General features: G+C 34.0%; 47 protein-coding genes, 1 pseudogene and 1 riboswitch. Of the genes and pseudogenes, 42 read left to right on the top strand and 6 right to left on the bottom strand.

Annotation, left to right across the window (positions count from 1 at the left end; all coding sequences use genetic code 11):
- Nucleotides 1–578 precede the first annotated feature (578 nt).
- From AC8GF4_RS07645 to metF, 14 genes and pseudogenes are all read left to right on the top strand, one after another.
- Complete coding sequence (locus AC8GF4_RS07645) at nucleotides 579–1097, top strand: alpha/beta hydrolase (protein ID WP_506593659.1); 519 nt, start codon at nucleotides 579–581, stop codon at nucleotides 1095–1097.
- A gap of 300 nt (nucleotides 1098–1397) precedes the next feature.
- Nucleotides 1398–1808, top strand: a complete 411-nt coding sequence (locus AC8GF4_RS07650) for an RrF2 family transcriptional regulator (protein WP_506593660.1) — start codon at nucleotides 1398–1400, stop codon at nucleotides 1806–1808.
- Nucleotides 1809–1922: 114 nt separating this feature from the next.
- Nucleotides 1923–2624 carry a phosphoadenylyl-sulfate reductase gene (locus tag AC8GF4_RS07655; protein WP_506593661.1) on the top strand — a complete coding sequence of 234 codons (702 nt, stop codon included), beginning with the start codon at nucleotides 1923–1925 and terminating at the stop codon, nucleotides 2622–2624.
- A 114-nt stretch (nucleotides 2625–2738) separates the two neighbouring features.
- The gene (cysD, locus tag AC8GF4_RS07660; protein ID WP_506593662.1) at nucleotides 2739–3638 is read left to right on the top strand and encodes a sulfate adenylyltransferase subunit CysD; all 900 of its coding nucleotides are present in this window, start codon (nucleotides 2739–2741) and stop codon (nucleotides 3636–3638) included.
- 109 nt (nucleotides 3639–3747) lie between these two features.
- Nucleotides 3748–4992, top strand: a complete 1245-nt coding sequence (locus AC8GF4_RS07665; RefSeq protein WP_506593663.1) for a sulfate adenylyltransferase subunit 1 — start codon at nucleotides 3748–3750, stop codon at nucleotides 4990–4992.
- Between the two features lie 159 nt (nucleotides 4993–5151).
- Entirely contained in the window at nucleotides 5152–7242 is a 2091-nt protein-coding gene (locus AC8GF4_RS07670; RefSeq protein ID WP_506593664.1) for a ferredoxin-like domain-containing protein, read from the top strand.
- Nucleotides 7235–8011 carry a uroporphyrinogen-III C-methyltransferase gene (gene cobA, locus AC8GF4_RS07675; RefSeq protein WP_506593665.1) on the top strand — a complete coding sequence of 259 codons (777 nt, stop codon included), beginning with the start codon at nucleotides 7235–7237 and terminating at the stop codon, nucleotides 8009–8011. The genes AC8GF4_RS07670 and cobA overlap by 8 nt, the downstream gene beginning before the upstream one ends.
- Complete coding sequence (locus tag AC8GF4_RS07680) at nucleotides 8011–8592, top strand: precorrin-2 dehydrogenase/sirohydrochlorin ferrochelatase family protein (protein ID WP_506593666.1); 582 nt, start codon at nucleotides 8011–8013, stop codon at nucleotides 8590–8592. The genes cobA and AC8GF4_RS07680 overlap by 1 nt, the downstream gene beginning before the upstream one ends.
- Before the next feature lie 19 nt (nucleotides 8593–8611).
- Nucleotides 8612–8746, top strand: a pseudogene (locus AC8GF4_RS07685) (bifunctional precorrin-2 dehydrogenase/sirohydrochlorin ferrochelatase); the annotation flags it as partial.
- 135 nt (nucleotides 8747–8881) lie between these two features.
- Entirely contained in the window at nucleotides 8882–9934 is a 1053-nt protein-coding gene (locus tag AC8GF4_RS07690) for an NAD(P)/FAD-dependent oxidoreductase (protein ID WP_506593667.1), read from the top strand.
- Nucleotides 9935–10143: 209 nt separating this feature from the next.
- A riboswitch (SAM riboswitch) is annotated at nucleotides 10144–10251 on the top strand.
- Between the two features lie 235 nt (nucleotides 10252–10486).
- On the top strand, nucleotides 10487–11488 hold the full coding sequence (locus AC8GF4_RS07695) for a homocysteine S-methyltransferase family protein (RefSeq protein WP_506593668.1): 1002 nt from the start codon (nucleotides 10487–10489) through the stop codon (nucleotides 11486–11488).
- 20 nt (nucleotides 11489–11508) lie between these two features.
- The gene (locus AC8GF4_RS07700) at nucleotides 11509–11799 is read left to right on the top strand and encodes a GIY-YIG nuclease family protein (protein ID WP_506593669.1); all 291 of its coding nucleotides are present in this window, start codon (nucleotides 11509–11511) and stop codon (nucleotides 11797–11799) included.
- Nucleotides 11800–12251: 452 nt separating this feature from the next.
- Nucleotides 12252–14936 carry a methionine synthase gene (gene metH / locus AC8GF4_RS07705; protein ID WP_506593670.1) on the top strand — a complete coding sequence of 895 codons (2685 nt, stop codon included), beginning with the start codon at nucleotides 12252–12254 and terminating at the stop codon, nucleotides 14934–14936.
- 103 nt (nucleotides 14937–15039) lie between these two features.
- Nucleotides 15040–15996: a methylenetetrahydrofolate reductase [NAD(P)H] gene (gene metF, locus AC8GF4_RS07710; protein WP_506593671.1), complete on the top strand. Its 957-nt coding sequence runs from the start codon at nucleotides 15040–15042 to the stop codon at nucleotides 15994–15996.
- A 105-nt stretch (nucleotides 15997–16101) separates the two neighbouring features.
- On the opposite strand, the gene AC8GF4_RS07715 is transcribed toward metF, so the two are convergent.
- Nucleotides 16102–16980 carry a LysR substrate-binding domain-containing protein gene (locus AC8GF4_RS07715; RefSeq protein ID WP_506593672.1) on the bottom strand — a complete coding sequence of 293 codons (879 nt, stop codon included), beginning with the start codon at nucleotides 16978–16980 and terminating at the stop codon, nucleotides 16102–16104.
- Between the two features lie 87 nt (nucleotides 16981–17067).
- On the opposite strand from AC8GF4_RS07715, the gene AC8GF4_RS07720 reads away from it, so the two are divergent.
- The gene (locus tag AC8GF4_RS07720; protein WP_506593673.1) at nucleotides 17068–17397 is read left to right on the top strand and encodes a hypothetical protein; all 330 of its coding nucleotides are present in this window, start codon (nucleotides 17068–17070) and stop codon (nucleotides 17395–17397) included.
- A gap of 105 nt (nucleotides 17398–17502) precedes the next feature.
- Complete coding sequence (locus AC8GF4_RS07725) at nucleotides 17503–18912, top strand: pyridoxal phosphate-dependent decarboxylase family protein (protein ID WP_506593674.1); 1410 nt, start codon at nucleotides 17503–17505, stop codon at nucleotides 18910–18912.
- Between the two features lie 142 nt (nucleotides 18913–19054).
- Here AC8GF4_RS07725 and gldA read toward each other — a convergent pair whose 3' ends face one another.
- Entirely contained in the window at nucleotides 19055–19951 is an 897-nt protein-coding gene (gene gldA, locus AC8GF4_RS07730) for a gliding motility-associated ABC transporter ATP-binding subunit GldA (protein ID WP_506593675.1), read from the bottom strand.
- Nucleotides 19952–20153: 202 nt separating this feature from the next.
- On the opposite strand from gldA, the gene AC8GF4_RS07735 reads away from it, so the two are divergent.
- The 15 genes from AC8GF4_RS07735 (at nucleotide 20154) to kynU (ending at nucleotide 39365) form a co-directional block, all read left to right on the top strand.
- Complete coding sequence (locus AC8GF4_RS07735) at nucleotides 20154–20732, top strand: outer membrane beta-barrel protein (protein ID WP_506593676.1); 579 nt, start codon at nucleotides 20154–20156, stop codon at nucleotides 20730–20732.
- 107 nt (nucleotides 20733–20839) lie between these two features.
- Nucleotides 20840–22084, top strand: coding sequence for a dicarboxylate/amino acid:cation symporter (locus AC8GF4_RS07740; RefSeq protein WP_506593677.1), 1245 nt, complete (start codon nucleotides 20840–20842; stop codon nucleotides 22082–22084).
- A gap of 557 nt (nucleotides 22085–22641) precedes the next feature.
- Nucleotides 22642–23469 (top strand): prephenate dehydratase, encoded by an 828-nt coding sequence (locus AC8GF4_RS07745; RefSeq protein WP_506593678.1) that lies wholly within the window; start codon nucleotides 22642–22644, stop codon nucleotides 23467–23469.
- Nucleotides 23470–23598: 129 nt separating this feature from the next.
- A complete protein-coding gene (locus AC8GF4_RS07750) occupies nucleotides 23599–24744 on the top strand; it encodes a pyridoxal phosphate-dependent aminotransferase (RefSeq protein ID WP_506593679.1) in 1146 nt (381 codons plus the stop codon).
- A 48-nt stretch (nucleotides 24745–24792) separates the two neighbouring features.
- Nucleotides 24793–25650: a prephenate dehydrogenase gene (locus tag AC8GF4_RS07755; RefSeq protein WP_506593680.1), complete on the top strand. Its 858-nt coding sequence runs from the start codon at nucleotides 24793–24795 to the stop codon at nucleotides 25648–25650.
- Nucleotides 25651–25785: 135 nt separating this feature from the next.
- Nucleotides 25786–26868, top strand: coding sequence for a chorismate mutase (locus AC8GF4_RS07760; protein WP_506593681.1), 1083 nt, complete (start codon nucleotides 25786–25788; stop codon nucleotides 26866–26868).
- Nucleotides 26869–27166: 298 nt separating this feature from the next.
- The gene (rsgA, locus tag AC8GF4_RS07765) at nucleotides 27167–28144 is read left to right on the top strand and encodes a ribosome small subunit-dependent GTPase A (RefSeq protein WP_506593682.1); all 978 of its coding nucleotides are present in this window, start codon (nucleotides 27167–27169) and stop codon (nucleotides 28142–28144) included.
- Between the two features lie 53 nt (nucleotides 28145–28197).
- Nucleotides 28198–28650, top strand: a complete 453-nt coding sequence (dtd, locus tag AC8GF4_RS07770; protein ID WP_506593683.1) for a D-aminoacyl-tRNA deacylase — start codon at nucleotides 28198–28200, stop codon at nucleotides 28648–28650.
- 54 nt (nucleotides 28651–28704) lie between these two features.
- Nucleotides 28705–30621: a DUF3858 domain-containing protein gene (locus AC8GF4_RS07775; protein WP_506593684.1), complete on the top strand. Its 1917-nt coding sequence runs from the start codon at nucleotides 28705–28707 to the stop codon at nucleotides 30619–30621.
- Nucleotides 30622–30628: 7 nt separating this feature from the next.
- A complete protein-coding gene (locus AC8GF4_RS07780; protein WP_506593685.1) occupies nucleotides 30629–32647 on the top strand; it encodes a DUF3857 domain-containing protein in 2019 nt (672 codons plus the stop codon).
- A 3-nt stretch (nucleotides 32648–32650) separates the two neighbouring features.
- Complete coding sequence (locus AC8GF4_RS07785) at nucleotides 32651–34648, top strand: DUF3858 domain-containing protein (protein ID WP_506593686.1); 1998 nt, start codon at nucleotides 32651–32653, stop codon at nucleotides 34646–34648.
- Nucleotides 34645–34971: a nucleotide pyrophosphohydrolase gene (locus AC8GF4_RS07790; RefSeq protein WP_072943771.1), complete on the top strand. Its 327-nt coding sequence runs from the start codon at nucleotides 34645–34647 to the stop codon at nucleotides 34969–34971. The genes AC8GF4_RS07785 and AC8GF4_RS07790 overlap by 4 nt, the downstream gene beginning before the upstream one ends.
- A gap of 80 nt (nucleotides 34972–35051) precedes the next feature.
- The gene (gene aroA, locus AC8GF4_RS07795) at nucleotides 35052–36287 is read left to right on the top strand and encodes a 3-phosphoshikimate 1-carboxyvinyltransferase (protein ID WP_506593687.1); all 1236 of its coding nucleotides are present in this window, start codon (nucleotides 35052–35054) and stop codon (nucleotides 36285–36287) included.
- Between the two features lie 164 nt (nucleotides 36288–36451).
- Nucleotides 36452–37501 carry a tRNA preQ1(34) S-adenosylmethionine ribosyltransferase-isomerase QueA gene (gene queA / locus AC8GF4_RS07800; protein ID WP_506593688.1) on the top strand — a complete coding sequence of 350 codons (1050 nt, stop codon included), beginning with the start codon at nucleotides 36452–36454 and terminating at the stop codon, nucleotides 37499–37501.
- A 586-nt stretch (nucleotides 37502–38087) separates the two neighbouring features.
- Nucleotides 38088–39365, top strand: a complete 1278-nt coding sequence (gene kynU / locus AC8GF4_RS07805) for a kynureninase (RefSeq protein ID WP_506593689.1) — start codon at nucleotides 38088–38090, stop codon at nucleotides 39363–39365.
- A 43-nt stretch (nucleotides 39366–39408) separates the two neighbouring features.
- Here kynU and AC8GF4_RS07810 read toward each other — a convergent pair whose 3' ends face one another.
- Nucleotides 39409–40056, bottom strand: coding sequence for a flavin reductase family protein (locus AC8GF4_RS07810; RefSeq protein ID WP_506593690.1), 648 nt, complete (start codon nucleotides 40054–40056; stop codon nucleotides 39409–39411).
- A gap of 262 nt (nucleotides 40057–40318) precedes the next feature.
- On the opposite strand from AC8GF4_RS07810, the gene AC8GF4_RS07815 reads away from it, so the two are divergent.
- Nucleotides 40319–42703, top strand: coding sequence for a penicillin acylase family protein (locus AC8GF4_RS07815; protein ID WP_506593691.1), 2385 nt, complete (start codon nucleotides 40319–40321; stop codon nucleotides 42701–42703).
- Nucleotides 42704–42711: 8 nt separating this feature from the next.
- Here AC8GF4_RS07815 and AC8GF4_RS07820 read toward each other — a convergent pair whose 3' ends face one another.
- Both AC8GF4_RS07820 and AC8GF4_RS07825 read right to left on the bottom strand, forming a co-directional pair.
- Nucleotides 42712–43158 (bottom strand): YybH family protein, encoded by a 447-nt coding sequence (locus AC8GF4_RS07820; RefSeq protein ID WP_506593692.1) that lies wholly within the window; start codon nucleotides 43156–43158, stop codon nucleotides 42712–42714.
- Between the two features lie 42 nt (nucleotides 43159–43200).
- Nucleotides 43201–44709: a helicase HerA-like domain-containing protein gene (locus tag AC8GF4_RS07825; RefSeq protein ID WP_506593693.1), complete on the bottom strand. Its 1509-nt coding sequence runs from the start codon at nucleotides 44707–44709 to the stop codon at nucleotides 43201–43203.
- Between the two features lie 362 nt (nucleotides 44710–45071).
- Here AC8GF4_RS07825 and AC8GF4_RS07830 point away from each other — a divergent pair, with 362 nt between their 5' ends.
- The 8 genes from AC8GF4_RS07830 (at nucleotide 45072) to AC8GF4_RS07865 (ending at nucleotide 52307) form a co-directional block, all read left to right on the top strand.
- Entirely contained in the window at nucleotides 45072–45896 is an 825-nt protein-coding gene (locus AC8GF4_RS07830) for a MotA/TolQ/ExbB proton channel family protein (RefSeq protein ID WP_506593694.1), read from the top strand.
- 42 nt (nucleotides 45897–45938) lie between these two features.
- Nucleotides 45939–46562, top strand: coding sequence for an ExbD/TolR family protein (locus AC8GF4_RS07835; protein WP_506593695.1), 624 nt, complete (start codon nucleotides 45939–45941; stop codon nucleotides 46560–46562).
- 19 nt (nucleotides 46563–46581) lie between these two features.
- Nucleotides 46582–47151 (top strand): ExbD/TolR family protein, encoded by a 570-nt coding sequence (locus AC8GF4_RS07840; protein ID WP_506593696.1) that lies wholly within the window; start codon nucleotides 46582–46584, stop codon nucleotides 47149–47151.
- 33 nt (nucleotides 47152–47184) lie between these two features.
- Nucleotides 47185–47982, top strand: a complete 798-nt coding sequence (locus AC8GF4_RS07845) for an energy transducer TonB (protein WP_506593697.1) — start codon at nucleotides 47185–47187, stop codon at nucleotides 47980–47982.
- Nucleotides 47983–48217: 235 nt separating this feature from the next.
- Nucleotides 48218–49141, top strand: coding sequence for a PstS family phosphate ABC transporter substrate-binding protein (locus AC8GF4_RS07850; protein ID WP_506593698.1), 924 nt, complete (start codon nucleotides 48218–48220; stop codon nucleotides 49139–49141).
- Between the two features lie 20 nt (nucleotides 49142–49161).
- Nucleotides 49162–50835, top strand: a complete 1674-nt coding sequence (locus AC8GF4_RS07855) for a tetratricopeptide repeat protein (protein ID WP_506593699.1) — start codon at nucleotides 49162–49164, stop codon at nucleotides 50833–50835.
- A gap of 149 nt (nucleotides 50836–50984) precedes the next feature.
- Nucleotides 50985–51617: a 7-carboxy-7-deazaguanine synthase QueE gene (locus AC8GF4_RS07860; RefSeq protein ID WP_506593700.1), complete on the top strand. Its 633-nt coding sequence runs from the start codon at nucleotides 50985–50987 to the stop codon at nucleotides 51615–51617.
- Between the two features lie 315 nt (nucleotides 51618–51932).
- Nucleotides 51933–52307 carry an energy transducer TonB gene (locus tag AC8GF4_RS07865; RefSeq protein WP_506593701.1) on the top strand — a complete coding sequence of 125 codons (375 nt, stop codon included), beginning with the start codon at nucleotides 51933–51935 and terminating at the stop codon, nucleotides 52305–52307.
- 349 nt (nucleotides 52308–52656) lie between these two features.
- On the opposite strand, the gene AC8GF4_RS07870 is transcribed toward AC8GF4_RS07865, so the two are convergent.
- A complete protein-coding gene (locus AC8GF4_RS07870) occupies nucleotides 52657–53364 on the bottom strand; it encodes a class I SAM-dependent methyltransferase (protein ID WP_506593702.1) in 708 nt (235 codons plus the stop codon).
- Between the two features lie 73 nt (nucleotides 53365–53437).
- On the opposite strand from AC8GF4_RS07870, the gene AC8GF4_RS07875 reads away from it, so the two are divergent.
- On the top strand, nucleotides 53438–53932 hold the full coding sequence (locus tag AC8GF4_RS07875) for a YkgJ family cysteine cluster protein (RefSeq protein ID WP_506593703.1): 495 nt from the start codon (nucleotides 53438–53440) through the stop codon (nucleotides 53930–53932).
- Nucleotides 53933–54016: 84 nt separating this feature from the next.
- Nucleotides 54017–55252, top strand: coding sequence for an ABC transporter permease (locus tag AC8GF4_RS07880; protein ID WP_506593704.1), 1236 nt, complete (start codon nucleotides 54017–54019; stop codon nucleotides 55250–55252).
- Nucleotides 55253–55762: the final 510 nt, after the last annotated feature.

Raw genomic sequence — 55762 nt, forward strand, 5'->3', positions numbered from 1 at the left:
AAGTTAAAGAAATGATAGAAGTAGCATAAAATGTTCTTTTTTTATAGCTTTGTCTTGCCAAGGCGAAGCGGAAATAGGCTCTGCTGAGGAGTAACCTATCAGGAATAAACCTTTGGTGCCGACGAATAAGTCTGTAAAAGGAAGACGTTAAAATCTTCCTTTTATTATTTATTCAGAGGCTTTCAATGCCTAAAAAAACCTAAAAGCATTTTTTGAAAAAAAAAATGAAATTTCACTTGTTTAGGTCATAGTAATCTTAATGACATTGAGCTATAGCCCACGGTTTTAACCGTGGGTTTTGTGTTTCTAATGGAGATGTTATTATAAAGCAATTAATTTGGAGCAGAAAGATTTGGCATTTTAGAAGGCAAAGTTCCCGCTGTCATTCCAATCTTTTTTGAGTCGAAGAAAAATCGACTCAAAAAAGGATTTTCCCTTCCATCGGGGCTAAAAGGTAATATTTTGCATTTTTGCCAATATCCCAAAAGAGAAACAGTAATAATCAAAATTCAGGTAATTCTATAAATGTGTTTTGATTTATTAAAATTGTAAATTTGGATTTTTAAAAGTAGAACGAAGTGAAACCAAGACTACTCATTTTATCAGATTTATGGGGAAAAGAAAAATCCGATTGGGTCTCAGCTTATGTTGAACTATTGAAAGATAATTACGAAATTCAATATTATGATTGTTGCGAGTTGGGCGGAATTGACAAAACTCATTATACCCAAGAAAAGCTACACAATCAATTTATAAACGGCGGAATCGAAAAGGCAGTTGACAGTCTTTTGAAATTTGAAAAGAGAAAAATTGATATTCTAGCCTTTAGTATTGGTGGAACAATAGCTTGGAAAGCCGCTTTGAAGGGATTGAATGTTGGAAGTCTGTTTGCTGTTTCATCAACAAGATTGCGTTTTGAAAATGAGATTCCTAATTGCAAATTAAAACTCTATTATGGAGAAAATGACAGCAATAAACCAAGCGATGATTGGTTTAAAAAGCTTTCGATAGAATTCGACATTATCAAAAATAAGGAACACAGTTTTTATTCGGAAAAAGAATTTGCAACTTCAATTTGTACTGAAATTTCAAAATAGTTTCATACAATTTGCTGATAAAAGGATAAAGTTTGTAGTTTCGTAAACACATTTTGGTTCTAAACTCAATTGCGAGGGTTTTTATAATTATAAATTTAATTGTTCTTTGCTCAATTAAGTCATAAAGGTTCGTTAAGTTCTAGAGAACTTAATTTTCTTAATTTCTTAATGGTGAAAAACTTTTCTTTATTTTTTTCTTAGCCAGACTATTCAAGGTAGAACTCAAATTTTAAAAGCAATTTGTTTCGATTCCAAAAAAATCAAAAATCGTTAATCAAAAATCGTTAATCAAAAATCACAATGCTCTCCAAAAAAACAAAATACGGAATCAAAGCTTTAACTTTTCTGGCACGCCGTGAAGATAATTCTCCTGTTCAAATTGCCGAAATAGCAAAAGCTGAACATATTTCTTTGAAGTTTTTAGAAAGCATTTTACTACTCTTGCGCCATTCAGGTTTTTTGGGTGCCAAAAAAGGAAAAGGTGGAGGTTATTATTTAATCAAAGAGCCCAAAGACATTAATATGGCTCACGTTTACCGAATTCTTGAAGGCCCAATTGCTTTATTACCTTGTGCCAGCCATAACTTTTACGAACGTTGCGACGATTGTACTGACGAAGCAACTTGTGCGGTACGCAAATTGATGATGGAAGTTCGAGACAATACTTTGATGATTCTCGAGAATAATTCCCTAGCCGATATCGCTTTTTAATCTGTTAATTTCTTAAATAAAATTTTGTAGTTTGTAAAAAAGTATTATTTTTGCACTTTAATCTAGTAAACCGATAGGATAATAGATTTGTTAAAATTTAAAGAGTATAACAAAATGAGTATAGCAATAGTAAATAGTTTATTAGATAAAACAGCAAACTTCTCCATCGAAGAGACTTTGGTTTTTTTGACTAATGAATACAAAGATAAAATTGTTTTTTCAACCTCTTTTGGACAGGAAGATCAAGTAATTACGGCTTTAATTGCTAAAAACGAATTGCCAATCAACATATTTACATTGGATACAGGTCGTTTGTTTCAGGAAACCTATGATGTTTTTCATAAAACAGAAAAAAAGTATAAAGTGGGTATTAAAACCTATTTCCCTGAAACCGCTGATGTTGAAAATTTGTTGAATACAAAAGGACCTAATAGCTTTTATGAATCAGTAGAGAATAGAAAAGAATGTTGTTTTATTCGAAAAGTAGCTCCGTTGACAAAAGCTTTAAAAGGAAATGAAATTTGGATTACGGGTTTACGTGCCGAACAATCGGAAAACAGAAATGATTTGACAGCCTTTGAATACGATGCTCATTTCAATATCATAAAATTCAACCCCTTGTTGAAGTGGAGTTTAGAAGACGTTCAAAAATACATTGATGAAAATAATGTGCCTCAAAACACATTACACAAAAAAGGCTTCGTTAGCATCGGTTGTGCGCCTTGTACAAGAGCGATAGCCGAAGGAGAAGACATCAGAGCAGGAAGATGGTCCTGGGAATCCAGTCATAAAGAATGCGGATTACATCAGAAGTAAGGTAAGAGGTTTGAAAATAGAAGTTAGAATATAGAAAAAAATAATAATAGTTTGGAGATTTAAAAGAGGTGTCAACCTTAAACTTATAAACTTTAAACTTTTAAACTAATAAAAATGAGTTCAATATTAAAAACAAATGCTTTAGAAAGCGAAGCAATTTACATATTCAGAGAAGTAATTTCTCAATTTGATAAACCCGTTTTGCTTTTTTCAGGCGGTAAAGATTCTATTACTTTGGTTCGTTTGGCGCAAAAAGCATTTTTTCCAGCAAAAATTCCTTTTCCATTGTTGCACGTAGATACGGGACACAATTTCCCAGAAACTATTGAATTTAGAGACCGATTGGTAGCCGAATTGGGATTGGAACTAATCGTTCGTAATGTACAAGATGCCATTGACGAAGGAAAAGTGGTTGAAGAATCTGGTAAATATTCCAGCCGAAACAGCTTGCAAACGACTACACTTTTAGATGCTATCGAAGAATTCAAATTTGACGCTTGTATTGGTGGAGCGCGACGTGACGAAGAAAAAGCAAGAGCCAAAGAACGTATTTTTTCAGTTCGTGATGATTTTGGTCAGTGGGATGAAAAAAACCAACGTCCTGAATTGTTTGATTTATTAAACGGAAAAATTGAAAATGGTCAAAACGTACGTGTTTTTCCAATTTCAAACTGGACAGAATTGGATGTTTGGAGTTATATCGAGCAAGAGCAAATCGAAATTCCATCGATTTATTTTTCACACAAACGTAAAGTTTTTTTGAGAGACGGTTTAATTTGGTCACACTCTCCTTTTGTGTACCAAGAAGAAGACGAACAAATCGAAGAACGAATTGTTCGCTTCAGAACCGTTGGAGATATGAGTTGTACTGCCGCAGTTGAATCGTTTGCCGCAACCATTCAAGAAGTAGTGGGAGAGATTCGTACTTCGACTATTTCTGAAAGAGGAGCCAGAATCGATGATAAACGTTCTGAAGCTGCAATGGAAAAAAGAAAACAACAAGGATATTTTTAGAATTTAATTTTTAGAAATTTATAAAGTAAGTATAAAAAAATAAGAAGTTTATAAGTGAAGTTTTCAAACGTGAAACGGTAAACTTTTAAACTTTTAACAAAAAATAAGGATGGAAGTTTTAAAAATAGCAACAGCAGGAAGTGTAGATGACGGAAAAAGTACTTTAATCGGGAGATTATTATACGATACTCAATCGTTAACTACCGATAAATTAGAAGCAATAGAAAAAAGCAGCAAGCAAAAAGGATACGATTACCTTGATTTTTCTTTGGCTACTGACGGTTTGGTTGCTGAGAGAGAACAAGGAATTACAATTGATGTAGCGCATATTTATTTCTCTACAGCCAAAAAAAGTTACATCATTGCTGACACGCCAGGTCACGTAGAATATACCCGTAACATGGTTACAGGAGCTTCAACTTCGCAAGTGTCTATTATTTTGATCGATGCCCGTAAAGGAGTAATAGAGCAAACGTATCGTCACTTTTTTATCAATAATTTGTTAAGAGTAAAAGATGTGATTGTTGCGGTAAACAAAATGGATTTGGTTGATTATTCGGAAGAAGTTTACAACAAAATCAAAGCCGATTTTCAAGCCTTAAACGCGAAAAGTGCCTACAAGGAACAAAACGTAAGTTACATTCCATTAAGTGCCTTAACAGGAGATAATGTGGTAGAAACATTAGGAAAAATGCCTTGGTATTCTGGGCAAACTATTTTGCAACATTTGGAAAATCTAGAAGCAAAAGATGTTTACGATAACGGACAAGCACGTTTCCCTGTTCAAACAGTTATTCGTCCCAAAACGGAAGAATACCACGATTTTAGAGGATACGCCGGAAAGTTATACGGAAACAATATAAAAGTTGGAGATGCGGTAACGGTTCTTCCTTCTTTGACAGAATCGAAAGTGACAAATATTCACTTTTTCGACCAACAATTTGATGAGGCGAGCGTTGGTTCTTCCATTACTATTGAATTGGAAAATGACATCAATGTAACTAGAGGTGACATGATTGTAAAATCAAACGAGCTTCCTAGAATTGAAAAAGACATCACAACAACGGTTTGTTGGATGGACAGCAAAAAATTAGTAGCAGGAGCAAAATATTTTGTGCAACACAACACGAATAGAGTTTTGGCCAAAATAGATAGTGTGAAAAACGTAATCGCAACCGATTATTCTGGAGTTACACCAGCAACTCAATTGGCCATAAATGAAATTGGAGAAGTAACCATTAAATTGAGCAAAGCCATTTATTTTGATGCTTACAATGACAACAAATCAAATGGAGCTTTCATTTTAATTGATGCAGCAACCAACACAACAGCAGGAGTTGGATTTATAAAATAAAGAGAAAATAGATAATAGACGAATAGATAATAGAAAAGACAGGTTAATAATTTTTCAGTTTCGACTCCCTCTTCTTTGGAAAGTCCCGATAATTATCGGGAGGGGTGAGGTTTTTATAAGTAGCTTTAAATTGTTTTTTCTGAATAAAATATAATTATTATGCAAAGTTTTAGAACCGAAATAGAAGACCCGATTGTTCAAAAAGACATTATCGATTTAGAAAGAAAAATTGCTCTATTCCGCGATGGAAAAATCGATGACGAACGTTTTCGTTCTCTTCGTTTGGCACGTGGAGTTTACGGACAACGTCAAGAAGGGGTGCAAATGATTCGTATCAAATTGCCTTATGGTAAAGTGACCAGCGAACAATTGCATCGTATTTGTAAAGTTTCAGATGAATATTCAACGGGACGTTTACATATTACAACACGTCAAGATATTCAAATTCACTACGTAAGTTTAGACAAAACGCCTCAACTTTGGGCAGAATTAGAGAAAGACGATGTTACTTTAAGAGAAGCTTGCGGAAACACCGTGCGAAATATTACAGCTAGTGAAACTGCTGGTATTGATGTGGACGAACCATTTGATGTATCGCCTTATGCACACGCTTTGTTTCAGTTTTTCTTGAGAAATCCAGTTTGTCAAGAAATGGGACGTAAATTCAAAATGTCATTCTCTTCTTCAGATAAAGATACGGCGTTGAGTTATTTGCACGATATGGGTTTTATTCCAAAAGTGGTAAACGGAGAAAGAGGTTTCAAAGTAATGCTAGGTGGAGGATTGGGTTCTCAACCACATCACGCCGAACTATTATCTGATTTTATTCCGGTGAACCAAATTATTCCAACTACCGAAGGAGTTTTGAGAATATTTGACCGTTATGGAGAAAGAGCCAAACGTTTGAAAGCACGTATGAAATTCCTAATCAAAGAAATTGGAAAAGACGAGTTTTTACGATTGGTAGAAGAAGAGAAAAAAGCGTTGTCTTATCAAATTGTAGAAATTGACACTACTTTATTTGAAGGTGCCATTCCAGAACCTTTATTTGTAGCACCAAAAGTAGTAATTGAAGATACAGCTGCTTTCGAAGCTTGGAAAAAATCGAATGTAATTGCTCAAAAACAAGCAGGGTATGTAGCCATTGGAATCAAAGTTGCACTAGGTGATTTTTATACCGATAAAGCAAGATTATTAGCCGATCTAGTAAAAAATTATGCAGCAAATGAATTGCGTTTTTCATTGAGACAAAACATTGTACTGCGCCATATCAAAGAAGAAGATTTGCCGTTTTTCTATCAAGAATTGAATAAGTTGGATTTTGTAACTTTAGGATATGATACCATTGGTGATATCACAGCTTGTCCAGGTACAGACACTTGTAATCTTGGAATTGCGAGCAGTACTGGAATTGCAGTTGAATTGGAAAGAGTTTTGGCAGCAGAATACCCACAATACAGCAACAATCAGGGAATCACAATTAAAATCAGTGGTTGTATGAATGCTTGCGGACAACACAATATGGCCGAAATCGGTTTTCAAGGAATGTCGATTAACTCCGGAAAATTGGTAGCTCCAGCACTTCAAGTGTTATTGGGCGGTGGAAATTTAGGAAATGGTGAAGGACGTTTTTCGGATAAAGTTATCAAAATACCAAGCCGTAGAGGACCAGAAGCATTGCGATTAATCTTAAATGATTTTGATGCCAATGGAAATGGAACTTCATTCTTGAACTATTACGATGCTAAAGGAGAGAAATATTTTTACGAGTTCCTGAAACCATTAGCCGATTTAACCAACCTAACAGAAGCTGATTTTGTAGATTGGGGAAATGCAGACAATTACGTAAAAGCAGTTGGAGTAGGAGAATGTGCGGGTGTTGTAATTGATTTAGTAGCAACCTTGATTTTTGAAGCCAAAGACAAAATGACTTTCGCTCAAGAAGCTTTCGCTGACAAAAAATGGTCGGATGCAATTTACTTGGCGTATGCAGGTTTTGTAAATGGAGCCAAAGCCTTGTTATTGGCCGAAAACCAGAAAACAAATCACCACGCTGGGATTATCGATTTGTTTGACACGGTTTTTATCGAAAGTAATAAAATCGAGTTGGATTCATTATTCAAAGATTTAGTATACCAGATTAGAGCAAACGAACCATCAGAAGCATTTGCACAAAAATACATTCAAGATGGAGTTGCCTTTTTTGATAAAATTGAAAAATACAGAGCAAAGGATTTAGCAGATGCTTAAAATGATAGAACCCAAAGTAACTTTAGTAGGAGCAGGTCCTGGCGATCCAGACTTGCTTACGCTTAAAGGCGTGAAAGCGCTTGCTGAAGCGAATGTGGTTTTGTATGATGCATTGGCCAATGAAGAAATAATGAATCATGCACCTGTAAATGCTATAAAAATATTTGTGGGGAAAAGAAAAGGCTGTCACGAGTATACGCAAGACCAAATCAATCAATTGATAGTTGATAATGCGCTGACTTACGGTCACGTGGTTCGGTTAAAAGGAGGAGATCCTTTTATTTTTGGAAGAGGAAGTGAAGAAATAGAATTCGTAGAAAGTTTTGGAATCCCTACATTTGTTGTGCCTGGAATTTCTTCAGCAATTGCAGTTCCCGCTTATCAGGGGATTTCATTGACGAAAAGAGGAACTTCCGAGAGTTTTTGGGTAATCACAGGAACTACTTCCGACAGAAATTTGTCTAGTGATATTGCTCTCGCAGCACAATCATCAGCAACGGTTGTAATTTTGATGGGAATGAGTAAGCTAGCACAAATTGTTAGTTTATTTCAAAAAGAATCCAAAGGAGAAATTCCTGTTGCAATTATTCAAAACGGAACAACTCCAAACGAAAAAATGGGTGTGGGAACAATAGACACGATTCAAAAAGTGGTTGCCGAAAAGAATTTAAGTTCCCCAGCAATTATTGTAATTGGAGAAGTGGTCAAAGAAAGTAATAAATTAAAAGGTTTTTACGAAGAATTTGTAGTCTCCGAAATAAAATTATAATGGAAAGAAACGAATTATATCCCATTTTTTTAAAACTGCACAACCTCAATGTTCTCATTGTGGGCGGGGGAAATGTAGGGTTAGAAAAGTTGTCTTTTATGTTAAAATCCAGTCCCAATGCCAATGTTGAGGTTGTGGCACCAAAGTTCTTACCCGAATTGGAAGCATTAGCCGAAAAGCATTCTTCGGTAAAATTGACTTACAAAAAATTCAATCGCTGGATGCTTCGCAAACGCAATATGGTTATTGCGTGCACCGATGATTTGAAAGTCAATAAACGAGTGTATGATTTGTCCCGAAAAAGATATCTCATTTGCAATATAGCAGACACTCCGGATTTATGTGATTATTATTTGGGTGGTATTGTAACCAAAGGAAACGTAAAAATAGCGATTTCGACTAACGGGAAATCACCAACAACAGCCAAAAGATTGCGTGAGTTTTTTGAAGAGGTAATTCCAGAGGATGTCAATAAAATGGTCGAAAACCTAAACGAATATAGGAAAACGCTGAAAGGAAATTTCGAAGAAAAAGTGCAAAGGATGAACGAAATCACGGAGGCATTAAAGAACAAAGAATGAGTATTCAATAGCGTCGGGTTTTAACCTGATGATTCCGGAGGATGTCAATAAAATGGTTGAAAACCTGAATGAATACCGAAAAACCTTAAAAGGTAATTTCGAAGAAAAAGTCCAAAAGATGAATGAAATTACAGAATCGCTGAAAAAAGAGTAAGCAGATTTCAGAAAACAGAATACAGAAATGAAGATTGAAATTAGGTGATAATAATCACATTCAGAAATTGAAATCATTCGTTTATTTGTATATAAAATAGGAAGATAATTAATAAAAGAGTAAAATTTAAATATAATGGTTAAAACAGACATACTTATAATAGGAGCTGGACCAACAGGTCTATTCGCCGTTTTCGAAGCAGGATTATTAAAATTAAAATGTCATATTCTGGATGCGTTGCCACAACCAGGAGGACAATTATCAGAATTATATCCTAAGAAACCTATCTACGACATTCCTGGATTTCCAGAAGTATTAGCAGGTGATTTGGTTGATAATTTAATGGAGCAAATCAAGCAGTTCGAACCTGGATTTACACTTGGGGAACGTGCAGAAACTATCGATAAGCAAGAAGACGGAAGTTTTATTGTGACGTCTAATAAGGGGAAAAAATTCCACGCTTCGGTTGTTGCCATTGCTGGTGGATTGGGGAGTTTCGAACCAAGAAAACCCTTAATTGAAGATATTGCATTTTATGAAGATAAGGGAATCAAATATTTTATCAAAAATCCTGAAAAATTCAGAGACAAGAGAGTCGTGATTTCTGGGGGTGGAGATTCTGCATTAGACTGGAGTATTTTTTTGTCGAATGTAGCTTCCGAGGTAACTTTGATTCACCGCAGAAACGAATTCCGTGGTGCACTTGATTCTGTAGAGAAAGTACAGGAATTGAAAAATTCTGGAAAAATCAAAATGATTACTCCAGGCGAAGTTGTTGGATTAAATGGTGCAGAACATTTAGAATCAGTTGATGTAGATATCGATGGTGCACATAGAAATATACCAACCGATTATTTCATCCCGCTTTTTGGTCTAACACCAAAATTAGGTCCAATCGGAGATTGGGGATTAGAAATCGAAAAAAATGCTATCAAAGTAAACAATGCTTTAGATTACCAAACGAACATTCCTGGAATTTTCGCCATTGGTGACGTTAACACCTATCCAGGAAAACTAAAATTGATTCTTTGCGGATTCCACGAAGCCACTTTAATGTGTCAAGCGGCCTACCAAATCATCAATCCGGGTAAAAAATATGTAATGAAATATACCACCGTTTCTGGAGTTGACGGATTCGACGGTACTCGTAAAGAAGCGCCAAAAGCAGTAGTGAAAGCTATTGTATAGTTTAGGGTTTAAAAAGTTTAAAAAGTTTAAGAGTTTAAATTGTTTAATGTTGTTTAAAAAAGTTTGAGATTGTTGCCATACTGGCCAAACACTTAAATGTTTTTCAAACTTTTAAACAATTTAAACTTTTTTGCAATCTTAAACTTTTAAAAAAAACTTGCAATTGTTGGCGCTATGTCGTTTCTTTGCACTGTTCCTATTTTTATTGAAAGTTATCACGAAAGGCGGAGGGAAAAGACCCGATGAAACCTTAGCAACCCTTTACTTTTTTAAAGAAGGTGCTACATTCTACCACGCACAGCGCGGATAGATAACACAAGAATACATCTTCGTATTCCTCAAACCTTTTCCTGACAACATATCAATATTTTTTTAGAGCGAATGATTGGCGCATTTTTGCCATTATCGTTCCCGCTATACACAAGTATCTTTTGTACCGAACACCGGCACAAAAGGATACTTGCTCCTATGGGGGCTAAAAAGTTAAAATAGTGAATTTTTGGAAATAATAATAAGCTTAGCGCCTTTGCGTCTTTGCGAGAAATAAAAAATATGTCAACTATACAAGAAGAAATAAAAAAGAGAATACTCGTGCTCGATGGAGCAATGGGAACCATGCTGCAACGATATAATTTCTCTGAAGAAGATTTTCGTGGCGAGCGATTCAAAGATTTTCCACATTCACTGAAAGGGAACAACGATTTGTTGTCCTTGACACAACCCCAAGCTATCAAAGCGGTACACGCCGCTTATTTTGAAGCAGGAGCTGATATAGTTGAAACCAATACCTTCTCCGGAACCACAATCGGAATGGCGGATTATTACCTAGAAGAATATGTTTATGAATTGAACTACGAATCGGCCAAAATAGCCCGTGAAGTAGCCGACGAATTTACAGCCAAAAACCCAAATCAGCCTCGTTTTGTCGCGGGTTCTATGGGTCCAACAAACCGTACCGCCAGTATGTCGCCAGACGTGAACGATCCGGGATACAGAGCGGTAACTTTTGATGATTTGCGAATTGCCTACAAACAGCAAGTAGAAGCCTTACTAGACGGTGGCTGTGATTTGCTTTTGGTGGAAACCATTTTTGATACTCTAAATGCCAAAGCAGCACTTTTTGCCATCGAAGAAGTAAAAGACGAACGCCACATCGATATTCCGATAATGGTTTCAGGAACGATTACCGATGCTTCGGGAAGAACACTTTCTGGACAAACGGTAGAAGCCTTTTTGGTTTCGGTATCGCATATTCCTTTGTTGAGCGTAGGATTCAATTGTGCCCTTGGAGCCGATTTGTTAAAACCGTATTTACAGACTTTGTCTCATAATACTTCGTTCAATATTTCAGCGCATCCCAATGCAGGGTTGCCAAACGCCTTTGGAGAATATGATGAAACACCGGAGCAAATGCAAGCTTTCATCAAAGAATATTTAGACGATAATTTAATAAACATCATAGGCGGTTGTTGCGGAACAACTCCAAATCACATTAAGTTAATTGCTGATATTGCTAAGGATTATAAGCCTAGGGTTTCGACGGCGGTGATGTAAATTTATAAAAATGGTTAGAAATGTTTAAAGTGGTTTATAAAATAACATATCCGAACGGTAAAATTTATATCGGGAAAGATCTGACAGATACTTTAAATTATTTTGGAAGTGCTAACAGTAAATTTATAGAAAAAGATTTTACAAGAGAGCAAAGAAAAGAGTTTAGGATAATAAAAGAAGTATTATTTGAATCAGAAAATTTGACAGATCAAGAGATAAATAAGAAAGAAGTTGAGTTAATTCTTAAATATCAATCAAATAATCCGATGATGGGTTATAATCAATGGCCAAAATTTAAAGAGTTTTTATAATTCTTATTATTGATAACGCGGATTTGCAATCCGTGTCCGCAAAGAGAATAATTCTAGTTTGTCATTCCGAGGAACGAGGAATCACATTACGTGAATCACTTGATGAGATTCCTCGTTCCTCGGAATGACAAGCTGGGTGGAAAAGTGGATGAGTTTCGTAGGAACGCGAACCATTTTGTTTCAACGAAATTTACCGTTGAATGAAAATTGTGTTGATTGCACAATGCTCGCGTGAGGGATAGCAGTGGAAAGCCCGGAGATCAATGGAGTGATAACGGAATTGATCGAGGACTTGCAACGAATAGCCCGGCCCTTTGGGACACGCCCAAATAAAGTTGAAATTAAAATAAAATATAACTGCAGTTTTTTAAACCGTAGGCAAAATAATAAAAACTCAGTCCCGATAGCTATCGGGAAAGTCGCTTAGGGACTTAGTAACTCAAAATTAAAAAATGGGACACAATAAACATAGAAGAAACCTGGTATTGTCGGGATTGGAACCTTTAATCATTACGCCGAACAGCGTATTTGTGAATGTTGGGGAACGAACCAATGTAACAGGTTCCAGAAAGTTCCTTCGGTTGATCAAGGAAGAAAAATATGAGGAAGCACTGGATATTGCGAGACAGCAGGTAGAAGGTGGCGCGCAAATCGTCGATATCAATATGGATGAGGGAATGCTGGATGGCGTTTATGCAATGACTAAATTCTTGAATTTGATTGCAGCCGAGCCGGATATTTCTCGTGTGCCCATTATGATTGACAGCTCGAAATGGGAAATCATTGAGGCTGGTTTGAAAGTCGTGCAGGGAAAATGTGTAGTAAACTCGATTTCGTTAAAAGAAGGAGAAGAAGCATTTATTCATCACGCCAAATTAATCAAACGTTATGGTGCTGCGGCAATTATCATGGCTTTTGATGAGGTGGGACAAGCGGATAATTTTGACAGAAGAGTTGAAATTTGCCAGCGTTCTTATGATATTTTGGTTAATAAAGTAGGCTTTCCACCGCAAGATATTATTTTCGATTTGAATATATTCCCCGTAGCAACTGGTATGGAGGAACACCGCCTGAATGCTTTGGATTTCTTTAGAGGAACCAAATGGGTTCGGGAAAATTTACCGCATGCACACATAAGCGGTGGGGTGAGTAACGTTTCGTTTTCGTTTAGAGGGAATGATACGGTGAGAGAAGCGATGCACTCGGTTTTCTTGTACCACGCCATTCAAAACGGAATGACAATGGGAATCGTAAATCCAGAAATGTTGTCGATTTATGATGAGATTCCAAAGGATTTATTGGAGCATGTTGAGGATGTAATCTTGGATAGACGCGACGATGCAACTGAACGCCTTTTGGATTTTGCCGAAAATGTAAAAGGAGATGGTTCCAAAACCAACGAAGCAGTGGTACAGGAGTGGAGGTCAGGAACAGTTCAGGAAAGAATCACGCACTCTTTGGTCAAAGGAATTGATGCTTTTATAGAAATTGATGTCGAAGAAGCCCGATTAGCAGCTGCAAAACCGATTGAAGTTATCGAAATCAACTTGATGACAGGAATGAATGTTGTCGGAGATTTGTTTGGTTCGGGTAAAATGTTTTTACCACAGGTAGTAAAATCGGCTCGTGTAATGAAAAAAGCGGTGGCGTATTTATTACCGTTTATTGAGGCGGCTAAGCAGGTAGGCGACAAATCAGGAAACGGAAAAATATTGATGGCAACCGTAAAAGGGGATGTACACGATATTGGTAAAAATATTGTTTCGGTAGTATTGGCTTGTAATAATTATGAAATTGTGGATTTGGGCGTTATGGTGCCTCCCGAAAAAATTATTGCGGCAGCTATCGAACATGAGGTAGATATTATTGGTTTGAGTGGATTAATAACGCCGTCTTTGGACGAAATGGTGTTTCTCGCTAAGGAATTGGATAAAAGAGGAATGAAAATTCCAGTGATGATTGGTGGCGCAACCACCTCACGCGCGCATACTGCTGTAAAAATTGCACCTCAATACAGAGAAACCGTTATTCACGTAAACGATGCGTCAAGAGCAGTTACAGTTGCTGGAAATTTATTGGATCACAATAGAAAAATTTATGCCAGCGATATTCGTGCCGATTATGATGCGTTTAGAGAAACATTCTTAAACCGTTCGCGTGACAAGAATTTCTTGACGATTGAGCAAGCCCGTAAGAATAAATTGCAATTGGATTGGAGGCATTTTGAACCAACCAAACCAAAAGTTATTGGTGAGCAAATTGTTGAAGTGGATTTGGACGTGTTGGTTCCGTATATTGACTGGACTCCATTTTTCAGAACCTGGGAATTATTCGGGAAATACCCTGCGATTTTGACGGATGAAGTTGTTGGTGAACAAGCCACCTCTGTTTTTGCCGATGCACAAGCAATGTTGAAAGTGATTTTGGAAGAGAAAAAATTACAAGCCAAAGGAATCTACGGCATTTTCCCTGCAAATCAAATCAATGATGATGATATTGAGTTGACGGATGAAAACGGAAAACCATTACAGATATTTTTAACTTTGCGTCAGCAGTCACAAAAAACGAAAGGAGCTCCAAATATTGCATTAGCCGATTTTATTGCGCCAAAAGAAAGTGGTAAAGTAGATTATATGGGAGCGTTTTGCGTAACCACCGGTTTTGGCGTTGACGAATGGGCAGCTGAATTTGAAAAGGATTTGGACGATTACAATTCGATTATGGTCAAAGCTTTGGCAGACCGTTTCGCAGAAGCATTCGCCGAATATTTACACGAAATAATCCGTAAAGAAATTTGGGGTTATGCCTCCGATGAGGTTTTGAGCAAACAAGCACTTATTGAAGAAGATTATAAAGGAATTCGTCCCGCCCCAGGATATCCAGCTTGCCCGGATCATTTGGAAAAACCTACGATTTGGAAATTACTAAACGTAGAACAAGAAATAGGAGTGACCTTGACAGAGAGTATGGCGATGTGGCCAGCTTCATCGGTTTCGGGATATTATTTTGGAAATCCAGAAAGTAAATACTTCGGACTCGGAAAAATAAAAGAAGACCAAGTGATTGATTACGCCAAACGAAGAAGCTGTTCAACCGAAGTTGCTTCGAAATGGTTGAATCCGAATATTGCAGATTAGCTCCCTAGTCCCTAAAGGGGAATAGATAGGCAAAATATATTAACACAATCCTGATGACCCCTTTCAGGAATTCCCCCGCCGTGGCGGGGTTAGGGGGCTGACTATGAAAGTAACACAACATATAGAAAACGCCAAAGGAGATACGTTATTCTCTTTCGAAATTATTCCGCCACAAAAAGGAAAAAACATTCAGGAATTATACGATAACATCGACCCATTGATGGAGTTTAACCCTCCATTTATTGATGTAACCACTTCCCGTGAGGAGTATATTTATGTGGATAAAGGCAATGGTTTATTAGAAAAAAAGCTGACCAGAATGCGTCCAGGAACCCTAGGGATTTGTGCATCGATCAAACATAAATACAATGTTGATACCGTTCCCCATGTTTTGTGTGGAGGATTTACCAAGGAAGAAACCGAGTATTTGATGGTGGATTGTCACTATTTGGGGATTAATAATGTTATGGCATTGCGTGGAGATGCTATGAAAGACGAGCAATCTTTTGTACCCAAAGTGGGTGGGAATAATTATGCTGTTGATTTGGTTTCACAAATTGCTGAACTTAACAATGGGAAATATTTGCACGACGTAATGGACATTGACAACAAAGCCGATTTTTGTATTGGTGTTGCGGGTTATCCGGAAAAACATTTGGAATCTCCATCTTTAATTTCAGATTTAAAAAGGCTGAAAGAAAAAGTAGATGCTGGAGCCGATTATGTGGTGACTCAAATGTTTTTTGATAATGCCAAATATTTTGAATTTGTGTCCAAAGCCAGAGAAATGGGAATCAATGTTCCGATTATTCCGGGAATTAAACCCATTGCGGTACAAAGACATTTACAAGTATTGCCTCAAATTTTCCGTATTGATTTGCCCGAAGATTTGATAAGTGCTGTTGACAAATGCAAAAACAATGCTGAAATCAGACAAGTCGGAATCGAATGGGCAATCCAGCAATCTATAGAATTGAAAGCGGCGGGAGTTCCTGTACTGCATTATTATTCTATGGGAAAATCAGAAAATATCAGACAGATAGCGAGTCAGGTTTTTTAAATAGATAGTTAATATTAATTTCAATTTGAAAAACTCGATTGGTTATTTTTAACCAATCGAGTTTTTTTGTGGGGGTTAGGTCTAATTTTTATTCTGGTATTGAATTTAAATTTGGTTTGACAGACTATGAAGCAAGTGTACCAAACTCGGATTTGAATTTTCTTTTCTGTACAACATTATTAAAGGAATATTTTCGATTTGTTTATCCAATTGAATAAATTTTAATTTTGAGTTATTGTTTTCGGAAATGGACATTGGAAGTAATGAAATTCCAAAACCGCATTCGACCAAACGTAAAATTGAATTTAATTGAGTAGCTTGATGAGATATCTTTGGAGCAAAACCTGATGTTGAGCATAATTCTAAAAAATTATCAAAAATCGTTGGTCCGCAATCTCTAGCAAAGCTTATAAAATTTTCGTTATCTAAATCCTTAATTTTAATGACTTTTTGGTTTGATAAATTATGTTTTACAGGCAAAACTGCAATTAGTGATTCAGTTGAAATAATTTTTTCCTCTAAATTTTTAGGATTCAACCAAGTTCTGACAAAGGCAACATCCATTGTTCCGTTGTTCAAAGATTGTATTAAGTTTATATTAGGTTGTTCTTCGAAACTCATATTAATTTCGGGGAAATTATCGTAAAATGAACTCAATAGATTAGGTAAATTAGTGTGCATTGTTGCTCCAACATATCCTATTAGTAAATTTCCACTTTCACCTTTCCCGACAATTTTTAATCTTTTTTTAATCAATGCCATTTGGGAAATCATTTGTTTTGTTTGTATCAACAATTCTTCTCCCGCTGAAGTCAAAAGAACTTTTCGTTTTGTTCTTTCAAATAATAAAACACCAAATTCGTCCTCTAATTGTTTTATCATTCTGCTCAGTGGCGGTTGCGATATGTTTAACCTTTCGGCTGCTCGACCGAAATGGAGCTCTTCGGCAAGAACTTGAAAGTAATTTAAGTTTCTTAAATCCATACTTATACTTTTTAGGTATTAATAAGTGCAAAAATAACAATATTGGTATTAATTATTATGATTAAGTTTGTGAAAAATATTTAACAAATGAAAGATTTAAAAAGAATTACACTTTTTCTGCTAATTTCAATAGGGTTAATTTTATTTTCAAGTTTTAAGAGTATAGAAAAATTAAATGAACCACGTTTTGTTGAAGTTACAGTCTCAAATTATATAATTCTACATGGTTTTGATGCAAACAACAAAGAAATTGAGGAATATATAAAAGATCAAGCACCAAAGAAAAAAATGATTTCTGTAGATCGAATTCAGTCTATTAGTGAGAAATATATTTGTACAACTTATGCAAATAATCGCTTAATTTTTTGGGAATATAATGATGGCTATGAAAATTTGAAAAAGAAATTAGGATTATAAAACTTAATCTGATTTTTGAGATTTTTAAATTTCAAAAGCAATAAATTATTAAAACGGTTTTTTACTTTTTCTATGATTTTCCAACTTACACAAAACTAAAAGTTTATGAACACAGTCCTCCAACAAGATTTAAAAGATATTGAAAACATTCTCGAAAAAGTAAAACAGCAAGGGCTTGATTTCCTTAATGTTATTGATACCCTTCCCACTTCAACTACTAATTCTATAACAACGGATAGAAATCTTAATAATTCAGGTTTGGGAGCCTTGTCTGCTTTGGAAGAATTCAATCAGCGGTTAGCGCCTTTGATGGTTTCTCAGGCTGGTCCAAGATATTGGGGTTTTGTAACAGGAGGAGCAACACCCGCTTCAATTGTTGGCGATTGGTTAACGACTATTTACGACCCAAATGCGCAAGCCACAAAAGCACAAGGCGGTGTTTCGGCTTTGATTGAAATAGAAACCATTAATTTATTGTTGCAATTATTGGATTTGCCAAAATCATTCTTGGGAGGATTTGTAACAGGCGCTACCATGTCCAATTTTACCTGTTTGGCGGTGGCTCGACAATGGTTCGGAAAGCAACTGGATCAAGATATTGCTAAAAATGGGATTTCAACTCCTCTAAATATTCTTACGGCTACACCACATTCCTCTTCGGTAAAATCCTTGTCGATGTTAGGAATTGGAAGTCAAAATTTCACTAAAATAAAAACAGTCGAAGGAAATAGGGAGGCAATTGATATAGATGATTTAGAACAAAATATTAAGAGTTTAAGCGGTCAGCCTTTTATTTTGATTTCAAGTGCTGGTACTGTCAATACCGCCGATTTTGATGATTTCAGTGCTATTACAAAACTCAAAGAGAAATACAATTTTTGGTGGCATATTGATGCTGCTTTTGGAGGTTTCGCCGCGTGTTCCCCAAAACACAAACATTTGGTACACGGCTGGGAAAATGCTGACAGTATTACTATTGATTGTCATAAATGGCTGAATGTTCCATACGAAAGTGCTTTTTATTTGGTAAAAGAGCAACATATAAACCTTCAAATTGAAACGTTTCAAAACTCGAATGCACCGTATTTGGGAGACCCGCTAGAGAATTTTAGTTACTTAAATTTCTTGCCAGAAAATTCTCGACGTCTAAAAGCGTTGCCTGTTTGGTTTTCATTATTGGCGTATGGGAAACAAGGATTTCAAGACATTGTAGAAAATAGTGTTGCCATGGCATTGCAATTTGACACCTTCCTTACTCAAAATAAAAACTTCGAATTATTAGCACCAACCCGTCTCAACAACGTCTGTTTTACTTTGGCGGGAGACCACAATCAAGAAAGAGTAAATTTATTTTTGACACATCTCAATGATAAAGGCAAAGTGTTTATGACTCCGACGGTGTATCAAAACCGAAAAGGTATTCGAGCTTCGTTTGTAAACTGGCGAACGAATGAATTGGATGTTCAGTTGGTTATAGAGGAAATGAAAGCGAGTGTTTTGAAGTTGGGGATTTAATAAATTATAGTTTTTTTAATATCAACAATTATTTTGGTTAACCCATATACATAAAAAAGAATGCTCGTTTAAATCCATTTTAAACGAGCTTTCTTTTTTATCTGCAAACGGACTTACCACTAAAAAACGGACCGCTGCCAACTTATTTAGTAATCTCCCTAAATACAGCTTCCAAATTCTTGTTTTTCTGATTCAGTTGCAAAGTCTTCAATCCATTGTCATAAGCAAAATCAAAAACGGTTGGTCGCATATCTTTATCTGAAAGAAAAGTCAACTCCCATAAGCAATCGTGTATGTTTTTAAATGATTTAAGATGCTTAATTTGAGCAATAAACTCTTCTTCTATTTTAAAATCAAATTCGACTTCTATTACTTGTTCTTTATTGGCTGAGATTAAATTGTCTAGTTTTTTGTCGGCAACGATTTGCCCCTTATCTATTATGATCACGCGATCGCAAATCGCTTCCACTTCCTGCATAATGTGTGTAGAGAGGAAAACTGTTTTGTCTTTCCCAACGTTTTTGATCACATTCCTGATTTCGACCAATTGATTAGGGTCCAATCCTGTTGTAGGTTCATCTAAAATTAAAACATCAGGATTGTGCAGTAAGGCATTGGCCAATCCCACTCGTTGACGATATCCTTTAGACAATTGTCCTATTTTTTTATGGCTTTCGGTTTGTAAACCCGTCAGCTGAATCACCTCTTCAATTTTGGATTTTTCTACTTTATAAACATCAGCGTTAAAAGCCAAATATTCTCTCACATACAAATCCAAATACAATGGATTGTGTTCCGGCAAATAACCAATAGAAAGCTGTACCGATTTTTCCTGAGAGTTTACATCAAATCCATTCACCAGTGCAATACCAGAATCGGCGTTGATGTAAGTGGTCAATATTTTCATCAAAGTCGATTTCCCAGCACCATTAGGCCCCAAAAAACCAACAATTTCTCCTTTTTTGACAGCAAATGAAATGTTGTCCAATGCTTTTTGAGTGCCGTAATTTTTCGAAATGTTTTTTACTTCTATTGACATAAAACTTTGTTTGTTGCAAAAGTAAATAGAAAATATATAGTTCTTCATTAAACGCTAAAAAATTATATTTTAATTGACAACAATCAAAAGGGTTAAGGAAATTTAGATAAAATAAAAATTATATGAAAAATAAATTAAGAATCACGAGTTGTGGCGCGATTATTGTTAATGATTTATTAATTTTTAACAAATCAAATAAACTATGAAAAAAACATTAGTAATTCTTGCATTGACTATTATAAGCTATGCAAATGCCCAAAAAGGAACGTACCTGGTATCTGGGAATTTTACTTATTATTCTTTAAAAAGTGATAATGAAACGTTGTATAATTTTTGGGGATTTTCTCCTAAAATTGGTTATCAGTTCAAAGATAATTGGACAGCAGGTGTAGTTGCTTCAATTTCCACTGCAAAAAACGGAGGTGCTTCTTATGAAAATAAGACAAATGCTTATTCAATTGGTGGGTTTTTGAGATATTCTAAGCCATTAGGCAATCTTTTTGTTTTTTATACAGATTTAAGTTCTGGGTACAATAATTCTAAAATGACAAACAGTTATTATGGAGGGAATAACCCACCAAACACTAATAATACTGGTGATGGTTTTCATGTAGGAATTCTTCCAGCTATTTCTTTAAATATAAGTAATGGTTATGCTTTAAATTTTAATATTGGAGGTATAGATTATAGTAGGATGAACTATGATGATGGAACGTATATGGAGTCTACTTCTATAACAATTGGGCAAGCTTTTTCTGCAGGAATTTCCAAAAACTTTTAATACCTATTCTCTATAATATAAAAAAAGCATTCGTGAATTCATGGATGCTTTTTATTTTTAGAATTTTCTCATTAAGATTTATATATTTACAATCAAACAGATCCAATATGAAAAAATCAAATTCAGGCAGTTTTTTGAAAAATTACAGCAGCATTCTATTACTCCTTGGCGGAATAGCCGTTGGTAGCATCTTAGGTTTAGTTTTCGGAAATGGCGTAGAAGTCATAAAACCATTAGGCGACATCTTCCTGAATTTACTTTTCACGGCTATCATTCCGCTAGTGTTTTTCACCATTGCTTCCTCCATTGCCAATTTGCAAAAAACAGAGAAACTCGGTAAACTCTTCGGAATAGTAATCGGAGTGTTCTTGACCACGGTAATTATTTCGGCCATTGTAATGCTAATTGGGGTATTGATTTTTCCAATTCATCAAGACATAATACTTTCAAAAACCTCTTTAGAAACCATTCAGGAAAGCAGTACGGGTTCTCAAATCACACAGCTTCTTACGGTTAATGATTTCTACGAAATATTGTCAAGAAAAAATATGCTCGCACTTATATTATTTTCTTTCCTAATCGGTTTTTCAACCTTGCGCGCAGGCGAAACTGGAAAAGATTTTGCTCGATTCCTAAATTCAGGTAACGAAGTAATGAAACAATTACTGCACCTCATAATGAAAACGGCGCCTATCGGTCTTGGAGCTTATTTTGCGTATCAGGTTGGAATTTTTGGACCGCAATTGTTTGGAGCTTATGCCAAACCATTGGCGCTTTATTATGCCGTTTGTGCCTTTTATTTCATTGTATTTTTCAGTTTGTACGCCTTCTTCTCAGGCGGAAATCAAGGACTCAAACTATTTTGGAAAAAGAACATCACACCGGCTTTAACCGCCGTAGGAACCTGCAGCAGCATCGCAACCATTCCTGCCAATCTCGAAGCGGCCGAGCAAATGAACATTCCAAGTCACATTCGCAACCTTGTAATTCCGCTCGGAGCACCCTTACACAAAGACGGTTCCAGTATGTCGTCGATTGTTAAAATTGCGGTTATTTTCGCTTTATTCGGCAAGGATTTAACCGACCCTTACACCATATTAACCGCCATCGGAATCACCATAATAGTATCGGTAGTCGAAGGTGGCATCCCAAACGGTGGGTATATAGGAGAAATTCTCGCCATAACCGTTTACGGATTCCCAATGGAACAAGCCTTACCGGCCGCCATGATTATAGGGACTTTAGTCGACCCAATGGCCACTTTATTAAATGCCAATGGCGATTTGGTTTGTGCAATGGTCGTCACCAGAATTTCAGAAGGCAAAAACTGGATTTCAAAAAAAATCACTTAATTCAGAATCAGGGCGTGACCCTGTCGAGAAAAGGGGCTTATTTGTAGAACCGCCCATTCAGCCCCTTTCCTCAACACGGTCGGGCTATCACGAGCGCTTTGGCGCCTTGCTCTATCCCTCACGCAAACACAACACCTTTAGATTAAAAACAGAAGTGTGCCGTTTTTCATCAACTTTATAAAGGAAGGAATTCAAAAAGTACTATTTTTTATCCAAATAGCCATTTGTTGTTTCATTTTTTGTTTTGAATTCAATAAATATAGCTGTTTAAAAAGTCTTATTTTTATGGAATTAACAGTCGAAACAACGTTTCACAAACAAATCTTTTTTTGTTACATAAAACAGTATTATTATTTTGGCTGACTCAAAATATGTTATACATTTGCAATAAATAATTGAAACAAAGCACACAATGTCAACTAACCGTTTTTATTTTAGCAACTCTTTTTATTTCTTCTTTAGGAAGTAAGGGATTGTGCTATGGTTATTTGAAAGATTAAAAAACAAATAAAACTAATATACAATCCTGATGAAAATCAGGATTTTTTTTTGACCCAATGAGAACGAAAATTGCAATACAAGGAATTAAAGGATCTTTCCACCATCAAGTGGCTCAAGACTATTTTTATCAAAATGTAGAAGTGGACGAATGTCTGTCTTTTGAGGAATTGGTAGCGAGTTTACTTTCTGGAAAATCAGATCAGGCAGTAATGGCCATTGAAAATTCTATCGCTGGACCTATTATTCCAAATTACGCACTAATAGACAAAAACAATTTGCACATTATAGGAGAACATTATTTGGATATTCACCAAAATTTAATGGCGTTGAGAGGTCAAAAAATAGAAGATATTCTAGAAGTGCATTCCCATCCGATGGCTTTGTTACAATGTATGGAATTCTTAAAAAAATACCCAAACATAAAACTGGTTGAAGACAAAGATACTGCCGAAACCGCCAGAAGAATTCACGAAAAACAACTAACAGGAATTGCTGCAATTGCCAGCAAAACAGCCTCGGAAATGTATGATTTGGAAATTATAGCTCCAGAAATCCAAACGATAAACAATAATATGACTCGTTTTGTTATCATTAAAAAGGAAAAAGAATTTGCGAACGAAAACGAAATCAACAGAGCATCTATCAAATTCGAATTGGATCACAAACGAGGAAGCTTGGCTGCGGTGCTAAATGTAATGAGCGACTGCAAATTGAATTTAACCAAAATTCAATCGTTACCAAAAATAGAAACACCTTGGAAATATTCTTTTTTCGTTGATGTTACTTTTGATAAATATGAAGATTACGCCAAGTCAAAAGCATTGTTAACCATTATGGCCGAATATTTTAAAGTATTGGGAGAGTATAAAAATACAAAGCCTTAAAAAGAGCAAAAAGCAAAGTGCAAATTCAGAAGGGAATAGAGTTAGTAAATAATAAATAAAAAATCTCCTTATCCGGTTTCGGCTCCCCCTCCTTCGGAGGGGGTTGGGGGGAGGAAAATACACAATACCATGATTACAACAGCAAAACGTCTCGATATCATTGAAGAATACTACTTCTCCTCAAAGTTGAGAGAAGTGAGACAACTAGCCTCAGAAGGAAAACCAATTATCAATATGGGAATTGGAAGCCCGGATTTAAAACCATCACAAGCGGTTATAGATGCAGTAGTTTCTGCTATGCAGGATGAAAATGCACACCAATATCAAAGTTATCAAGGATTGCCAGAACTTAGAAAAGGAATGGCCGATTTTTATCAAAATAATTATGGAGTTGCCTTAGATCCAGCTGTGGAGATTTTGCCTTTAATTGGTTCCAAAGAAGGAATTATGCACATATCTATGGCTTTCTTGAATGAAGGAGATCACGTTTTGATTCCAAATCCAGGGTACCCGACATACAGTTCAGTGACAAATTTAGTTGGTGCAGTTCCTGTTTATTACGATTTGAAAGAAGCGAATAACTGGGAACCTGATTTTGAAGCTTTGGAAAAACTGGATTTATCAAAAGTAAAAATCATGTGGATTGGGTATCCGCACATGCCTACAGGAGCGAGAGGAAGTTTGGAATTGTTTGCGAAATTAGTGGCTTTCGCCAAAAAGCACAGCATATTATTGGTCAATGACAATCCGTATAGTTTTGTTTTGAATGATAAACCAATGAGCTTATTGCAAGTGGAGGGAGCCAAAGAAGTGGCATTAGAATTGAACTCTTTGAGTAAAACCTTCAACATGGCAGGCTGGAGAGTTGGAATGGTTTTGGGTAATGCAACGCTGATTGACGCCGTTCTTAAAGTAAAAAGCAACATGGACAGCGGTATGTTCTACGGAATTCAAAAAGGAGCTATTGAAGCTTTAAAAAGTGATCAGTCTTGGTTTGACGCTATGAATGCCGTTTACAAAAAACGCCGTGTACTTACGGAACAATTAGCAGAGAAACTAGGTTGTGAAGTATACAAAGAAGGTGTTGGACTATTTGTTTGGGCAAAATTGCCCGAAGGAATTGAATCTGCCGAGGATTTTATAGATAAAATATTATACGAGAAATCTATTTTTATTACTCCAGGAACTATTTTTGGAAACAATGGAGAAGGGTACATCCGATTTGCACTTTGTGTAAAAGAAGAAAAGGTACAAGAAGCAATTGATAGATTTTAGACTATAATTGTTATTGATTTTTGCAATTGACATTGATATTTAAACAAAATGAACATATACGTAATAGGTGTTGGGTTAATAGGAGGGTCAATAGCATTGGATGCTAAAGATTTGAATCCTAACAACAAAATTTTCGGAATTGACAGCAACGAAAAGCATTTGCAGGAAGCAATAGCGCTTGGAGTTATTGACGAAGCGGCCACTTTTGATGATTTGGGAAAAGCAGATTTAGTGATTGTTTCGGTTCCAGTAGATACGGCGATTGTGGTTTTGCCAACTGTGTTGAATTTAATTCCAGATTCGGCTATTGTTTTTGATGTGGGTTCGACCAAAATTCCAATTTGCGAAGCGGTTGCCAATCATCCAAAGAGAAGGAACTTTATTGCAACGCATCCTATTGCGGGAACGGAATTTTCTGGCCCAACGGCGGCGATAAAAGGCTTGTTTCAAGGGAAAACGAACATCATTTGTGAGGTCGAGAAAACGACTTTCAAATTACAGGAAAAGGCATTGTTGCTATTTACTGCAATAGGAATGAGAATCCGATACATGGATCCAAAATCACATGACAAACATATTGCTTATGTGTCGCATTTATCTCATATCAGTTCGTTTATGCTGGGAAAAACGGTAATTAATAAAGAGAAAGACGAACAAGATATTTTTGACATGGCAGGTTCTGGTTTTGAAAGTACCGTTCGTTTGGCCAAAAGTTCACCGGCAATGTGGACGCCGATTTTTAAACAAAACAAAAAACAAGTTGTAAAAACATTGGAAGAATATATTTCTAATTTATCCAAATTCAAAGATCTTTTGGTTAATGATGATTACGAAGCGATTTTTAACGAAATGCAAAGCGTAAACAGAATAAAAGAAATATTAAACGGAATGAATGTCAAAAAGTAATAAGCAATATGTTTGCAGTAATACTTTAGATTTAAAATAGAATAAGAAGAATTAAATAATAAAAGTAGTAAGTAATTAAAAACAATCATCCATTCACGATAACAGAAGTGTTGGAATGGGGAAAACTAAGAAAAGATGGAAAACAAGAAAGAAATGAGAGATTGGTTGAACGAATTCAAATTGTCTCACCCACTTGTAATTGCAGGACCTTGTAGTGCTGAAACAGAAGAGCAAGTTTTAAGAATTGCTCATGAATTGAAAGACTCGGACGTTAGCGTATTTAGGGCGGGTATTTGGAAACCAAGAACGCGTCCAGGAGGATTTGAAGGTGTTGGTGAAATTGGATTGAAATGGTTGAAAAAAGCCAAAGCAGAAACAGGTTTGCTTATGGGTACGGAGGTGGCTACAGCAGCACACTGTAAATTGGCTTTAGAAAATGATATTGATGTTTTATGGGTTGGTGCTCGTACAACGGCAAATCCGTTTGCTGTTCAAGAAATTGCTGATACATTGGCAGGAACAGATAAAATAGTTTTGATTAAAAATCCAGTAAACCCAGATATGGCTTTATGGTTGGGAGGTGTAGAGCGTTTGTATGCTGCTGGAATCAAAAAATTGGGAGTTATCCACAGAGGGTTTTCTACTTACGAGAAAACAAAATACAGAAACATTCCAGAATGGCAAATTGCTATCGAATTGCAAAATAAATTCCCTGATTTACCATTAATTATAGATCCATCACACATTACCGGAAACCGCGATATGATTCTTGAAGTGACTCAAGAAGCATTGGATTTAAATTACGACGGTATGATTATCGAAACGCACCACGACCCAGAAAATGCTTGGTCTGATGCAGCTCAACAAGTGACTCCAGACGCTTTGAAACAAATTTTCAAAGATTTGAAAGTCAGAAAAGTGAGTGGTGATACTGACGAATTTACTAATAAAATGACTAAGCTAAGAGCTAATATTGACGTACTTGATGCGAATTTATTAGAATTATTAGGAAAAAGAATGAAAGTAGCTGATGAAATTGGACAGGTAAAAAAAGACAATAACGTGGCTATTCTACAAAACAACCGTTGGAATGAAATCCAAGAAAAAATGGTTGCCGAAGGAGCTAAAAAAGGATTGACAGAAGAATTTATAGTTAAATTATTCAAAAACATTCACCAAGAAAGTATTGGACATCAAGAAAAAGTCTTGAATTCGTAAGAAGATTTTAGGTTTTAGATTGAAGATTAACGATTTTTGATTTCAGGAGTCGAAAAATTTAGATTTTAATAAATCCCAAGGCTCAGGTTTTGGGATTTTTTTGTTTATTTAGGAAGTCTTACAAATCTAAAATCGCTAATCTTCAATCTTAAATCCTTCTAGTTTTCGGATTTTTTGTTTGTTTTGATGCATTCCAAAATCATAAATCTAAAATCGTTAATCTACAATCATAAATCCTTTATCTTTGCAACGTCTTAGGTTTAATCTAAAAATCTAAAATCTAAATTTTAAATTAATAATGACAGGACTCGTATACAAATCTACAGGAAGTTGGTACACCGTAAAATCGGAAAAAGGTGATTTTATAGAATGCCGTATGAAAGGGAAATTCCGCATCAAAGGAATTAAAAGCACCAATCCAATTGCTGTGGGGGACATTGTCGATTATGAACTTGAAGAATCATCGGATACGATTACTGGAACGATACATAATATTCACGATAGAAAGAATTACATTGTACGTAAATCGGTGAATTTATCACATCAAATGCACATTATTGCATCTAATATTGATCGTGTTTTTTTATTGGTTACGATTAATAATCCTCCTACTACATTCAACTTTATTGACCGTTTTTTGGTCACAGCAGAAGCCTATGGCATCGAAGCTATTTTGGTTTTTAACAAAATAGACACTTTGGATGATGCTACACTGGATGAGCAGTTGTACATGCAGCACGTGTACCAAGAAATTGGATACAAGTGTTTGAGAGTTTCTTCAACCGAAAAGAAAGGTGTTGAAGCTTTGCAAGAAATGATGTTAGACAAAGTAAGTATGTTTTCTGGTCACTCTGGTGTGGGAAAATCTACTCTGGTAAATGCTATGGAACCTTCTTTGCATCTTAAAACCAAAACAATTTCGGTAGCCAGTAAGCAAGGACAGCACACCACTACTTTTGCCGAAATGTATGATTTGTCTTTTGGTGCCAAAATTATTGATACTCCAGGAATCAAAGGTTTTGGAATGGTCGATATGGATCCAGCAGAAATAAGTGGCTATTTTCCAGAATTTTTTAAATTGAAAGACCAATGTAAGTTCAATAATTGTTTGCACAAAGAAGAGCCAAATTGTGCTATAAAAACGGCTTTAGAAAAAGATGAAATCGCTTGGTCTCGTTACAATAGTTACCTCAAAATACTAGAAGGTGATGACGAGCATTATCGCACTGATGATTACAACGAGGATAGAATCATTAGCGATAAATCTAGAGAATAGTAGAGACGTGATTTATCGCGTCTAAATTATCACATCTATTTTAAAATTAGAAAATGAAAGTTGTTCTACAAAGAGTTTCCTCCGCTTCCGTGACTATCGACAATAACATAGTAGCCGATATTCAAAAAGGTCTACTTGTTTTGATAGGAATTGAAGATGCAGATACACAAGAAGATATCGACTGGTTGGTGGGAAAAATTACCAAGATCCGTATTTTTGATGATGAAAATCACGTCATGAATTTATCCGTTCAAGATATTGATGGTGATATTATTGTGGTAAGCCAATTTACACTGCATGCTTCTACCAAAAAAGGAAATCGCCCTTCGTATATAAAGGCTTCAAAACCAGAAGTTGCCATTCCGCTATACGAGAATTTCATAAAAAAGTTGGAAAAGGGACTTGGAAAAAAAGTGCAAACAGGCATTTTTGGAGCCGATATGAAAGTGATGTTACTCAATGACGGGCCTGTTACAATACAGATGGATAGTAAAAATAAAGAATAACTTTAGCTTTTATTTAAACTAAATTTTCTTATATTTCGGGACTAAAACTTTTTTATGTCCTACAAATTTACTTCCATTATTTCGGTTGTTTTTTTATTTATCACATCATTTCTTTTTGCTCAAAAAAACGATTACAGTGCCCTGACTATTTCGGACAGTCTCAAAGAAAACGCCAATGCTGTTGTTCGTTTGAACCAAATTGATATCGTTATTGCGTCTCAGCGCAGTATGAATATCAAGACCAAGAGAGTGGTAACTGTTTTGAATGAAAAAGGTTTTGACGCTGTTGAAGCTTATGAAAATTATAACAAATCAAGTCCAGTAAAGAGTATATTGGCAATAGTTTATGATGCTTTTGGAAAAGAAATTAAAAGAATAAAAAGAGGGGATTTCAGGGATGTAAGTGCCGTTAGTGGGAGTACGTTATTCGCTGAAAGCCGCTATATTTATTTGGATTATACTCCAATTCAATATCCATTTACAGTTGTTTTTGAAAGTGAAATTGAATCTTCAAATACAGCTTTCATTCCGCAATGGATGCCTTTGACTGATTATGGTGTAAGTATAGAAAAAAGCACGCTTAATGTAATTTATCCATCAAACCTTGGATTTAAATACAAAGAATACAATTTTTCAAATTTTAAGATTGTAAAAACAGGAGATACTTCAAAGCAACTTACTTATGTAGTAACAAAAATGTTAGCCCAAAAAGAAGAAACAGCAAGCCCTTCTATTAGTAGGCTTTTCCCAAAAGTACTATTGGGATTAGAGTTATTTCAATTAGAAGGTGTAGATGGAACAGCTAAAACTTGGTTGGAATTTGGAAAATGGTATAATGAAAAAATCCTATCGAGCACTACAGATTTGCCAGAAGAAACTATAATGAAAATTAAAACTCTTGTTGGTACTGAAACCGACCCAATCAAGAAAGCACAAATTATTTATAAATATGTTCAGGAAAAATCAAGATATGTTAGTGTTCAAGTAGGAATAGGAGGATGGAAACCAATGTTGGCAAGTGATGTAGATCGCTTGGGATATGGAGATTGTAAGGCATTGAGTAATTATACCAAAGCACTTTTAAGTTCAGTAGATGTACCTTCTTACAATGTGGTTTTATATGGTAGCCCACAAAAGCGTGATGTAGAAATTGATTTTGTTTCAATGCAAGGAAATCATATGATTTTGGCAGTCCCTCATAAAGATAATTACATTTTCTTAGAATGTACTAGTCAAGTCGATCCTTTTGGTTATCAAGGAACTTTTACGGATGACAGAAACGTTTTAGTAATTAAACCCGAAGGAGGTGAAATTGTCCATACTAAAATATATGAAGATATGGGAAATGCTCAGATGAGTAAAGGTACCTATTCCATTTCTGAAAACGGAGATTTTTCAGGAAAAATTGGTATTGTTTCCGAAGGTTCCCAATACAATCAAAAATTTCATAATGATAAACTTTCTCCAACTGAAATGGAAACTTTTTACAAAGACTATTGGAGCACCATAAACAATTTGAAAATTAAAAAAGTCACTTTCAAAAACGATAGTGATAAAATAAGTTTCACAGAAAATGTAGAAATAACCGCTTCAAATTACGGCAACTTTTCAGCCAATAAAATGATGTTTGCCGTAAATGCGTACAATCAATTTACTCAAAGTATAAAACGAATCCGAAATCGAAAAAGTCCTTTTGAAATTCAACGCGGTTCGGTTGATATTGATGAAATCGAAATAGCCTTACCTGCTAATTTTTCAATTGAATTTCTTCCAGGAAATGTTGAAATTAATGGAAAGTTCGGTGAGTATAAAACGGAAATTGTAAAAAAAGACAATGCTACTATCGTTTACAAACGAAAATTCTTTTTGAAAAAAGGGTTGTACACCAACAAAGAATACGATGAATTCCGCCTTTTTATGGAGCAAATTTCCAGAAATGACAACGCCAAAATAATTTTAACCAAATCTTAATTACAAAATGATAACCAAACAATTAACCACTTTTTTAGGAGTACTACTATTTTGTTTTAATGCAAATGCCCAAGAATTTAAATTAGGAAAAGTCTCCATTGCCGAACTGGAACAAAAAGCACATCCAAAAGATACAGCTGCTGTTGCCGCAATATTATTTAAGAAAGGGGAAACCAGATTTGAATTTTCACAAAGCGAAGGATTTGTAATGTATACAGAAGTTGACACCCGTATCAAAATTTATAAAAAAGAGGGTTATGATTGGGCAAATCAAAATATAAGGTATTGTTTAGTAGGTGATTCAAAAGAATTTATTTCGGTTTCTGATGCAGTAACTTTTAATTTAGTCAATGGAAAAATTGAAAAAACCAAGCTAAAAAGCGAAGGAGAATTTGACGAAAATATTAATAAATATTGGGGGCAAAAAAAGATAACATTACCCAATGTGAAGGAAGGCTCTATTATTGAATTCCATTATACAATTAAGACAAAAACTTTAGGATCATTCAGAGAATGGAGTTTTCAATCTAGTATACCAGTAAATCACTCTGAATTTACTACTTATATCCCTGAATTTTTTGTTTATAAAACAAATAAAAAAGGATTTATTTTTCCTAATACAACCACTAAAAGTTATTCAAAATCAATTACTTTAACCAGTAAAGAAAATAGAGGTAATGGGTCAGGCTTTGTGGGAGTTGATATAAATCAAAGTGAATTTGCCTATCAAGAAAACCAAACCAAATATTTGGCAGAAAATTTACCAGCAATGAAAGAAGAGGCTTATGTAAATAATATAGAAAATTACACCTCTAGTATTTCACACGAACTTTCTATGATAAAAATAAACAATATTCCTACAAAAAAATATTCAACAGATTGGGAATCGGTAACTAAAAAGATTTATGAGTTTGAAGATTTTGGACATGAACTCAATAAAACTGGTTATTTTGAAGAGGATTTAAAAACACTTATAAGTAGTAAAATGACTAGTAATGAAATTATTGGAGGGATTTTAGATTATGTAAAAACGAATATTAAATGGAATGGGAGTAATAATTATTACTGTAATGATGGTGTGAAAGCAGCCTATAAAAACAAAACAGGAAACGTTGCCGAAATTAATCTGATGCTTACATCAATGTTACGTTATGCAGGATTCGATGCCAATCCAGTAATCATAAGTACACGTGCCAACGGAATCGCATTATTCCCGAGTTTAAATGCTTTTAATTATGTCATTTCAGCTATAGAAACTGCTGAAGGATTAATTTTAATGGATGCTAGTGAAATCTTTTCAACTCCTAATGTACTCCCATTACGTGATTTGAACTGGTTTGGAAGATTGATTAGAAAAGACGGAACTTCAGTTGAGGTAGATTTAATGCCAAAAAACATATCAACGGATTATGTTATGATGAATTATAGCATTGATTCTAGTGGTAAAATAGAAGGAAAATTGAGAAGACAAAGAACAGACCATAATGCTTTGATTTTTAGAAACAATTTTTTAAATAAGAATGAGGATGTTTATATAGAAAAACTTGAAAATGATAATCAAAATATTGAAATAAATGATTTTTCTATGGTAAATGTGAAAGATATACCGTTGCCAGTCATTGAAAATTTTTCATTTACAAGTTCTAATTTATGTGAACTAATTGGGGGTAAAATTTATGTGAATCCAATGTTGTTTTTCGCTATTGAAAATAGTCCTTTTAAGCAAGAATCTAGAGAGTTTCCTGTTGATTATGGTTTCCCATTTATGGATAAATACACAATAAATATTGATATTCCGGAAGGATATGTGATAGAAATACTTCCAAAATCAGCAGTACTTAATATGGAAGATAATATAGGAAACTTCAAATTTATTTCGAATGCATCTGAAAATAAAATTCAATTATCGGTTTCACATCAAATAAATACTCCTATTGTTTCCTCAGAATATTATTCGATGCTAAAAGAGTATTATCAAGCTATGATTGCTAAAGAAACAGAGAAGATTGTTTTAAAGAAAGTGTAAGTAATGAGAGATTTTAAAACCTTTTTAGCATTGCTTATTTTGTTTTCTTTTGTCAATTTAAATGCTCAAAACTTCGAATTAGGGAAGGTGTCTATTGCAGAATTAAAAGAAAGGCAACATCTTAAAGACACGAGTGCAGTTGCTGCAGTTCTTTTTAAAAAAGGGAAAACTAGTTTTGATTATTCTTTAAAAAATGGATTTGTTGTAGTTACAGAAGTGACAATGCGTATTAAAATCTATAAAAAAGAAGGCTATGATTGGGCTAATTTTACCATGCCTTATTATGTGGGATATGAAAATTACAATGATGATGTTGTTAAATTTTCGAATGCGGTTACTTATAATCTTGTAAATGGAGCAATTGAAAAGTCAAAGCAGAATAGTGAAGGAAGCTTTAAAAAAAAAGTAAATGAATATTGGAATGAAGCTTCTATTACACTTCCAAATGTTAAAGTAGGGTCGGTCATAGAGTTTAAATATGTTTTAAAAACAGAAAACATTGTTAAGTTTCCTGTTTTCTTTTTTCAGGATAAGATTCCAGTAAACTATGCTGAATATACCACAAACATTCCTTATTTTTTCACCTATAAGCCTATTCAGGTTGGTTATGTTGATATTAAAATGGATTCAAAAGTGGTGGATGGAGGTTTTTCTTTTGATGATAAAAGCCAGCAAACCGTTATGTTGAGTTTCAAACAACTAAAGACAAAATATACTGCCGAACATATTTCAGCTTTAAAGGAGGAAAATTATGTTGATAATATTCAGAACTACCAGTCGTCGCTGCTTCATGAACTCGAAAAAACCAATTTTCCCGATGAAAAAGAAAAGAATTATTCAAAAGATTGGGATGGTGTAGCTAAAGCTATTTATGAGGAGAAAGAATTTGGAAAAGAATTAGAAGAACGTCCTTTTCTTCTGGATGACTTAAAAACTATTTTAAATGGGATTGATTCGCAAGAGAAAAGACTTGATGTTGTTTTTAGATTTGTTCAAAGCAAAATGAATTGGAATAATGATTACGGATATTACACAGATAAAGGTGTAAAACAAGCCTACTCTGACAGAGTCGGTAATGTTGCCGAAATAAATTTTATTCTCATATCGATGTTGAAATTAGCAGGGTTGGATGCGAGTCCAGTTTTGGTTAGTACAAAAGAACATGGAATACCTGTTTTTCCTAATAGAACCGTATTTAATTATGTTATAGCAGCTGTTGTTATTGATGGCAAACAAATATTATTGGACGCAACACATAAATTCACTACACCAAACATTTTGCCATTAAATGTTTTAAACTGGAAAGGACGTCTTGTTAGACAAGAAGGAGTTTCTCAAGAAGTTGATTTAGTGCCTACAAAAGCATCTGCCAAACATCATACTTTGATGTTCAAGATGGATAAGACCGGTAAAATGGAAGGAAAGTACAGGCTTCAAATGACAGACTATGAGGCTTATAGTTTTAGAGAGAAATATGCTGAAATGAATACAGATGCTTATTTGGAAAAGAAAGAGAATGAAATAGGGAGTATTAATATTCAAGATTATTCCATTGACAATAAAAGGACTGATTTTGCCAATCCTATTGTGGAAACTTATAATTTTACAGCAAACAATCATTGTGAAATAATTGGCGATAAAATATATGTAAATCCGTTGTTGTTTTTTACGCAATCAAAAAACCCTTTTGTTCAGGAAAAAAGAGGAATGCCTATTTATTTTGGCTATCCGAAATTGGAAAAGTTTATCATAAGTATTGAAATACCGGATGGGTTTACTGTAGAGTCAATACCCTTGCCAATGAGGATTTCGACAGACGGGAAAGAGTTGTCTTTTTTAATTAATGTGGTTAAAGAAGGCAACTTGGTTCGGGTTATTGTTACTAAAGAAGTTAATTTAGCTAAAGTACATGCTGATTTTTATGATTCAATTAAAGAGTTTTATCAAAAAATGATTGACAAACAAAACGAAAAAATAGTTCTAAAAAAAATACAACCATGAACCTAAAAAATTCCCAACTAGAAGTAGACAATTGGATCAAAGAACACGGAGTTCGATACTTCAATGAATTGACCAATATGGCGCAACTTACTGAAGAAGTAGGCGAAGTAGCCCGAATTATTGCCCGTCGTTACGGTGAACAATCCGAAAAAGAAAGCGACAAAAACAAAGATCTTGGCGAAGAATTGGCCGATGTGGTTTTTGTGGTATTGTGCTTGGCCAATCAAACCGGAATCGATTTGCAAGCCGCTTTTGACAAAAAAATGGATTTGAAATCGGTTCGCGACAAAGACCGTCACAAAAACAACGATAAACTAAAATAATGTTATAAGTCAGGGCAAAGTTTTGGTACATCCTTTTTTTAAAATAAATTTGCCAAAACACACCTATCAATTACTCCAAAATGAATTTACTGTTACAAACTTCGAAACTCGATTTACAAGAACAAATTGCAATTACGGGTTCCAAAAGCGAAACCAATCGATTGTTATTACTTCAAGCATTATATCCAAATATTACTTTAGCCAATACTTCCAATTCTGATGATAGCGAGGTAATGCAAAAAGCTTTGAAAGGGAACGAGGAAATAGTAGATATTCATCATGCAGGAACAGCAATGCGTTTCTTAACGGCCTATTTTGCAGTAAATGAAGGTCGAGAAGTAGTGTTGACAGGTTCTCAAAGAATGACCGAACGCCCAATTAAAGTTTTGGTGGAGGCTTTGCAACAATTAGGAGCACAGATCACTTATGAAAAAGAAGAAGGGTATCCGCCTATTCGAATCAAAGGGCAGAAAATTACCGCTCACAAAGTTAGCATTCCTGCTAATGTAAGCAGTCAATACATTTCGGCACTGCTTTTGGTAGCACCAAAATTAGAGAATGGAATCGAACTGACTTTAGTTGGAGAGATTACCTCTGTTCCATACATCAAAATGACTTTAGCTTTGCTGAATGATTTAGGTATTCTGACCAGCTTTATTGGAAACGTAATTACGGTACATCCAAAGAAAGAAGTGGAAAGTAAAGTAATGACGGTAGAATCCGACTGGAGTTCGGCGTCCTACTTTTTCAGTTTAGTCGCTTTGGCAAAGACTGCTTCTATTTCTTTGACAAGTTACAAAGAAACCAGTTTGCAAGGAGATTCAGCTTTGGTTGCAATTTACAAACAAATGGGAGTGGTTTCACATTTTGAAGGAAATAAACTGACTTTGACCAAACAAGAAGATTTTGTTTATTCCGACTTAAATTTAAATTTAAACAATACCCCAGATATAGCACAAACGATTGTAGTTACTTGCTTGGGTTTAGGAATTGGTTGTCATCTTACGGGTTTGCATACTTTGAAAATTAAAGAAACCGATAGACTCGAAGCACTTCGAATTGAAATGACAAAGCTGGGTGCCAATATATCGGTTACCAATGATAGTTTGACATTGATAGCAACACAAAATATCAATCAAGAGATAAGAATTGATACGTATAATGATCACAGAATGGCAATGGCATTTGCACCTTTAGGTTTAAAAGTGCCAATTATCATCAATAATGCCGATGTAGTTTCAAAATCATATCCGGATTTTTGGGATGATTTAAAAAAAATAGGTTTTTTTATGGTTCAAAAATGGTCGTTTACATAGACTTTTGTTGCGTTTCGATAGCTATAGGAAGAGGTGAGTTGAAAATAAACCCCTAAACACTTGACAACGCCTATCTCACAGTCGTATATTTGCACACGAAAGATTTTTAAGTTCAGTTTAAACAACTTGAAACTTGAAATTTTAAACTTTTAAACAAACAGCAAATGAAATTATCTCACTTTCAATTCAATTTACCAAAAGAACTTCTTGCAGAATATCCAGCCGAAAACAGAGATGAGTCTCGTTTGATGGTGATTGATCGTAAGAAACAAACGATAGAACATAAAATGTTTAAAGACGTTATCGATTATTTTGATGATGGTGATGTTTTAATTTTGAATAATACTAAAGTTTTTCCAGCTCGTTTGTATGGAAACAAAGAAAAAACTGGAGCTAGAATTGAAGTTTTTTTACTTAGAGAATTAAATGCAGAACAAAGACTTTGGGACGTATTAGTAGATCCAGCTCGTAAAATTAGAATCGGAAATAAATTATATTTCGGAGATGATGATTCATTAGTAGCCGAGGTAATTGACAATACAACTTCTCGTGGAAGAACATTGCGTTTCCTTTACGATGGTTCGTACGAAGAATTTAGAAATAAATTGACTGAACTAGGAGAAACTCCTATTCCAAAATACATTAGCCGTGATGTAACACCAGAAGATGCGGATCGTTACCAAACAATTTATGCAAAGGAGGAAGGAGCTGTTGCTGCACCAACTGCAGGATTGCACTTCTCTAAACAATTGCTGAAAAGATTGGAAATCAAAGGAATTAAATTTGCCGAGGTAACACTTCACGTAGGTTTAGGAACTTTCAATCCAGTTGAGGTTGAGGATTTATCAAAACACAAAATGGATTCTGAAGAGTTGAAAATCACTCAAGAAGCGTGTGATATTGTAAATACTGCCAAAGCAGCCAAGAAAAGAATTTGTACCGTTGGAACAACTTCTATGCGCGCTGTAGAAAGTTCAGTTTCATCACACAACACTCTGAATCCTTATGATGGTTGGACAAATAAATTTGTTTTCCCTCCTCATGATTTCAGTATCCCAACGTGTATGATTACCAATTTTCACACGCCAAAATCTACTTTATTAATGATGGTTTCAGCTTTTTGTGGACATGATTTAATGAAAAAAGCCTACGAAGAAGCAATCAAAGAAGAGTACAAATTCTATTCTTATGGAGACGCAATGTTGATTATATAATTCGCATTCAAAATTACAAATACAAGTCTCGTCAGCAATGGCGAGATTTTTTTTGCCCTAACTGAGCGAAGCGAACATAAGTTTATAAAACTAAAAACTAAAAACTAAAAACTAAAAACTAAAAACTAAAAACTAAAAACTAAAAACTAAAAACTGAAAACTGAAAACTGAAAACTTTCTTCTGGGCGTATTACGGGCTATCCATTACAAGTCTTTACCCAAAACCAAAGTAATACTAGCACTGCGGGAGCTTCCGTTGGTCGCTTCCTCGTTGCTGTATTACTAAATGGTTTCAGAAAAAGACTTTCCATTATTATCCCTAACGCAATTCGTTTTCCAAAAGAAATATAGTGAGTAAAATATAGTATAGTATCAAATAGACTAATTTACTTGAAAAATAACTAAAACTTAAATGTTAGCAGAGTCGTATTCCCCTCTTGAGAGGGGCTAGGGGTGTGTTTTTGTTTCTAAATTAAGATTCAAGTTCTGTTGTTCGCTGTTTATTAGCACGTTGTCTTTTTTCTCTATTCTAGTATCTATTCTCTATTTTCTTTTTCTACTTTTACGGCTATAAAGCCAAGAAAAGATGGATTTCAAAAACACCTTAGAATTTGCACAACAACTCGACGCGCAAGATCATTTACACAAATACCAAGACGAATTTATTTTTCCAAAAGTAAATGACAAAAAGGTAATTTATTTTACCGGAAATTCTTTGGGATTACAGCCCAAAAGAACCAAAAAATATGTTGATGAGGTAATGAATGATTGGGCAAATCTCGCCGTTGAAGGTCATTTTTATGCCGAAAAGCCGTGGTGGGATTATCACGAACGTTTTGCCAATCCGTTGAGTAAATTAGTTGGTGCTTTGCCAAGTGAAGTTACGGTAATGAATACTTTGACTGTGAATCTTCATTTGTTGATGGTGTCTTTTTATAAACCAACAAAAAAACGTTTTAAAATCATTTGCGAAGAAAAAGCTTTTCCTTCCGATCAATATATGTTTCAGAGTCAGGTGCATTTTCATGGATACAAACCCGAGGATGTTTTGGTAGAAATCAAACGTCGTGATGGAGAACACAACATAAGACTGGAAGATATTCTTGCGAAAATTGAAGAAGTAGGTGAGGAGTTGGCATTGGTTTTAATAGGCGGTGTAAATTATTACACAGGTCAGGTTTTTGACATGAAAACCATCACCGAAGCAGGACACAAACAAGGTGCTTTTGTAGGTTGGGATTTGGCGCATGCTGCTGGGAATGTTAAACTAGAACTGCACGATTGGAATGTTGATTTTGCGGCTTGGTGCAGTTACAAATACATGAATTCGGGGCCAGGAAATGCTTCGGGATGTTTTGTTCATGAAAAACACCATGACAATAAAGAGTTGCCTCGATTTGCTGGTTGGTGGGGACACAACAAAGAACGACGTTTCAAGATGGAACCCGTTTTTGATCCAGTTAATGGAGCCGAAGGTTGGCAAATAAGCAATTTACCAATTCTTTCATTAGCCCCTTATTTGGCCTCAGTTGAGATGTTTGCCGAAATTGGGATGGATCAATTAATCTTAAAAAGAGATAAAATCACTTCGTATTTAGAGTTTATTCTGAACGAAATAAGTAAAGAGGTGCAAGGTGCTTTTGAAATTATAACACCATCAAACCCATCCCAAAGAGCTTCACAATTATCGGTCTTGCTTCATGGTGAAGGTCGCAGTCTTTTTGATTATTTAATGAAAAATGGAGTAATTACAGATTGGAGAGAACCCAATGTAATTCGACTGGCACCAGTTCCTTTATACACCTCGTATGAAGATATGTTTCACTTTGGACAAATTTTAAAAACAGGAATTTTAGAAAAATAAAAAAACGGGAATAGTTATAAAAAGCTATTCCCGTTTTTAAACCTTATTCTTTATCTTTTTTGAAAGATTTTGTGGGTACATTTTGTTGCGCATATTGAAAACGGTCAATTAATTTGGGTAAAAAATAACCGTCTACACCATTTAGTGCCACGATATTGCCTTTGTCAAGTTGCAACCAACCATCTTTGTGTTCTAAATCTTCATTATAATAAACGTGTTCTATTGAAGCAACAATATGAATAGTGTCATTTTCTTTAATTAAATACTCGTTTACATACTTGCAATACAGCTGGACAGGACTTCCTTTTACAAAAGGAATTGTAATGCCTTCTTTGTATTCTTCTTCTAGATTGGTTTTGTCAAATTCTGAAATTTCCGAATCGTAATTTGCAGAGGTATGATGCGCGTCGGCAATCATATCTATTGTGATGTGATTGATAGTAAAAAAACCAGTTTCCATAATGTTTTTGTACGTATCTCTTGGTACAGTTGTTGGACGGACAATAAAACCTACTAGAGAAGGGCTGCTTCCTAAATGCGTTACACTACTAAAAATGGCTACGTTTGTATTGCCTTCAATAGATTTAGTAGCTATTAAATTCGCCGATTTAAATCCAGTACAAGAATTAATTAAATTCAATTTTTCAATCTTATCCATTTGTGAAATGGTTTCTTTTGAAATATGTTTCATGGCTTTTAAAGTTTAAACAAATATAAGGATCTGTTGTTTATTCGTTTTAGTTTAATTCAATAAACTCAATAAATTTGACATATTTTAACTTTTACTATTGAAATTCTCAATTTTAAACAAAAAAAATAATAATAATGCTAAAAGCAATTTTAAATGTATTTTTTTTATATTTGAGAAAAATTACTACAATATAAAATACATAATGAAATTATTCTTCTTAATTTATTTTATACTTAAAAAAACAAGACTTAATTGTATATAAATGAGATACGCAAAAAAAATTTTTCTGGCTTTACTTTTTACAATTATATTGTTAGTGGTTACTTTTTTCGTTTATTCATTATATCAAAAACCAAAATACGAAGGGGAACTACAATTACATACTATTAAAAAAGAAACAACAGTATATTTTGATGAATTTGGAGTGCCTCATATTTATGCTTCTACTTCAAAAGACGCTATGGTAGCTCTTGGATATGTTCATGCGCAAGATAGGTTGTGGCAAATGGAGCTACTAAGACGCATTGTTCCTGGTCGTTTGTCTGAAATATTTGGTTCAGTTGCTTTAAAAAATGATCAGTTTTTTGTTGGTTTAGGTATTGAAGAAGCTTCTCGTAAAGCTATTGAAAAGTTAGATAAAAATAGCCCTGCATATCAATTAACGATGGCGTATTTGGATGGAATTAACCAATACATCGAGAATGGTGTGACTCCTGTAGAGTTTCAATTGGTAGGAGTAAAAAAACAAAAATTTACTGTTGAAGATGTTTACAATATTTTTGGATACATGTCTTTCAGTTTTGCAATGGCGCAAAAAACAGATCCATTGTTAACTGATATCCACAATAAATATGGAATGAATTATCTCAAAGATTTTGGTCTGGACGGATCTTTCAATGAAACTCGTATTAAAAATTCAAGGCAAAAGATTCAAGAATATGAGGAAATTGCAAAATCGATAGCCTTGCTTCTGGATCAATCTCCGGTTTCTTCTTTTGTTGGGAGCAACAGTTGGGTTATTGCACCTCCCAAAACAAAAAACAATAAAGTGATTTTTGCCAACGATCCGCACATTGGGTTTTCGCAACCGGGTACTTGGTATGAAGCGCATATTGTTACTCCCCAAATGGAATTGTACGGGTGCTACTTAGCAGGAACTCCTTTTCCATTATTAGGACATAATCGAGAATATGCTTATGGATTAACAATGTTTGAAAATGATGATGTTGATTTTTATCAAGAAGCAAATAATCCAAACAATAAGAATCAATACCAAACCTCAAAAGGATATCAAAATTATGAAATTGTCAACAAAACCATTAAAGTAAAAGATAGCTCAGATGTAGTTTTGAATATAAAAGTAAGTCAGCACGGACCTATCATGAATGATCTGTTAAAGGGCTTAAAAAGCGATAAGCCTGTGGCGATGTCTTGGATTTACACCAAACAGCCCAATCATATTCTTGATGCGGTTTATACTATTTCGCATTCCAAATCTATGAATGATTTTCAAAAAGGAGTCTCGCTTATTGTGGCTCCTGGTTTGAATGTCATGTATGGTGATGCCAAAGGCAATGTGGGTTGGTGGGCTTCGGGAAAACTCTACAAACACAATCCAGGTGTTAATACTAATTTTATTCTTGATGGAACTAGTGGTAAAGAGGAGATTACTTCTTATTTGGATTTTTCCAAAAACCCATCAGCAGTTAATCCAGATTGGAATTATGTATATTCTGCAAACAATCAGCCAGAAGCAATTGATGGTTTCTTCTATCCGGGTTATTATGTTCCCGAAGATCGTGCAAGAAGAATTGTGCAACTACTTGAATCAAAATCAAATTGGGACAAGAAAACGACAAGTGAAATGATAGTTGACAATACAACTTTGGTTGCTCCAGAAGTTGCTAAAATTTTAATTTCTAATGTAAATTATGCAAAGCTTTCAAATACTGAAAAAGAAGCAATAGACAAATTGAAAACTTGGAAAGGCTCTAATGATTTGAATGATGTAGCGCCTACAATTTATAATAAATGGATTAGTTTGTATTTGAGAAATACTTTTCAAGACGAATTAGGAGACGAGACTTTCAATCAATTTTTGGGAACACACATTATGAAGCAAATTATTGCAAGACAAATCTTGAATAATAATTCACCGTGGTGGGATAATGTAAAAACTAAAAACCAAATTGAAACAAGAACTCAAATTATAACTCAATCTCTTAAAGAGTCGGTTATAATGTTAGAAAAGCAATTAGGAAACTCACAGTCTCAATGGTTATGGGGTAAAGTGCATACCGTAGAGTATCAACATCCGTTAGGTAAAGTGGCTGTGTTAAGACCGTTTTTTAATGTTGGCCCTTTTGACGTTCCAGGTTCAAATGAAGTGATAAACAATCAATTTTTTGACAATCTTGATGATGGACTGTATAAAGTAAAAGGAGGTCCATCCAGTCGAAGAGTAATTGATTTTTCCGATATTGAAAACAGCTGGGGCATTTTGCCAACTGGTCAATCTGGGAATCCATTTAGTAAACATTACAATGACCAAGCTGATTTGTACAATGCAGGAAAATTTCGAAAAATGAAATTGAATAAAAAGGAGATTATAGAATCTTCTACAAAACTGGTTTTTTATCCTCAATAGAATTAATATCAATCCCAAATGTATTTCCAGGAACCGTCTTTTTGTTTTTTCCAAACGGTATGAAAAACACCTTTGGATACTTGTTCTTTCCCAGATATATCTTTTGATGTCCAAACATATTTACCATAACTAGAAGCCATATCTCCCCCGTCTGAAACAGTTACGGCGTCGGGAGACCAAGTGACAGATACGTTTTGGTACTTTGGGTTTGAGTAGTATTTTTTGATATTGGCTTTGCCAACAATTAAAGTATCGTGCTCTCTTTTGATAACTGCACTTGAGTCCGCAAATTGATAAAAACCTTCTGCTGGACCCTTTTCGGCTACTAGTTTTTCAAAATCTTTTTCTGTTTTAACTATTTGCAGTTTGATGTAAGTAAGATTTTTTGTTTCGGATTTTGGTGTACAATTTATTAGAAACAAAACACACACTAGAATACAAGCGCTGTTTTTCATAACTGGTTTAAATATTGGTATTACTCCACTTAAATAGTAAAATTATTTTTTAAACATTTTAGACAATATTCCAAATGCTCCTCTGATAAAAGAGGCACTAGTTACTACTTTCAAAACCGATTTTGTAACTACACTCGCTTTACTTGGCTCGGTGTTTTCCTGTTTTTTCTCTTGTTCAACGGCAACTTGCTCCTGAGCAGCATCTATTTTTTTAGTTAGCATCTCATAAGCACTTTCGCGATCAAGAATTTCACTGTACTTTTTGACTAATTTGGATTTGGTGTTAATTTCTTGGATTTCAGCATCAGTCAAAACATCCATACGACTCATTGGTGCTCGCATCATAGTAGCTACAAGTGGGGTTGGAATTCCCTTTTCGGATAGTGCAGTTACAAAAGCTTCACCAATTCCTAAACTGGTCAAAACCTCGTCAGTTTTATAATATTCAGACGTAGGGTAGTTATCTGCCGATTGTTTGATTGCCTGTCTGTCATTGGCTGTAAAAGCTCTTAAAGCGTGTTGAATCTTTAATCCCAATTGGGCCAAAACGCCACTTGGAATATCCATAGGGTTTTGAGTAACAAAATAAACGCCTATCCCTTTGGATCGGATCAGTTTTACTATGGTTTCAATTTGTTCCAATAAGGCTTTACTAGCTTCATTAAAAATTAAATGGGCTTCGTCTATAAAAATAACCAACTCTGGTTGATCGGCATCTCCTTTTTCAGGCATTTGTTGGTATATTTCGGCCAATAGACTCAACATAAAAGTAGAGAATAATTTAGGCTTGTCTTGAATGTCAGTTAAACGGATGATATTAATATAGCCTTTCCCATTTTCATCAAGACGCATTAAATCATCAATTTCAAAAGACATTTCGCCAAAAAACAGATCGGCCCCTTGCTGTTCAAGTTCTATTATTTTTCTTAAAATAGTTCCCGTAGTAGAAGTAGAGATCTTACCGTAACTTTCTTCAATTTCGTCTTTTCCTTCGTCTGTTATATAATTAATAACTTTTTTTATGTCCTTCAAGTCTAGTAATGGCATTTTGTTGTCATCACAATATTTAAAAATTACAGATATAACTCCTGCTTGCGTATCATTCAAATCCAAAATTCTAGAAAACAAAACAGGTCCGAATTCTGAGACAGTAGATCGAAGGCGAACACCGTCTTGTTTGGATAGTGTCATTAATTCTACAGGAAAACTTGATACAGAATAGGGAATGTTCAATTTGGCATGACGTTCTTTTATAAAGTCTTTCTCTTCGCCCTCTTTGGCAACACCACTAAAATCTCCTTTAATATCCATCATCAAAACGGGGATTCCAAATGATGAAAGTTGTTCTGATAGAACTTGGATAGTTTTTGTTTTTCCAGTTCCTGTGGCTCCAGCGATTAAACCATGTCGGTTTAATGTTTTTAATGGAATTTTGACAAAAGTATCTGCTATGGCTTCTCCGTCTAAAATTGCGCCTCCTAACGTTATACTCTCGCCTTTGGACAAATATCCGTTATTTATATGCTCTAAAAACGCTTCTTTTTTGCTCATTTTGATTGGATTTTATATCAATTGCAAGTTATACATTTTTTTTTAAATCTTGGAATTAAGGATTTACTGTAAAAAATAGTCTTAATTCATTGCATATAATGTTATTTTTCATTTTTTTTAATTCATCTCTTTTTTTAATTATAATATTCGGAATACTTAAAATGGCTTTTTATTTTACAAAATTGTTTGGAATTGTTGAATAAAATGAAGAATAATTCTTAAAAAACGTTGTAGTCAGTTAATGAGAATAAAATAATATGTAAGATTAGTTAAAAAAAAGTTTTTTTATTTCAACTAAAAAATTAAATTTGCTCCTATACAAGTTTATTAGAACTAAAAATAAATATTTAAAATTAAAAAAAATGGCAAACGTTAAAGTTAAAAAGGAAAGCACTTCAAACGGAGGAGGAATGATTTCAGGAATTATTATTGCAGCATGTATCTTTGTTGGATGGTTGATCTGGTCTCAAGTAATGGGAGATCCATCAAATTTTGAAGGTGGAGATATTGAAAAAGGGCATCCATTGAATACGTTAGGACAAGTATATAAAGGAGGATTTATTGTACCAGTATTATTAGGTATGTTGTTAATGGTTATTGTATTTTCTATCGAGAGATTTTTTGTTATATCAAAAGCAGCTGGAAAAGGAAATTTAGATAAATTCATGAAAGCAATTCAAACTAGCATTAAATCTGGAGATATTGAAGGAGCTATTGTTTCTTGCGACAAACAACAAGGTTCTGTTGCAAATGCAATTAAATCTGCTTTAATTAAATACCAAGATGTTAAGAAAGAAGGTTTCAATAGTGAAGAAGCTTCAGAAACTATTCACAAAGAAATCGAAGAAGTTACAGCTCTTGAATTACCAATGTTGGAAAAAAACATGACTATTATTTCTTCTTTAGTTTCTTTAGGGACACTTGGAGGATTATTAGGAACAGTATCGGGGATGATTAAAGCGTTTGGTGCTTTGGCTTCTGCTGGAACTCCAGATCAAGCTGCACTTGCAGTTGGTATTTCTGAAGCTTTGATTAATACAGCTACAGGTATCTCTACTTCTATTGCTGCTATTGTTGCTTACAACTTCTTTACTTCAAAAATTGATGATTTAACATACTCTATCGATGAGGCTGGTACTACAATCGTTAATACTTACAGACACTTTAGAGGTAGTTTAAAACAATAATTAATTTTTGATATTTTTTTATCAAAATAATAGACATAAATAATGGCTAAAATAAAAATGAAAAAAAAGTCCACATCTACCGATATGACGGCGATGTGTGATGTTGCGTTTCTTTTGCTTACGTTCTTTATTTTGACTGCCACTGCTAAAACACCTGAAGTATTACCGGTTGATACTCCACAGTCTACTGTGCAAACAAAATTGCCTGCTGATAATTTATCGACATTAACAATTGGAAAAGCAGAAGGAAAAACTGTAGTATTCTTTGATCTAAAAGGAAAAGATGTTCGTAAAAAAGCACTTGAATTAATGGGTCAAAAATACAATATTACTTTTTCTGAAGCAGACGGTGAGCAATTTTCTTTAATGGAAAGTTTTGGTGTGCCTATTCAAAATTTAAAACAAATTTTGGATATGAAAGCAGCAGATAGAGCAAAGGCTGGACAGACTGGAATACCTAAAGATTCATTGGACAATCAATTGAAAGATTGGATTTTGTATTCTCGTAAAGCAAATATAGAAATCAATGACAAAGAATTGCAATTTGCAATTAAAGGAGATGCAAAGGAGCAATATCCAGCAATCAAACAAGTAATGGATATTTTGCAAGATCAATCTATCAATAGCTTTAACTTGGTTACAGGATTAAGAGGAAAGAATTTTTAATTAAAAAAGACACACTAAAATGGCTGAATTAAATACCGACGGCGGTGGAGGCAAAAAAGGTGGTAAAGTAAGAAGTAAAAAACAAAACTCAAAGGTAGATTTAACTGCCATGGTGGATTTGGCTTTCTTATTAATCACATTCTTTATGCTTACCACTACGTTGTCTAAACCTCAATCCATGGATTTGACGTTGCCAGATAAAGAAAAGGAAACTGAACCGAAAAATGACATAAAAGTAGATGAAAATCGTACTATGACTTTATTGCTTGGTGAAAATGGCAAACTGGTTCGTTATGTTGGAATGTTGGATAAACCACTTGCTGCACCAAAAGATTTTTCTTATGGTAAAGAAGGAATCCGTAAAGAATTAGTTGCTAGAATGGAATTGGTAAAACAATACTCTACTGCTAAAGGAAAACCAAAAGACGGGATGATTGTAATCATCAAACCAAGTAAGAAATCAACTTATCGTAATTTAGTTGACGTTTTGGATGAAATGGCTATTGTTGGCGTAAATGCTACAGGATCATATGCTATTGTACCTGAGTTTTCACCAGAAGAACAAAAATTGTTAGAAGTAAAAAAATAATATTTTTTGCTAATAACCTAATAATTATAAAAAATGAAATTAGATTTAATAAAAAATCAATGGATTGAGATCGTTTTCGAAGGTCGTAATAAGCTATATGGCGCATACGAACTTAGAAAAACGAATCGTAAAACTTCTTTGAGAGCTCTTATTATTGGTAGTATTCTTTTTAGTTTAGCAATAAGTGCACCACTTATCGCTAGTTTCTTACCTGAAGGAGGTGATGAAGCTAATAACGATATTAAGATTACTGCTGTAAAATTGGCGCCAAAGAAGAAAGTAGAAGATATAAAAGATCTTGCACCACCTCCACCACCTCCACCAAAACAAGACATGGTTAAATTCGTTAAACCAGTTGTTGCAAAAGCTGAGGATGTTACTGAAGATCCACCAAAAATGGATGATATCAAAGACAAAAAAACAGGTGCTGAAACTATCAAAGGTGATCCAGATGCTCCACTTACTGTTGAAGAAGTTGGAAATGGACCTGTAGTAGAGGTTATTGAAGAAGATAAAGGGATATACTCTTTGGCTGGAATTGAACAAAAACCTGAATTTCCAGGTGGTATTGAAAAATTCTATACTTTTGTTGGTAAAAACTACCAAGCTCCAGAAGAAGAAGGTCTTAAAGGTAAAGTATATGTAACTTTTGTAGTTGAAAAAGATGGTTCGTTAACTGATATCAAAGTAATTAGAGATATTGGATATGGAACAGGAAAAGAAGCTATCAGAGTTTTGAATAAATGTCCTAAATGGCTTCCTGGAGAACAAAATGGTAAAAAAGTAAGAGTCTTGTATTCGCTTCCTATTACCATTCAATCTGCAGAATAATGTGGAATGATTTATTTAATAATATCAAGAAGAAATCGCTTATTGAGCGATTTCTTCTCATTATAACCATTTTGGTTTTTTTATCCTATTTCTTTTTAGGACTAATGGTTATCTTTTGGAGTAAGTTTCCTTTTGATATTGCAATTAACTATAGAATTGCTTTAGGAATAGTTTTAATAGTATATTCGATTATCCGCTTTTTCCGTGTTTATAACGCTAACAAAAATGAATGATTATGTTTAGAAAGATTAAATACATAGTTTTGGTTTTTATTTTTCTTTTATTTGCTTTTTGTAATCAAAAAGACAAAGTTGTTGAAAACAATGAAACAATTATAAAAGGAACTGCTACCATTTTTGTCGATGAAACTATAATTCCTATTGTAGAGGATGAAATCATGATATTTGAAAGTAAGTATGATGCAAAATTCACTTTAGTTCCAAATTCAGAATCTGAAATATTAAATTCTTTATTTAATAAAAAAGCTACAATTGCTGTTTTATCAAGAGATTTAACTAAAAAAGAGTTAAATATTTTCGAACAAAGACATATAGTTCCTAAAATAACTAAATTTGCTACTGACGGAATTGCGTTTATTTCAAATAAAAGTAAAAATGACACGTTAATATCATTAGTTGATGTTGTTGGTTTTATGAAAGGGATTAGAACTTCTAAAATTAAAGGTTTGGTATTTGACAATCCTAATTCAAGTACAGTAAGGTATATAAATGCTTTAGCAGGGTTAAACCAAATTCCAGAAAATGATGTGTATTCGTTTAAAACGAATAATGAAGTTTTAAAATATGTTGCAGAAAATGATGGTATGGTTGGAATAGTTGGAGCAAATTGGTTGTCTCAACCAAGTGCTGCAATGGAAGAAGTAATTCAAAAGATCAATATTTTAAATGTTAAAGGAATAGGTGGTAAGGAGTATTATTCTCCATCTCAAAATAATTTTGCCGAAGGAACATATCCTTTAATGAGGGATTTGTTTGTTGTAAATTGTCAGGGTTCTACTGGATTAGGAATGGGATTTGCTTCTTTTGTAGCCGGTGATATTGGTCAAAGAATTGTTTTGAAATCAGGTTTGTTACCAGTTGTTATCCCTTCAAGAAAATTGAATATTGTTCGAGAGAAAAATAATAATGAAAAGAAATAAAATTAATTAATTAAACGAAGATGAATAAAGTTAAAATAGTAAGTATTGCTTTATTGGCTATTGTTACTACTAGTCAGGCGCAAGATATTAATCAAGCAAAAAAAGCAATTGATGCCGAACAATTTGAAAGTGCAAAAACGATATTAAAATCAATAATTAATGCAAAACCATCTAATGGAACAGCATCTTTTTATTTGGGAAATGTTTATATGCTTCAAAATAATATTGATTCTGCAAAAATTTATTATCAAAAAGGACTTGCAGGTTCTGATGGAGCTAGATTAAATAATATTGGTTTTGGTTTAATTGATTTAGATAATGGAAATACTGATGCAGCTGAACAAAAATTTGCTCTAGCTACCAAAGATTTAAAAAAGAAAGATATTGAAGAATATCTATTTATTGGTCGCGCTTATACATTCTCTTTAAAGCCAGACTACAAGAAAGCTATTGAGTATTTAACAAAAGCTAAATTAATAAACTCTCAAGATCCTCAATTAAATTTAGCTCTTGGAAATGCCTATTTTGGTGATAAAAATCAAAATGAAGCTTATTCATCTTATAGAAATGCCTATTCTTTGGATAATACTTTAATAAGAGCAAAAATGCAATTAGGTGTTTTGTTAAAAGGAGCTAAAGCTTATACCGAAGCTATAAAAGCATTTGATGAAGTAATTGCAATCAATCCAAATTATGGCCCTGTTTATCGTGAATTGGCAGAAACCTATTATTTATGGGGTAGAAATGAGCCTTCTAAATATAGATTGTATGTAGATAAAGCTTTGGTTAATTATGAAAAATATTTATCATTAACCGATTATTCTCTTAATTCTAGAATGCGTCATGCCGACTTCTTAGTACTTGCAGGTGAATATAAAGCTTTAGAAGTTGAGGCTAATAAGTTAGTTGAATTAGATAAAGTAAATCCAAGAATATTAAGATATTTAGGATTTTCTGCTTTTCAAAATGGGAATTACGATGTTGCTATAAAATCTTTAGAGAATTTTATTGCAAATGGAACTAATAAAGTGATTGCATTGGATTATCAAACATTAGGATTTGCAAAAATAAAAAAAGCTGTTAGTGAAGATGGGAAAACTGTAGATAATGTCTTATTTGATAATGGAATTCTTGATGTAAAAAAAGCAGCTGAAATGGATCCTAATAGCTTGTCTATAAACTTAAGCGATTTAGGTAAAAAATTGTATGAACAGAAATTATACAAACATGCTGCCTCTATTTATGACATAGCTGTTGCTAATAAAGAATCCAAAAACTATGTCTTAGATAATTTTTATTTAGGTAATTGTTTATATTTTGATAATACTCGAAAAGATATAGTTAAGCCAGATCCTGTTGCACTGCAAAGAGCTGATGTTGCATATGCAACTGTTATAGAAGCTTCTCCAAAAACTCAAGATGCTTATATTTATAGAGCTAGAACAAATAGTCTATTGGAAAATGATGAAATGACTATTAAATATTATAATGACTATGTTGCTATTGTTACTGAAAAAGGTCCTGAAGAATTGGCAAAACCAGCAGTAGTGAAGAAAATAATCGAAAGTTATAATACAGCTGCAGCTAGTTATGCAAATACAGACAAAACCAAAGCAATTGAATATTTTAATAAAACCTTAATTTTGGATCCAGCTAATCAATATGCTCTGGATTCATTAAAAGCTTTAAAATAAGTAAATTTACTAAATAACATTGTAACCGATAGTTTTCTTAAACTATCGGTTTTTTTTGGTGTATTATTTTTTCATTCTAAAATCTGCAATCTAAAATCTGCAAACTAAAATCATAAATTGCCTATCTTTGCATCTTAAATAAATAATGGATGTTATCAAAAGAAGTTCAGTTGAAAGTTAATAAGGGAACTATGCTTCCGCTAATGGAAGAGTTTTATACAATACAAGGAGAAGGTTTCCATACAGGTACAGCTGCTTATTTTATTAGAATTGGCGGTTGTGATGTTGGATGTCATTGGTGCGATGTGAAGGAAAGTTGGAATGCAGAACTACATCCACCAACAAATATTGAGTTGATTGTTGACAATGCTTCAAAATACGCTGATACTATTGTAATTACAGGGGGAGAACCATTAATGTGGGATATGGCTCCACTAACTCAAATGTTGAAAACAAAACAGTTAAAAGTTCACATTGAAACTTCTGGTGCTTATCCTTTAAGTGGTTTTTGGGATTGGATTTGTCTTTCTCCAAAAAAAAATAAATTACCCACACAAACAGTATATGACAATGCGCATGAGCTAAAAGTTATCATTTACAACAGACATGATTTTATTTTTGCTGAAGAACAAGCTGATAAAGTTAATGAAAATGCAATTCTTTTTCTTCAACCCGAATGGAGTAAAAAAGAAGAAATGACACCATTAATTGTTGAATATGTAATGAACAATCCGAAGTGGAGAGTTTCCTTGCAAACACATAAATATTTAAATATTCCTTAATCTAATTCAAAAAAGTCGTTTTCTATTTTTTCTTTGTGCATATTTACTTATTAGCTCATTTTTAGTCAGTTACATTTAATCCGTTTTTTTTTGTTAATTTACTATATCGTTTGAGTTAAGTTTTAGTTAATAATTTGCAAATCAATTGATTGTAATTTTAGTTTATGAATATCATATTTTAACTCTATTTTTTTATACATATCGTATTTATTATTTCATTTTTTTATATATTTACTAAAACCTACTATGAGTTGTCATTGTGTTTGACAATCATAAATAAATTATAAGATTATGAAAACAATTTTACTTTCAGTAATGACTCTGTTTATTGTTAGTTTCGCATCTGCACAAGCTAATACAACGATGATTGATGATGCTCCTTTTAATTTTGAAGATGTAGAAATCAGACCTGAGTTTCCTGGTGGATTCAATGAATTAATGAGTTTTGTTGGTAAAAATTTTAAAATAACTGAATATGAAGGTAGCGGCGGAACTTTAAAAGTTGCTTTTGTTATAGAAGTAGATGGCTCTATTTCTAATGTCAGAGTTGTTAAAGATCTTGGAGACGGTACTGGTGCTGAAGCAAAAAGAGTGATTTCTATGTCCCCTCGTTGGTCGTCAGGTGAATTTAGAGGAAAAAAAGTTAGGGTCTTGTATGAGTTGCCAATAAAGATAGCTGGTCAAGGATAATTTTTTATAATACAAAAAAAAAACTCAATCAAGATTAATATTTTGGTTGAGTTTTTTTTATTAATTTAAATTCTAATCTATAAAGCCAATTGCAAAGATTTATACCAAACCCAAATTTATATTAACCTAAATATTTTTCTGGTTTGAAGTTTTCTCCCAAGGGCAATAGGGTTAATCTTTTTTCTCGCAAAGGCGCTAAGGTCGGATGAATCACTTTGCGTCTTTGAAAGAGTTTTAATTTAAAACTTATGCGAGAATTTCTGACGCTTAATAATGTATAAGCTTATGCAAAAGATAAGCTTGTTGGTCTAATATATATTTGTAACTGGTATTATTTTTATTTATAAAATTAAATAAAAAGTCTAGCTAAGTAGTCAAAATGTTCGCCTTCTAGGATTAATTCACATTGCAAACCATTAGCGAAAGCTGCATTTTGTAAAGTATTATAATCAAGAAATAACCAATTTAATGGCGCTTCTTTTTCTCCTTTATATTTTATTGTAAAAACGGTTTCTCCATAGTATTCATTTTGAGATGGGATCCATTTCCCGCCGTCTTCATCTTCATCAAACATATAAATAATATCAGAACTGTCTAGTAAAATTTGTCCATTTGTATTTAATAAGGATTTTAATTTCAAGAGAAATTTTGGAATATTGGCAAGTGTTCCACAAATCCCTGGGCCATTCATTAAAACAATAACAGTATCGAATTTTTCGTTTTCTAAAGTCATTAAATCTTGAACTCTTGCTTTTTTCAAACCACGAAGCGTACAGGCTTGAATTGCATTTTTAGAAATGTCAATAGAAGTCACATCAAGATTTCTTTCATTTTGCAATGTCAAACTATGGCTTCCTGCTCCACATCCTACATCCAAAATTTTTCCTTTGGCAAGTTGTAATGCTTTTTGTTCTATTTTGGGCATTTCATCATAAGTACGAAAAAGGTAAGATACGCTCATTTCGTCCTCTTCAGAGATGGAAGTTTCTGTGATTAAATCCTCAGGTTGATTGTTAGTTTGGTAATCAAGAATGGCTTTGCCGAAAAGATCTTTCATAAATTTAGTTTCAAGTTTAATTCTCCGAGTTTAAAGTTTAGTACTTTTGTGGAAATAAAAACATATTTCACTATTGATACCAGCTTTAAACGAACTCGAAAAACTAGCCAAAGATAAGCATATCGAAAATAAAAAGTATTTTGATAAGCTAAAAAAGAAAACGCCTAAGAATCTTGATTATATAATGCAGGATATTCATGATGCAGAATTTAAAAAAACTGATTGTTTAAAATGTGCTAATTGTTGCAAAACTACAGGTCCCTTATTTACTCTTGCCGATATTGAACGAATTGCAAAACATCTCAGACAAAAACCACAACAGTTTATCGAACAGTATTTGCGTGTAGATGAAGATCAAGATTACGTTTTGAAAACTGTGCCTTGTGCTTTTTTAGATAATGACAATACTTGCTTTATTTACGATGTTCGCCCAAAAGCCTGTCGAGAATTTCCTCACACCGATAGAAAGAAGTTTCAACAGATTACCGATTTAACAATTAAGAATCTTTCAATATGCCCAGCTGCTTTTAATATAATTGAAGAAATGAAGAAAAAACTACCTCTTTAATTTTTCTAAACAAGTTAATTTGTTAAGCAAAGTCATCAATAGATACATAATGTATATTTGTTAGGATCCTCAAAAAAAATAAATTTGAATTTAGAATATTTTATAGCCAAAAGATTGATAACTGCCAGAGATTACAAAAGCAGTATATCAGCACCAATAATAAATATAGCTATATCTGCCATTGCTATCGGAATGATCATGATGATTATTTCAGTAGCTACTGGAATTGGTTTGCAAAATAAAATACGTGAAAAAATATCCGCTTTTAATGGTCAAATCATAATATCAAATTATGACAATAACCAGTCCGAGATTACTTTGTCTCCAATTTCAAAGAATCAAGATTTCTATCCAAAGTTTAGTTCTGTTCCAGGAGTAAGTCACATTCAAGCCATAGGTAGTAAAGCTGGAATAATAAGAACGGAAAATGCGTTCGAAGGAATCATTTTTAAAGGAGTAGGCTTCGATTACCAATGGGATAATTTAAAAGAGTATCTTGTTTCTGGAAGATTACCCGATTTCTCTAAAAATGTCAACCAAGAAGTTGTCATTTCTCAATTTCTAGCCAATAGATTAAATCTGAAAGTAGGTGACTCTTTCAATACTTTTTTTATAAAAGAAGATCAAAATCAATTACCCAACGTGCGAAGGTTTAAAATTACAGGGATATTCAATTCTGGATTTCAACAATTCGACGCTACTTATATAATCGGCGACTTACGTCATATTCAGCGAATCAATAAATGGACTCCAAATCAAATAGGTGCATTCGAGGTTTTTGTAAAGGACTTTAGTAAAATTAAAGAAACAGGTGAGCAAGTTTACAAAAAAACATCATCAACTCTAGATACCAAAACAATTATTGAGAAATACTGTTATATTTTTGAGTGGCTTCAACTTTTCGATTTCAATATAATCGTAATTCTAGTAGTAATGATTCTTGTGGCTACCATTAATATGGTTGTAGCCTTGTTGGTTCTTATTTTAGAACGTACCCAAATGATAGGAATTCTAAAAGCATTAGGAGCTAACAATTGGTCAGTCAGAAAAATATTTTTATATAATGCATTCTATCTTATAGCAAGAGGGCTCTTTTGGGGAAATGCAATCGGAATTTCGATGTTGTTACTCCAACAACAATTTGGTATTATAAAATTAAATCCCCAAAATTACTACGTCAACCAAGCACCAGTAGACATTAATCTAATTTATATTTTGGTGTTAAATCTACTTACTGTAACAGTTTGCTTTTTGGTATTATTAATTCCTTCCTATATAATCACCAAAATATCTCCAGTCAAAGCCATCCGTTTTGATTAAAGTTTCAAAATCAGGAGCTAATTCCTGCTCTCATTCCAATCTTATGAGCCGAACGCCGGCTCCTAAGGATTTTCCCTTCTATCAGGGCTAGGGCCTTGGTTTTCATAAAAAAATTTGTTTTTATAAATTTTCAAAAGTGACACCTTAATATATAGGAAGGCTACTGTGAAGTAAAAACCTGAGTAATCCCTGTAAAACCAGACTTTTTTAAATTGAAAAAGTGATAATGGGCTATATCTTATATATAGGTATAGAAAACAGTAATTAAATTATTGTTGTTAAAAGATAAAGAATCTGTGTAAATCCGTGTTTTCGCTTTAGCGAATCCGTTTCATCCGCGTTCGATTCGCACTCAGATTAGATTAAATGGAGCTGCAGAGGGAGTTCGGGCGCTTAATCCCGTAATAAAGCGGATAAAAGTGTGTCATTGTATATAAGATAGGAAACTCCAGAGCAAAAAACCCGCAAAAACCTGTTAGATCCGTGGCTAAATCCGGCGCAACAAAACAC

This window comes from Flavobacterium rarum (SeqCode) (assembly GCF_965234445.1).
Classification (GTDB): domain Bacteria; phylum Bacteroidota; class Bacteroidia; order Flavobacteriales; family Flavobacteriaceae; genus Flavobacterium; species Flavobacterium rarum.

Coding starts and splice junctions, on each gene's coding strand:
- AC8GF4_RS07830 (WP_506593694.1), top strand. CDS start 45,072: ATGGCAAACGTTAAAGTTAAAAAGGAAAGCACTTCAAACGGAGGAGGA.
- AC8GF4_RS07665 (WP_506593663.1), top strand. CDS start 3,748: ATGGAAGTTTTAAAAATAGCAACAGCAGGAAGTGTAGATGACGGAAAA.
- metF (WP_506593671.1), top strand. CDS start 15,040: ATGAAAGTAACACAACATATAGAAAACGCCAAAGGAGATACGTTATTC.
- AC8GF4_RS07740 (WP_506593677.1), top strand. CDS start 20,840: ATGAAAAAATCAAATTCAGGCAGTTTTTTGAAAAATTACAGCAGCATT.
- aroA (WP_506593687.1), top strand. CDS start 35,052: ATGAATTTACTGTTACAAACTTCGAAACTCGATTTACAAGAACAAATT.
- AC8GF4_RS07820 (WP_506593692.1), bottom strand. CDS start 43,158: ATGAAAAACAGCGCTTGTATTCTAGTGTGTGTTTTGTTTCTAATAAAT.
- gldA (WP_506593675.1), bottom strand. CDS start 19,951: ATGTCAATAGAAGTAAAAAACATTTCGAAAAATTACGGCACTCAAAAA.
- AC8GF4_RS07650 (WP_506593660.1), top strand. CDS start 1,398: ATGCTCTCCAAAAAAACAAAATACGGAATCAAAGCTTTAACTTTTCTG.
- AC8GF4_RS07835 (WP_506593695.1), top strand. CDS start 45,939: ATGGCTAAAATAAAAATGAAAAAAAAGTCCACATCTACCGATATGACG.
- cysD (WP_506593662.1), top strand. CDS start 2,739: ATGAGTTCAATATTAAAAACAAATGCTTTAGAAAGCGAAGCAATTTAC.
- AC8GF4_RS07735 (WP_506593676.1), top strand. CDS start 20,154: ATGAAAAAAACATTAGTAATTCTTGCATTGACTATTATAAGCTATGCA.
- AC8GF4_RS07750 (WP_506593679.1), top strand. CDS start 23,599: ATGATTACAACAGCAAAACGTCTCGATATCATTGAAGAATACTACTTC.
- AC8GF4_RS07845 (WP_506593697.1), top strand. CDS start 47,185: ATGAAATTAGATTTAATAAAAAATCAATGGATTGAGATCGTTTTCGAA.
- AC8GF4_RS07720 (WP_506593673.1), top strand. CDS start 17,068: ATGAAAGATTTAAAAAGAATTACACTTTTTCTGCTAATTTCAATAGGG.
- rsgA (WP_506593682.1), top strand. CDS start 27,167: ATGACAGGACTCGTATACAAATCTACAGGAAGTTGGTACACCGTAAAA.
- AC8GF4_RS07855 (WP_506593699.1), top strand. CDS start 49,162: ATGAATAAAGTTAAAATAGTAAGTATTGCTTTATTGGCTATTGTTACT.
- AC8GF4_RS07670 (WP_506593664.1), top strand. CDS start 5,152: ATGCAAAGTTTTAGAACCGAAATAGAAGACCCGATTGTTCAAAAAGAC.
- AC8GF4_RS07745 (WP_506593678.1), top strand. CDS start 22,642: ATGAGAACGAAAATTGCAATACAAGGAATTAAAGGATCTTTCCACCAT.
- AC8GF4_RS07810 (WP_506593690.1), bottom strand. CDS start 40,056: ATGAAACATATTTCAAAAGAAACCATTTCACAAATGGATAAGATTGAA.
- AC8GF4_RS07850 (WP_506593698.1), top strand. CDS start 48,218: ATGTTTAGAAAGATTAAATACATAGTTTTGGTTTTTATTTTTCTTTTA.
- AC8GF4_RS07690 (WP_506593667.1), top strand. CDS start 8,882: ATGGTTAAAACAGACATACTTATAATAGGAGCTGGACCAACAGGTCTA.
- AC8GF4_RS07815 (WP_506593691.1), top strand. CDS start 40,319: ATGAGATACGCAAAAAAAATTTTTCTGGCTTTACTTTTTACAATTATA.
- metH (WP_506593670.1), top strand. CDS start 12,252: ATGGGACACAATAAACATAGAAGAAACCTGGTATTGTCGGGATTGGAA.
- AC8GF4_RS07700 (WP_506593669.1), top strand. CDS start 11,509: ATGTTTAAAGTGGTTTATAAAATAACATATCCGAACGGTAAAATTTAT.
- AC8GF4_RS07790 (WP_072943771.1), top strand. CDS start 34,645: ATGAACCTAAAAAATTCCCAACTAGAAGTAGACAATTGGATCAAAGAA.
- queA (WP_506593688.1), top strand. CDS start 36,452: ATGAAATTATCTCACTTTCAATTCAATTTACCAAAAGAACTTCTTGCA.
- AC8GF4_RS07785 (WP_506593686.1), top strand. CDS start 32,651: ATGAGAGATTTTAAAACCTTTTTAGCATTGCTTATTTTGTTTTCTTTT.
- AC8GF4_RS07715 (WP_506593672.1), bottom strand. CDS start 16,980: ATGGATTTAAGAAACTTAAATTACTTTCAAGTTCTTGCCGAAGAGCTC.
- AC8GF4_RS07870 (WP_506593702.1), bottom strand. CDS start 53,364: ATGAAAGATCTTTTCGGCAAAGCCATTCTTGATTACCAAACTAACAAT.
- dtd (WP_506593683.1), top strand. CDS start 28,198: ATGAAAGTTGTTCTACAAAGAGTTTCCTCCGCTTCCGTGACTATCGAC.
- AC8GF4_RS07755 (WP_506593680.1), top strand. CDS start 24,793: ATGAACATATACGTAATAGGTGTTGGGTTAATAGGAGGGTCAATAGCA.
- AC8GF4_RS07680 (WP_506593666.1), top strand. CDS start 8,011: ATGGAAAGAAACGAATTATATCCCATTTTTTTAAAACTGCACAACCTC.
- AC8GF4_RS07840 (WP_506593696.1), top strand. CDS start 46,582: ATGGCTGAATTAAATACCGACGGCGGTGGAGGCAAAAAAGGTGGTAAA.
- AC8GF4_RS07775 (WP_506593684.1), top strand. CDS start 28,705: ATGTCCTACAAATTTACTTCCATTATTTCGGTTGTTTTTTTATTTATC.
- AC8GF4_RS07860 (WP_506593700.1), top strand. CDS start 50,985: ATGTTATCAAAAGAAGTTCAGTTGAAAGTTAATAAGGGAACTATGCTT.
- AC8GF4_RS07760 (WP_506593681.1), top strand. CDS start 25,786: ATGGAAAACAAGAAAGAAATGAGAGATTGGTTGAACGAATTCAAATTG.
- AC8GF4_RS07725 (WP_506593674.1), top strand. CDS start 17,503: ATGAACACAGTCCTCCAACAAGATTTAAAAGATATTGAAAACATTCTC.
- cobA (WP_506593665.1), top strand. CDS start 7,235: ATGCTTAAAATGATAGAACCCAAAGTAACTTTAGTAGGAGCAGGTCCT.
- AC8GF4_RS07865 (WP_506593701.1), top strand. CDS start 51,933: ATGACTCTGTTTATTGTTAGTTTCGCATCTGCACAAGCTAATACAACG.
- AC8GF4_RS07825 (WP_506593693.1), bottom strand. CDS start 44,709: ATGAGCAAAAAAGAAGCGTTTTTAGAGCATATAAATAACGGATATTTG.
- AC8GF4_RS07780 (WP_506593685.1), top strand. CDS start 30,629: ATGATAACCAAACAATTAACCACTTTTTTAGGAGTACTACTATTTTGT.
- AC8GF4_RS07655 (WP_506593661.1), top strand. CDS start 1,923: ATGAGTATAGCAATAGTAAATAGTTTATTAGATAAAACAGCAAACTTC.
- AC8GF4_RS07695 (WP_506593668.1), top strand. CDS start 10,487: ATGTCAACTATACAAGAAGAAATAAAAAAGAGAATACTCGTGCTCGAT.
- kynU (WP_506593689.1), top strand. CDS start 38,088: ATGGATTTCAAAAACACCTTAGAATTTGCACAACAACTCGACGCGCAA.